General features: G+C 65.2%; 53 protein-coding genes, 1 other RNA gene and 1 pseudogene (2 of these 55 running past the window's edge). 23 read left to right on the top strand and 32 right to left on the bottom strand.

Annotated elements, in window-relative coordinates:
- Positions 1-811 carry the 5' portion of an ABC transporter ATP-binding protein gene (locus I6F37_RS18760; protein ID WP_036006639.1) on the bottom strand. 8 nt of this gene lie to the left of the window's left edge, so only the first 811 of its 819 coding nucleotides appear in the window; it begins with the start codon at positions 809-811; the stop codon falls past the left edge of the window.
- Positions 812-1,090: 279 nt separating this feature from the next.
- Here I6F37_RS18760 and I6F37_RS18755 point away from each other — a divergent pair, with 279 nt between their 5' ends.
- Positions 1,091-1,873 (top strand): ATP-binding cassette domain-containing protein, encoded by a 783-nt coding sequence (locus I6F37_RS18755; RefSeq protein ID WP_036006636.1) that lies wholly within the window; start codon positions 1,091-1,093, stop codon positions 1,871-1,873.
- The gene (locus I6F37_RS18750) at positions 1,870-3,426 is read left to right on the top strand and encodes an ABC transporter permease/substrate-binding protein (protein ID WP_036006633.1); all 1,557 of its coding nucleotides are present in this window, start codon (positions 1,870-1,872) and stop codon (positions 3,424-3,426) included. Before I6F37_RS18755 ends, I6F37_RS18750 begins: the two co-directional genes overlap by 4 nt.
- Before the next feature lie 70 nt (positions 3,427-3,496).
- Here I6F37_RS18750 and I6F37_RS18745 read toward each other — a convergent pair whose 3' ends face one another.
- Both I6F37_RS18745 and I6F37_RS18740 read right to left on the bottom strand, forming a co-directional pair.
- Positions 3,497-5,209 carry a sulfatase-like hydrolase/transferase gene (locus tag I6F37_RS18745; protein WP_036006630.1) on the bottom strand — a complete coding sequence of 571 codons (1,713 nt, stop codon included), beginning with the start codon at positions 5,207-5,209 and terminating at the stop codon, positions 3,497-3,499.
- Positions 5,210-5,419: 210 nt separating this feature from the next.
- Positions 5,420-6,073: a TetR/AcrR family transcriptional regulator gene (locus I6F37_RS18740; RefSeq protein ID WP_036006627.1), complete on the bottom strand. Its 654-nt coding sequence runs from the start codon at positions 6,071-6,073 to the stop codon at positions 5,420-5,422.
- A 105-nt stretch (positions 6,074-6,178) separates the two neighbouring features.
- Between I6F37_RS18740 and I6F37_RS18735 the strand changes: the two genes are divergently transcribed.
- A complete protein-coding gene (locus I6F37_RS18735; protein WP_225152272.1) occupies positions 6,179-6,799 on the top strand; it encodes a hypothetical protein in 621 nt (206 codons plus the stop codon).
- Positions 6,800-7,025: 226 nt separating this feature from the next.
- Here I6F37_RS18735 and ilvC read toward each other — a convergent pair whose 3' ends face one another.
- From ilvC to miaA, 8 genes are all read right to left on the bottom strand, one after another.
- On the bottom strand, positions 7,026-8,045 hold the full coding sequence (gene ilvC, locus I6F37_RS18730; RefSeq protein ID WP_036006621.1) for a ketol-acid reductoisomerase: 1,020 nt from the start codon (positions 8,043-8,045) through the stop codon (positions 7,026-7,028).
- Between the two features lie 133 nt (positions 8,046-8,178).
- The gene (locus tag I6F37_RS18725; RefSeq protein ID WP_036006650.1) at positions 8,179-8,781 is read right to left on the bottom strand and encodes a LysE family translocator; all 603 of its coding nucleotides are present in this window, start codon (positions 8,779-8,781) and stop codon (positions 8,179-8,181) included.
- Positions 8,782-8,789: 8 nt separating this feature from the next.
- The gene (locus tag I6F37_RS18720; RefSeq protein ID WP_036025003.1) at positions 8,790-9,665 is read right to left on the bottom strand and encodes an EamA family transporter; all 876 of its coding nucleotides are present in this window, start codon (positions 9,663-9,665) and stop codon (positions 8,790-8,792) included.
- Between the two features lie 49 nt (positions 9,666-9,714).
- Positions 9,715-10,410 carry a class I SAM-dependent methyltransferase gene (locus I6F37_RS18715; RefSeq protein WP_036006616.1) on the bottom strand — a complete coding sequence of 232 codons (696 nt, stop codon included), beginning with the start codon at positions 10,408-10,410 and terminating at the stop codon, positions 9,715-9,717.
- Positions 10,411-10,413: 3 nt separating this feature from the next.
- On the bottom strand, positions 10,414-10,956 hold the full coding sequence (gene ilvN, locus I6F37_RS18710) for an acetolactate synthase small subunit (protein WP_018640841.1): 543 nt from the start codon (positions 10,954-10,956) through the stop codon (positions 10,414-10,416).
- 22 nt (positions 10,957-10,978) lie between these two features.
- Entirely contained in the window at positions 10,979-11,950 is a 972-nt protein-coding gene (locus I6F37_RS18705) for a threonine dehydratase (RefSeq protein ID WP_036006612.1), read from the bottom strand.
- A gap of 4 nt (positions 11,951-11,954) precedes the next feature.
- On the bottom strand, positions 11,955-13,730 hold the full coding sequence (locus tag I6F37_RS18700; RefSeq protein ID WP_036025002.1) for an acetolactate synthase 3 large subunit: 1,776 nt from the start codon (positions 13,728-13,730) through the stop codon (positions 11,955-11,957).
- A 327-nt stretch (positions 13,731-14,057) separates the two neighbouring features.
- Positions 14,058-14,999, bottom strand: coding sequence for a tRNA (adenosine(37)-N6)-dimethylallyltransferase MiaA (gene miaA / locus I6F37_RS18695; protein WP_036025000.1), 942 nt, complete (start codon positions 14,997-14,999; stop codon positions 14,058-14,060).
- Positions 15,000-15,010: 11 nt separating this feature from the next.
- Here miaA and serB point away from each other — a divergent pair, with 11 nt between their 5' ends.
- Positions 15,011-15,916, top strand: a complete 906-nt coding sequence (serB, locus tag I6F37_RS18690; protein WP_074448134.1) for a phosphoserine phosphatase SerB — start codon at positions 15,011-15,013, stop codon at positions 15,914-15,916.
- 144 nt (positions 15,917-16,060) lie between these two features.
- On the opposite strand, the gene I6F37_RS18685 is transcribed toward serB, so the two are convergent.
- The 10 genes from I6F37_RS18685 to I6F37_RS18640 all read right to left on the bottom strand — a co-directional run bounded on the left by I6F37_RS18685 (position 16,061) and on the right by I6F37_RS18640 (position 25,556).
- Positions 16,061-17,578 (bottom strand): Do family serine endopeptidase, encoded by a 1,518-nt coding sequence (locus I6F37_RS18685; protein ID WP_036024992.1) that lies wholly within the window; start codon positions 17,576-17,578, stop codon positions 16,061-16,063.
- A gap of 144 nt (positions 17,579-17,722) precedes the next feature.
- Positions 17,723-17,929, bottom strand: a complete 207-nt coding sequence (locus I6F37_RS18680) for a DUF2065 domain-containing protein (RefSeq protein ID WP_025038031.1) — start codon at positions 17,927-17,929, stop codon at positions 17,723-17,725.
- A gap of 72 nt (positions 17,930-18,001) precedes the next feature.
- Complete coding sequence (gene hflC / locus I6F37_RS18675; protein WP_036024983.1) at positions 18,002-18,898, bottom strand: protease modulator HflC; 897 nt, start codon at positions 18,896-18,898, stop codon at positions 18,002-18,004.
- On the bottom strand, positions 18,895-20,031 hold the full coding sequence (gene hflK / locus I6F37_RS18670) for an FtsH protease activity modulator HflK (protein WP_036024980.1): 1,137 nt from the start codon (positions 20,029-20,031) through the stop codon (positions 18,895-18,897). The genes hflC and hflK overlap by 4 nt, the downstream gene beginning before the upstream one ends.
- Before the next feature lie 153 nt (positions 20,032-20,184).
- A complete protein-coding gene (locus I6F37_RS18665) occupies positions 20,185-20,694 on the bottom strand; it encodes a dihydrofolate reductase (RefSeq protein ID WP_036024979.1) in 510 nt (169 codons plus the stop codon).
- Entirely contained in the window at positions 20,694-21,179 is a 486-nt protein-coding gene (locus tag I6F37_RS18660) for a GNAT family N-acetyltransferase (RefSeq protein ID WP_036006580.1), read from the bottom strand. Before I6F37_RS18660 ends, I6F37_RS18665 begins: the two co-directional genes overlap by 1 nt.
- 6 nt (positions 21,180-21,185) lie before the next feature.
- Entirely contained in the window at positions 21,186-21,980 is a 795-nt protein-coding gene (locus tag I6F37_RS18655; RefSeq protein WP_036024977.1) for a thymidylate synthase, read from the bottom strand.
- Positions 21,981-22,153: 173 nt separating this feature from the next.
- Positions 22,154-23,134 (bottom strand): tripartite tricarboxylate transporter substrate binding protein BugD, encoded by a 981-nt coding sequence (locus I6F37_RS18650; protein WP_036006574.1) that lies wholly within the window; start codon positions 23,132-23,134, stop codon positions 22,154-22,156.
- A gap of 138 nt (positions 23,135-23,272) precedes the next feature.
- Positions 23,273-24,787, bottom strand: a complete 1,515-nt coding sequence (locus tag I6F37_RS18645; RefSeq protein WP_036006571.1) for a tripartite tricarboxylate transporter permease — start codon at positions 24,785-24,787, stop codon at positions 23,273-23,275.
- Positions 24,788-24,794: 7 nt separating this feature from the next.
- Entirely contained in the window at positions 24,795-25,556 is a 762-nt protein-coding gene (locus I6F37_RS18640; protein WP_036024976.1) for a tripartite tricarboxylate transporter TctB family protein, read from the bottom strand.
- Positions 25,557-26,194: 638 nt separating this feature from the next.
- On the opposite strand from I6F37_RS18640, the gene ssrA reads away from it, so the two are divergent.
- The 10 genes from ssrA to I6F37_RS18590 all read left to right on the top strand — a co-directional run bounded on the left by ssrA (position 26,195) and on the right by I6F37_RS18590 (position 35,877).
- Positions 26,195-26,561: a transfer-messenger RNA gene (gene ssrA, locus I6F37_RS18635) on the top strand.
- 115 nt (positions 26,562-26,676) lie between these two features.
- On the top strand, positions 26,677-27,195 hold the full coding sequence (locus I6F37_RS18630) for an SspB family protein (RefSeq protein WP_036024975.1): 519 nt from the start codon (positions 26,677-26,679) through the stop codon (positions 27,193-27,195).
- An 88-nt stretch (positions 27,196-27,283) separates the two neighbouring features.
- Complete coding sequence (fumC, locus tag I6F37_RS18625) at positions 27,284-28,717, top strand: class II fumarate hydratase (RefSeq protein ID WP_036024989.1); 1,434 nt, start codon at positions 27,284-27,286, stop codon at positions 28,715-28,717.
- Positions 28,718-28,992: 275 nt separating this feature from the next.
- Positions 28,993-29,181 carry a DUF4169 family protein gene (locus I6F37_RS18620; RefSeq protein ID WP_036006566.1) on the top strand — a complete coding sequence of 63 codons (189 nt, stop codon included), beginning with the start codon at positions 28,993-28,995 and terminating at the stop codon, positions 29,179-29,181.
- Positions 29,178-29,429, top strand: coding sequence for a ribbon-helix-helix domain-containing protein (locus I6F37_RS18615; RefSeq protein WP_025038043.1), 252 nt, complete (start codon positions 29,178-29,180; stop codon positions 29,427-29,429). The genes I6F37_RS18620 and I6F37_RS18615 overlap by 4 nt, the downstream gene beginning before the upstream one ends.
- A gap of 115 nt (positions 29,430-29,544) precedes the next feature.
- Positions 29,545-29,820 carry a FeoA family protein gene (locus tag I6F37_RS18610; protein WP_036006563.1) on the top strand — a complete coding sequence of 92 codons (276 nt, stop codon included), beginning with the start codon at positions 29,545-29,547 and terminating at the stop codon, positions 29,818-29,820.
- A gap of 37 nt (positions 29,821-29,857) precedes the next feature.
- Positions 29,858-31,729 (top strand): ferrous iron transporter B, encoded by a 1,872-nt coding sequence (locus I6F37_RS18605; RefSeq protein WP_036024973.1) that lies wholly within the window; start codon positions 29,858-29,860, stop codon positions 31,727-31,729.
- A gap of 197 nt (positions 31,730-31,926) precedes the next feature.
- The gene (locus I6F37_RS18600; protein WP_036024971.1) at positions 31,927-32,424 is read left to right on the top strand and encodes a GNAT family N-acetyltransferase; all 498 of its coding nucleotides are present in this window, start codon (positions 31,927-31,929) and stop codon (positions 32,422-32,424) included.
- A 235-nt stretch (positions 32,425-32,659) separates the two neighbouring features.
- Positions 32,660-34,174 carry an ATPase domain-containing protein gene (locus I6F37_RS18595; RefSeq protein WP_036024970.1) on the top strand — a complete coding sequence of 505 codons (1,515 nt, stop codon included), beginning with the start codon at positions 32,660-32,662 and terminating at the stop codon, positions 34,172-34,174.
- The gene (locus I6F37_RS18590; RefSeq protein WP_036024968.1) at positions 34,171-35,877 is read left to right on the top strand and encodes an ATP-binding protein; all 1,707 of its coding nucleotides are present in this window, start codon (positions 34,171-34,173) and stop codon (positions 35,875-35,877) included. Before I6F37_RS18595 ends, I6F37_RS18590 begins: the two co-directional genes overlap by 4 nt.
- Before the next feature lie 51 nt (positions 35,878-35,928).
- On the opposite strand, the gene I6F37_RS18585 is transcribed toward I6F37_RS18590, so the two are convergent.
- The 4 genes from I6F37_RS18585 to I6F37_RS18570 all read right to left on the bottom strand — a co-directional run bounded on the left by I6F37_RS18585 (position 35,929) and on the right by I6F37_RS18570 (position 42,707).
- Complete coding sequence (locus I6F37_RS18585; RefSeq protein ID WP_036024966.1) at positions 35,929-36,171, bottom strand: hypothetical protein; 243 nt, start codon at positions 36,169-36,171, stop codon at positions 35,929-35,931.
- A 31-nt stretch (positions 36,172-36,202) separates the two neighbouring features.
- Entirely contained in the window at positions 36,203-37,321 is a 1,119-nt protein-coding gene (locus tag I6F37_RS18580; RefSeq protein ID WP_036006551.1) for a DUF2336 domain-containing protein, read from the bottom strand.
- A gap of 333 nt (positions 37,322-37,654) precedes the next feature.
- Positions 37,655-41,344 (bottom strand): AsmA-like C-terminal region-containing protein, encoded by a 3,690-nt coding sequence (locus tag I6F37_RS18575; RefSeq protein WP_036024963.1) that lies wholly within the window; start codon positions 41,342-41,344, stop codon positions 37,655-37,657.
- Positions 41,345-41,477: 133 nt separating this feature from the next.
- Positions 41,478-42,707, bottom strand: coding sequence for a cytochrome P450 (locus I6F37_RS18570; RefSeq protein WP_036006526.1), 1,230 nt, complete (start codon positions 42,705-42,707; stop codon positions 41,478-41,480).
- Positions 42,708-42,836: 129 nt separating this feature from the next.
- Here I6F37_RS18570 and I6F37_RS18565 point away from each other — a divergent pair, with 129 nt between their 5' ends.
- A complete protein-coding gene (locus I6F37_RS18565) occupies positions 42,837-43,448 on the top strand; it encodes a TetR/AcrR family transcriptional regulator (protein WP_036006522.1) in 612 nt (203 codons plus the stop codon).
- Between the two features lie 9 nt (positions 43,449-43,457).
- Here the strand turns inward: I6F37_RS18565 and I6F37_RS18560 are convergent, their stop codons facing one another.
- Entirely contained in the window at positions 43,458-43,784 is a 327-nt protein-coding gene (locus tag I6F37_RS18560; protein ID WP_063822466.1) for a hypothetical protein, read from the bottom strand.
- A 369-nt stretch (positions 43,785-44,153) separates the two neighbouring features.
- On the opposite strand from I6F37_RS18560, the gene I6F37_RS18555 reads away from it, so the two are divergent.
- The 3 genes from I6F37_RS18555 (at position 44,154) to I6F37_RS18545 (ending at position 45,062) form a co-directional block, all read left to right on the top strand.
- Positions 44,154-44,420 (top strand): hypothetical protein, encoded by a 267-nt coding sequence (locus tag I6F37_RS18555; protein WP_036006519.1) that lies wholly within the window; start codon positions 44,154-44,156, stop codon positions 44,418-44,420.
- Entirely contained in the window at positions 44,413-44,709 is a 297-nt protein-coding gene (locus I6F37_RS18550) for a hypothetical protein (protein WP_036006516.1), read from the top strand. Before I6F37_RS18555 ends, I6F37_RS18550 begins: the two co-directional genes overlap by 8 nt.
- Positions 44,710-44,783: 74 nt before the next feature.
- Entirely contained in the window at positions 44,784-45,062 is a 279-nt protein-coding gene (locus tag I6F37_RS18545) for a DUF1488 domain-containing protein (RefSeq protein ID WP_036024960.1), read from the top strand.
- Between the two features lie 47 nt (positions 45,063-45,109).
- Here the strand turns inward: I6F37_RS18545 and rpsU are convergent, their stop codons facing one another.
- Positions 45,110-45,385, bottom strand: coding sequence for a 30S ribosomal protein S21 (gene rpsU, locus I6F37_RS18540; protein ID WP_025038058.1), 276 nt, complete (start codon positions 45,383-45,385; stop codon positions 45,110-45,112).
- Positions 45,386-45,825: 440 nt separating this feature from the next.
- On the opposite strand from rpsU, the gene I6F37_RS18535 reads away from it, so the two are divergent.
- From I6F37_RS18535 to I6F37_RS18525, 3 genes are all read left to right on the top strand, one after another.
- Positions 45,826-46,035 carry a cold-shock protein gene (locus I6F37_RS18535; protein WP_036006545.1) on the top strand — a complete coding sequence of 70 codons (210 nt, stop codon included), beginning with the start codon at positions 45,826-45,828 and terminating at the stop codon, positions 46,033-46,035.
- Between the two features lie 95 nt (positions 46,036-46,130).
- On the top strand, positions 46,131-46,373 hold the full coding sequence (locus I6F37_RS18530) for a hypothetical protein (protein ID WP_036024959.1): 243 nt from the start codon (positions 46,131-46,133) through the stop codon (positions 46,371-46,373).
- A gap of 51 nt (positions 46,374-46,424) precedes the next feature.
- On the top strand, positions 46,425-46,646 hold the full coding sequence (locus tag I6F37_RS18525) for a hypothetical protein (protein ID WP_036024957.1): 222 nt from the start codon (positions 46,425-46,427) through the stop codon (positions 46,644-46,646).
- Positions 46,647-46,705: 59 nt separating this feature from the next.
- Here I6F37_RS18525 and I6F37_RS18520 read toward each other — a convergent pair whose 3' ends face one another.
- The 4 genes and pseudogenes from I6F37_RS18520 to I6F37_RS18500 all read right to left on the bottom strand — a co-directional run bounded on the left by I6F37_RS18520 (position 46,706) and on the right by I6F37_RS18500 (position 53,915).
- A complete protein-coding gene (locus tag I6F37_RS18520; RefSeq protein ID WP_074448133.1) occupies positions 46,706-46,942 on the bottom strand; it encodes a hypothetical protein in 237 nt (78 codons plus the stop codon).
- A gap of 422 nt (positions 46,943-47,364) precedes the next feature.
- Positions 47,365-49,947 (bottom strand): EAL domain-containing protein, encoded by a 2,583-nt coding sequence (locus I6F37_RS18510; protein ID WP_225152270.1) that lies wholly within the window; start codon positions 49,945-49,947, stop codon positions 47,365-47,367.
- A gap of 156 nt (positions 49,948-50,103) precedes the next feature.
- On the bottom strand, positions 50,104-51,399 hold the full coding sequence (locus I6F37_RS18505; RefSeq protein WP_036024985.1) for an MFS transporter: 1,296 nt from the start codon (positions 51,397-51,399) through the stop codon (positions 50,104-50,106).
- Positions 51,400-51,487: 88 nt separating this feature from the next.
- Positions 51,488-53,915, bottom strand: a pseudogene (locus tag I6F37_RS18500) (EAL domain-containing protein).
- 288 nt (positions 53,916-54,203) lie between these two features.
- Between I6F37_RS18500 and I6F37_RS18495 the strand changes: the two are divergent.
- On the top strand, positions 54,204-55,370 hold the full coding sequence (locus tag I6F37_RS18495; protein ID WP_036024984.1) for an ABC transporter substrate-binding protein: 1,167 nt from the start codon (positions 54,204-54,206) through the stop codon (positions 55,368-55,370).
- 6 nt (positions 55,371-55,376) lie between these two features.
- Here I6F37_RS18495 and I6F37_RS18490 read toward each other — a convergent pair whose 3' ends face one another.
- Positions 55,377-56,354 (bottom strand): hydroxyacid dehydrogenase, encoded by a 978-nt coding sequence (locus tag I6F37_RS18490; RefSeq protein WP_036024949.1) that lies wholly within the window; start codon positions 56,352-56,354, stop codon positions 55,377-55,379.
- A gap of 187 nt (positions 56,355-56,541) precedes the next feature.
- Here I6F37_RS18490 and I6F37_RS18485 point away from each other — a divergent pair, with 187 nt between their 5' ends.
- Positions 56,542-56,577, top strand: partial view of a caspase family protein gene (locus tag I6F37_RS18485; protein ID WP_036024947.1) — the start only. 1,434 nt of this gene lie beyond the right edge of the window; the window shows 36 of its 1,470 coding nt (coding positions 1-36); it begins with the start codon at positions 56,542-56,544; its stop codon lies beyond the right edge, outside the window.

Raw genomic sequence — 56,577 nt, 5'->3', positions numbered from 1 at the left:
CCTCCGCCGCCTGAGTGGACTGTGCGTACCCCTTCATCACCTCGTCCTTCAGCACGCTCCAGATCTCGCGATGGAGCGCATGGAATTCCTTGTCGAGGCGCACCTCGAAGATGTCGCGCGGGCGGGCCAGGCCGACGCGCCAGTCACCGATGATGCGCGAGGACGGCCCCGCCGACATGATCACGACGCGGTCGGCGAGCGCGATGGCTTCTTCGAGATCGTGGGTGACGAACAGCACGGCCTTGCGGTCGGCACTCCACAGATCGAGCAGCAGATTGCCCATGACCTGGCGCGTCTGCGCATCGAGCGGCCCGAACGGCTCATCCATCAACAGGATCTTCGGATCGCGGATCAGCACCTGCGCCAGCGCCACGCGCTTGCGCTGGCCGCCCGAAAGCATGTGCGGATAGCGGTTCGCGAAGGCGCCGAGGCCGACGGCGGTCAGCCATTTCTGCGCCTGCGACAAGGCCTCCGTGCGCGGCGTGCCCTTGACCTCGAGTCCGATCGCGACATTGTCGAGCGCAGTCTTCCAGGGGAACAGCGCATCAGCCTGGAACAAATAGCCGGCATCCCGATTCAGCCCCGCCAATGGCTGGTCGAAAATCCTGACGCTGCCCGCGGCGGGCTTGAGCAGGCCCGCCGCGACGTTGAGCAGCGTCGATTTTCCGCACCCTGTGGGCCCGACAATGGCGACAAACTCGCCCTGTGCCACTGCGAGATGGGCCTTCTCCACCGCCGTATAGACCCGGCCGTCCCCCAGCCGGAACGCAACCTTGGCATCTTCCAGCGCCACTGCCGTGGGCGTCGTCATGTGCTTCCTCCAACTCAGGCCGATGCCTTAGCCGCTCGTGCGGCCAAGTTCAATCAAGCCGCCAAGCGTGCTACGCATGGGGACTTGCCGTGCTCTCACCCTCCCCTGGAGGGGGAGGGTCGGTGCGCATGAAGCGAAGCGGAATGCGAACCGGGGTGGGGTGGACGGTTTCTCCGCGTCGAATACTGCCCGCGTCGACAGATCACCCCACCCCGCTCGCGCTGCGCGCGATCGACCCTCCCCCTCGGGGAGGGTAAGAGAAAAGAGAGCTCTCCCACGATGTCTTCCAAGCTGGCGATCAGCTACCAGCACGTCACCAAGCGCTTCGGCTCCCTTGCAGCCGTCGATAACGTGTCGCTCGACATCGCCGAGGGTGAGTTTGTGGCCGTCGTCGGCGGCTCGGGCTCGGGCAAGACCACGCTGCTGCGGCTCGCCAACCGGCTGATCGAGGCCGATAGCGGCACCATCACCGTCGAAGGCGAGGACGTGCGGAATGTCGATCCGGTCGCGCTTCGGCGCCGGGTCGGCTACGTCTTCCAGAGCGCCGGGCTGTTTCCGCATCTGAGCGTCGCCGACAATATCGGCATCACGCCGAAGCTGCTCGGCGAGCCGGCTGCGGCCGTTGCAGGCCGCGTCGACGAGCTGCTGGAGCTCGTGCAGCTCGACCGCGCAACGCATCGCGACCGGCTGCCCGAGGCGCTCTCCGGCGGCGAGCGCCAGCGCGTCGGCGTGGCGCGGGCGCTCGCGGCAAGGCCCCGCATCGTGCTGATGGACGAGCCGTTCGGCGCGCTCGATCCCCTCACCCGCGATGCGCTCGGTGACGATTATCGCGCGCTGCACCGCAAGCTCGGCCTGACCACCGTGATGATCACCCATGACATGACCGAGGCGATCCTGCTCGCCGACCGCATCGCAGTGATGCGCGGGGGACGATTGCTCGCACAGGGTACGGCTGCGGAGCTCTCGAGCAGCAGCGACGATTACGTGCTCGAGCTGTTGCGTACCCCGCGGCGCCAGGTCGAGCGGCTGAATGCGTTGCTGCCGATGGGCGGTGCGGCATGAGCCTCTTCACCGATCCGCGCTGGGGCGAGGCGCTGTCGCATCTGCCGGACTACCTCGGCAACCATGTGCGGGTGAGCCTCGCCGCCCTCGCGCTTGGCCTCGCCGTGAGCCTGCCGCTGGCGATCCTGACGCGCAACCGTCCGGCGCCACGCGGCATCCTGCTCGCGTTGGCCAGCATCGTGCAGACCGTACCCGGGCTGGCGCTGCTCGCGCTGTTCTATCCGCTGCTGCTGCTGGCTGCTTCCGTCACGCTGGCCTGGTTCGGCGTATCTTTCTCCGCCTTCGGCTTCCTGCCGGCGATGCTGGCACTGGCGCTCTATTCGATGCTGCCGGTGCTGCGCAACGGCATCACCGGCCTCAACGGCATCGATCCCGCGCTGATCGAGGCTGCCGAGGGCGTCGGCATGACCGCGCGGCAATCGCTGCTGATCGTCGAGCTGCCGCTCGCGCTACCGGTGATGATGGCCGGCATCCGCACCGCGGCGGTGTGGGTGATCGGCACCGCGACGCTGTCGACGCCGATCGGGCAGACCAGTCTCGGCAATTACATCTTTGCCGGCCTCCAGACCCAGAACTGGGTCTTCGTGCTGTTCGGCTGCGTGGCTTCCGCTCTCCTCGCGCTCGCAGTCGACCAGTTGCTTGGGCTGATCGAGAGCGGCCTGCGCCGCCGCAGCCGTGTGCGCAGCGGTCTCGGGGCGCTCGGAATCGCGGCGCTGGTTGCAGCAACGCTGGTGCCGACCATGGGGCGCTCGTCGTCAGGCTATATGGTTGGCGCCAAGACCTTCGCCGAGCAATATGTCCTGTCGGCATTGATGAGGGACCGCCTCGAGGCGGCGGGCCTCTCGGCGGCCGCACGCTCCGGCCTCGGCTCCAGTGTGATCTTCGGGGCGCTGAAGGCCGGCGACATCGATCTCTATGTCGACTATTCCGGCACGCTCTGGGCCAACCAGCTGCATCGCACCGACATCAAGCCGCGCGCAGAACTGGTGGCGGAATTGAAGACGGCGCTCGCCAAGGACGACATCACCCTGCTCGGCGAGCTCGGCTTCGAGAACGCCTATGCGCTGGTGATGCCAAGACGACGTGCCGATGCGCTCGGCATCCGAACCGTCGCCGATCTCGCCGCACATTCGGCCACGCTGTCGATTGCCGGCGACTACGAGTTCTTCTCGCGGCCCGAATGGGCTGCCCTGCAAAAGGCCTATGGGCTGCAGTTCCGCGCCCAGCGCCAGATGCAGCCGGACTTCATGTATGCGGCCGTCGCCAGCGGCGAGGTCGACGTCATCGCTGGCTACACCAGCGACGGCTTGATCGCCAAATACGAGCTCACAGCGCTCGACGATCCCAAACGCGCGATCCCGCCCTACGACGCCATCCTGCTGCTTGCGCCGAACCGCGCCGGTGACGCGCGACTGCAGGCGGCGCTCAAGCCATTGCTCGGCAAGATCGACATCGCCACCATGCGCGAGGCGAACCTGCGCGCCAGCGGCAATGATGCGAATTCATCACCGGATGCGGTGGCGAGGTGGCTGTGGGAGAAGATCAAACAGTAGGTCCGCCGCCGCTTGATGAGCACCTCAGGGGTGACGGTCGAAGAGTTGCGTCCGCGATCCAAGCGAGAGGCTACAGCCCCCGGATCATCCCCGCGTCGATCAGCAGCCGGTTCAGCCGCCGCGCCTCGGCGCCATCCTTGCAGCCGTAAAAGATGCCTTTGCAGCGGAGCATGATCTCCTTCTGCTCGGCAAAGGACGGGTCGAGCGGGATGCCGGCGGCTTCCTGAACCACCAGCGGCAGATAGGGACCGTCAATCGTGTCCATCACGGCCTGGCTTCCGACCGGTTCGAAATTGATGGCGTCGATGGTATAATAGGTCGCGTAGAGGCGCGCATCGTAGGCGTCGAGCTTCTTGCCGATGGCGCCCTCGTCGAGCCCGGGCTCGAGGATGGCAGCCGCAAACTCCGGCTGATGATCGCCGTAGCGCACGATCAGGAATGGCTCGCCGGGAAAGGTCTTCTTCAAGCCGGCAACGAACGCCTTGTACTGTTCGGCGCTCATAGTCTGGCGGCGCAGATATTCATCGATGGACGGCACATTGCCCGGCGCGCGCCAATTCGGCAGCAGATCGGGACGGAAGCGGGTCTCCCAGGGGAAGTGGTTGGCACCGAGATAGATGAAGGCGAACAGCGGCTTGTTCGGCGGCTGCTGGCCGATCAGCTGAAGCGCCTTGTCGTAGAAGAAGCTGTCGGGCTCGACACCCTTGGCGCCCAGATCCTTGGAATCGAGGAAGCGCTCGATTCCCGTCGTCATCTGGAAGCTGCGCGCGCCCATGAAGCCGCCATGGGCGGGATAGAGCGACAGCGTGTCATAGCCGCAGCGGCGCAGCGCCAGCGGCAGGCCGCGCTCGACCCGGTTCGAGGCGATGCGCGTGACGAAATAGGCGAAGCGGCCGAATGAACGCGAGGAAAGCCCTGCGAGCACGTTATACTCGGTGAACCAGCTCGGCCCGCCATTGCTCTCGGCGAGGAACGTGCGCTGCTTGCCGTCCCACGATTTGAAATAGTCGCCATAGCGCGGCGGCACCTTGATGCCCTGGGCGGCGCGGATGTCGAAGCTCGATTCATCATGGATCATGATGATGTTGGGCCGGCGGCCAGCCGGGTGGCAGGCATCGACCAGCGGCATGTTGAGCCGCTCGCCGGTCGAAGCAGACGCCTCCATGAAGCCGTATTGCGCAAAATCGGAGACGGCCGTGACGCCCGAGCGGAAGAATTTCGAGAGATAGCCGTCGTCGTAATAGCCGCGCCAGGCCTCGTCCGGGTGATAGAGCGAATAGCAGACCAGGGCGGCAAGGCAGGCGAGCTTGCAGGCGAGCGCTGGCAGGCGGCGGATGCGGAACGGATCGAGCCACCACAGCGCATACATCAGCGGCAGCGTGACCAGACCGGCCAGGATCACCGACCAGCGTAAGTTCGGGAAGATCGTGAACAGGAACGCGACGGAGTCGCGGTCGATCATCATCAGGTCGATGAAGTTGACCGTCATCTGCACGACGTCGTGCTTGAGCCGCGACAGCAGCACCAGCACGACCACCATGGTCAGCGACAGCGCACCCGACAGCGCGGGGCGACGCAGCAGCGTGATCCAGAAGAAGTTGAGGATGCCCCAGGCCAGCGCGAAGGACAGGCGCGAGCCGAAATCGGTCTCGGTCTCGTACATCAGGGCGAGTGCCGCCAGATGCGGCGCTGCAACCGCGAGCAGCCGCCAGATGCCGAGCGCGGCGACGCTCGCCAGCACGGCCGTCGTGGCAGAAGGACCTGGATTGGGCGCGGACGCCATCGACGACACGCAACTTCTGGTCCGGCGCGGTGATGCCAAGCCTGGCTGGCCGACCCAAAAACAGCCAGGGCGTCCGGAGCAGCCGGAAGCCTGCACCGTGTCATAAAACTGTAACGGAATGATCAAGGAGAGGCAACGCGCGGCGCGGTCCGACCTTCGCTTAATGTTAGCGGGCTGCGCCGTACGGCATCGACCAGAGCCGCTGGCCCGCTAGGGCTTTGCGATACCTGCGATGAACAGGTCGATCACCCCCTCCGCCATCCGCTCGATCTCGCCCTCCCCGACGCCCCAGCGCGGGAAATGGCCGTCGAGATTCATCCGAGCGAAACCGTAGACGAGGGCGCGCCCGGCGACCTGGATACGCTTGAGGTCGGCCGACCGCAGCAGGCCTTGCTCTGCCGCGTCGACCAGCATCTGCTCCGTTAGCGCGATCAGCTCGGCGTTGTCTCGTGTCAGGTCCGGCGAGCTGCCATGGGCAAAATAGCGCCCGGTCGAGATGATCTCGAAATGCGCGGGATTGCGCATGGCCCAACGCAAATAGGCGAGACCGAAGGCGCGGAAGCGGGCGAGCGGGTCGGCGGCCGGAGCCTCGCGCAGCGCCGCATCGATCTCGGCGCGAAAGCGCCGCTGTGCCTCCTCGGCCGCGGCTGCCATGAGCGCATCGCGGTTGGGAAAGTGTCGGAACGGCGCCCCCGGCGACACCGCGGCTCGGCGCGCAGCCTCCCGCACCGAGACTTCGGCGCCGTCCGCTGCGAGTTGCAGCGCAGCATCGATCAACACGCGGCGGAGGTCGCCGTGATGGTACGGCCGGGCTTCCGTGGCAGGGCGGCGGACGCGCGGCTTGGACGGCTGACGAACAGGCATGGATCCTTCTAGCCTCACCCGAACGTGAATGTAAGCAATGATTACACCGTTGACGGCGCATTCACGCCAAATGTAATCGATGATTACATAGAGAGGGAGGTCGCCATGTCCGAACGTCGAAGCTGGCTCGAAGGCTGGCGCCTGCTGGCCGTTCTCTGCGTGAGCCTCGTCGCACTCAGCCTATGGATCGCCTCGATGCGGCAGTTCGAGGTCGAGGGCGTTCGCACGGTGATCCGCTTCACGGCGCGAAGCTCGCTCCTGTTGTTCTGCCTCGCCTTCAGCGCCGCGGCGCTGGCGCGGCTGTGGCCCAATGCCTGGACGCGCTGGCAGAAGCGCAACCGCCGCTATCTGGGCCTTAGCTTCGCGGCCTCCCACGCCATCCACGCGGCGGCGATCATGACGTTTGCCGGGATGGATCCGGCCGCATTTGCCGAGGCCACCTCGGCAGCCTCCTACGTCTTCGGCGGCATCGGCTACGGCTTCATCATCGCAATGGGCGCGACATCGTTCGACCGCACCGCCGCACTGATCGGCCCGCGCGCCTGGCGGGCCCTGCACCTTGTGGGCGGCTATTACCTCTGGCTCCAGTTCATGGTCTCGTTCGGCAAGCGCGTGCCGACGATGCCGCTCTATGCCGCCTTCCTGCTTCCGCTGCTCATCGTGCTGGCGCTGCGCATGATTGCGATGGCCCGCGATCCGCGTGGGCAGACCGTCCCGGCGAGCTGATGCGACGCCGTATTTGGCAGCAGCCGAGCCGCTCAACTGCGCTTCAGGCCGCGGAAAGAATGAGCGAGCGATGTCTCGCCGAGACGAAAAGAGCGAGACCGCTGTTTGCGATCTCGCTCGACCATAGCCGCCAAGGTCCAAGATTTGGCTTGGCGAGCGAAGCTTGAATTTCGCTCGTCATTCCGGGGCGCGCGCTGAGCGCGAACCCGGAATGACGGCGCAGACGTCAGTTCTTGCTCTTGTCGACCAGCGCGCCCTTCTTGATCCAGGGCATCATGTCGCGCAGCTTCGCGCCGACTTCCTCGATCGGGTGCTCGGCGAGCTTGGCACGGGTCGCCTTGAACGAGGTCTGGTTGACCTTGTTCTCGAGCATCCAGTCGCGGGCGAACTTACCGCCCTGGATGTCGGCCAGAACCTTGCGCATCTCCTTCTTGGTCTCGTCGGTGATGATGCGCGGGCCGGTGACGTACTCGCCGTACTCGGCGGTGTTGGAGATCGAGTAGTTCATGTTGGCGATGCCGCCTTCATAGATCAGGTCGACGATCAGCTTCACTTCGTGCAGGCACTCGAAGTAGGCCATCTCCGGCGCGTAGCCGGCTTCGACCAGGGTCTCGTAGCCGCCCTTGATCAGCTCGACCAGGCCGCCGCACAGCACGACCTGCTCGCCGAACAGGTCGGTCTCGCACTCTTCCTTGAACGTGGTCTCGATGATGCCGGCGCGGCCGCCGCCGATCGCGGAGGCGTAGGACAGGCCAAGGTCATGGGCATTGCCCGAGACGTCCTTCGCAATTGCGATCAGGCAGGGCACGCCGCCGCCGCGCTGATATTCCGAGCGCACAGTGTGGCCGGGGCCCTTCGGCGCGATCATCAGCACGTCGAGGTCGGCACGCGGATCGAGCAGGTTGAAGTGAACGTTGAGGCCGTGCGCGAACACCAGGGCAGCGCCCTTCTTCATGTTGTCGTGCAAGTGCTCGCGGTAGATGTCGCCCTGGAGCTCGTCCGGGGTCAGCATCATGACGAGGTCGGCCCATTTGGCAGCTTCCGCAACTTCCAGCACCTTGAAGCCGGCGGCTTCCGCCTTCTTCGCCGAAGCCGAACCCTTGCGCAGCGCAATGGCGACTTCCTTTACGCCGGAATCCTTCAGGTTGAGCGCATGGGCGTGACCCTGGCTGCCGTAGCCGACGATGGCGACCTTCTTGCCCTTGATCAGGTTCAGGTCGGCGTCGCGATCGTAATAAACACGCATAGGTCGTTTCCTCGTTCAGGGCCGAAATCGGCCAATGGTCAGTGTCCGAAGGGTGAAATTTGCGGATTTCGGGGGCTGTCTAGAGCATTTTCAGCCCTGAGGGAAACCCGTTTCTGCATGGAAATCCGCGACATCATGCATCCATGAAAACGGGGTAGAGGGAGGCCAGCAGCAGGATCGCCATCAGGATGTTGAAGGCGCGGACCAGCCGCTCGGAAGTCAGAACCGGCCGCAATGCGGTACCGAATAGCGCCCAGACTACCGTCGAGACCGTGCCGACGACGAGGCTGATCACGGTCTGAATGGCGATGTTGAGCGGGAATTGGGCGATCGCCGCATAGGCAGTGATGGTGCCGATCACGATCACCCAACCCTTGGCATTGATCCACTGGAACATGGCCGCGCCCCAGAAGGTCATGGGGCCGCGGCCATTCTCCTCGCCCGGCTTGGCCGGACCGGCCATGGCGATCACAGCGGCGAGATAGATCAGATAGGCGGCACCGGCATATTTCAGGATGGTCTGGAGGATCGGATAGGCCAGGAACACGGAGCCGAGCCCGAGGCCGACCGCGGCGACCATGAAGGCGAAACCGAGCACGATGCCGACGATGTGCGGGATGGTGCGCCGGAAGCCGTAGGTCAGGCCGGAGGACAGCAGCATGATGTTGTTCGGCCCGGGCGTGAAATACATCACGACCATGAAGACGAGGAAGGCGTAGAGCAGCGAGTAGGTCATCATCACCCTCACGCAGTCTTCGGTAGAACTTGCGGGCGCTTCGCCAGCACCATCACGGCGATCCCAAAGATCACGGTCAGCATGCCGGCGAGGCGCAGCGGCCCGAACCGTTCGCCGAACACGATGCTGGAGGCCGCCGAGCCCACGAACGGCACCAGCAGTGCGAACGGCACCACTTGTGCAGCCGGATAGTCGCGCAAGAGGCGGCCCCATAGCCAATAGGCGATGCTGGTGGAAATGCCGCCGAGCATCAGCATGCAGAGCGCCGATGTGAGCGACATGTGCGTCAGCGACGTCCAGGTCGGCGCCGGACCGTTGGCGATCAGCGCCAGCACGAACAGCGGCACGGCCGAGGCGAGGCAGAGCCAGGCGAAGAGATCGAACATCGGCACGCCGCGGGCACCGCGCAGCAACAGATTGCCGATGGCGAAGCTGAGCGGCGAGACCATCAGAACCGCGAAGGCGCCGACGCTGAAATCATAGCCGACGGTGCCGCAGATCATCAAAAGGCCCGCCGCGGCAACGACGATCCCCAGGGTCTGCACCGGCGTCGGCCGCTCACCGAACGCGAGCACGGCAAAGCCGATCGTGAACAGCGCCTGGCTCTGCACCACGACGGAGGTCAAACCCACCGGCACGCCGTGGGCGATACCGTAAGCCTGAGACAGGAACTGGCCGAGGAACAGCGTGAAGCTGATCGCGATCAGCAGTGACCAGGCGACCTTCGGCTTGGAAATGAACAGGCACGGCACCGCGGCGATGGTGAAGCGCAACGCCGTCATCAGCTCCGGCGACAGCTCGTCGAGCGCGATCCGGCTCGCCACGAAGGCAAGCCCCCAGATGATCGCCACCATGACGGCGATGAGGATGTCGGCCGGCTTCATTGTTGTTTCCGGTTCTGCTTTGTCTCGCAGCCCTGTTTGTTGTTCTGGTCTAGCCTTGCTCGCCGGCTTTCGGTTTCCGCAGCAGATACGTGCCGTGCATCGGCGCGTGGTAGTCGGCCGCGACCAGGGTGAAGCCGACGTCGGTCAGCATCCGCTCCATCACCCAGCCGAAGGTGGAATATTCATCGCGCATGTGAGTCACCACGCCCTCGCGGGAGAAATCGTGGTTCTTGATCTGGAAGTCGGCCCATTGCTCGACGTCACGCTCGATCGCGTCGGGCATCGATGAGTAAACGATGTCGCGGAGATAAAATGTCGCCCCGGGCTTGAGGGCGCGAAAAATCCGCGACATCGCCACCGCCTTCCAGAAATCCGGCAGGTGGTGCAGCGTGAACTCGCTGACGATGAGATCGTAGGATTCCGGCCGGTAGGCGAAGCTGAGCAGGCCGGCGGATTGGGTGCGCACGGGCGCCTTGCGGTCGCGGGCGTAGATCTCGGCGAGCGCCAGCATGGCCGGGGAAATGTCGATGGCGTCGACGTCGGCCCCCATCAACGCCGCTTCGGTGGCGAGCACGCCGTTGCCGCAGCCGATATCGGCGATGCGCCAGCCGCGCTGGACCCCGAGCATCTTCAGCGCGGCGCGCGCGCGCAGATCGGCATCGTCATGGTTGTCGTAGATCGAGGCCACAGCGGGCTCGATCCCCATCCGGTTCCGCTCGTTGTAGTACCAGTCGCGCGCCAACATGGCTCACATCCCTTCAGGCCCGCGACCTATCGCGGCAACACCCGTGCGCGACACCTCGACGAGGCCGAGCGGGCGCATCAGATCGATATATTGATTGATCTTGTCCGTATTGCCTGTGATCTCGAACACAAAGCTCTCGGTGGTGGCGTCGATCACACGGGCGCGGAACGCGTCCGCCAGCCTGAGCGCCTCGACCCGATGCTCGCCCTGCCCGCGCACCTTGACCATCGCCAACTCGCGCTCGATCGAGCGCTTGGTCTGGGTCATGTCGACGACCTGGTACACCGGGATCATGCGGTCGAGCTGGTTCTTGATCTGCGCGATCACCATCGGCGTGCCCGTGGTGACGATGGTGATGCGCGACAGGTGCTTCTGGGCCTCGGTCTCCGAGACCGTGAGGCTCTCGATGTTGTAGCCGCGCCCCGAGAACAGGCCGATGACGCGCGCGAGCACGCCTGGCTCGTTCTGCACGAGCACCGCAAGCGTATGCGTCTCGTTGGGATCGTGACGGTCCTCGATGAAATAGGCGGATGCGGGCTGGTTCATTGTCGTCCCCTCTGTCTCTCCGTCACGCCGTCGCCGGCGCATCCGTCCCGACCCAACGGCGGAACAGATCGAAATCGATATTGCCGCCGGACAGCACGAGACCGACGCGCTTGCCCTTCAGCTTGCTCTTTTCCTGCAGCGCCGCCGCCAGCGCGGCAGCACCGGCGCCTTCGGCGAGATTGTGCGTGTCAGTCCAATAGGCGCGGATCGCGAGCGCGATCTCATCGTCCGTAACCTGGACGATGCGCGAGGCGCCCTTGCAAACAAGCGCAACAGCTTCCGCGTCCGGAAAGCGTGTCGCCACGCCATCGGCCAGCGTATCACTGGTCTCGGTCGTTACGACCTTGCCGGCCGCGAACGAAAGTGCATATGACGGCGCCTCGGTCGATTGCACACCGATGATCTCCGTCTTCAGGCCCAGCAAGTCGCGCACCAGGATGCAGGCGCTGATACCGGAGCCCTGCCCGATCGGAACGTAGAGCACGTCGAGATCGGGCACCGCGCGGAACAGTTCCAGTGCGTAGGTCGCCACCCCCAGCACGAGGTCAGGGTGGAACGACGGCACCATGTGCAGGCCTTCGAACTGCGCGCGGCGCCCGGCTTCTTCGCGCGCCAGCTGGAAATCGTCGCCGTGCTCGACCAGATCGGCGCCGAACGCGCGCATGGCATGGTTCTTCTCAACCGAATTGCCTTTTGGCACATAGATCACGGCGGGCACGCCGTGACGCCGCGCCGCGAAAGCAAGACTCTGGCCATGATTGCCGCGGGTGGCCGAGATGATGCCCGGCACGTTCGGCCGCTCTCGCTTCAGCCGATCGAGATAGACCAGGCCGCCACGCACCTTGAAGGCGCCGGTCGGCGTGTGGTTCTCGTGCTTGACCACGACCGCGGTGCCGAGCCGGCGGCTGAGCAACGGCCAAGCATGCGCCGGCGTCGCCGGCACCGCCTGCCCCACGATCGCATGTGCGCGCTCGAGTTCGTTCAGGTCGAACATGGCGTCACACCAACGCCTTGCCGCCGGCGAATGCCTTCGCAGTCGCCTCGTCGTTGGCCTGCTCCGGCAGCAGCATCTCGTTGTGGGCCTTGCCGGAGGGGATCATCGGGAAGCAGTTTTCGAGCGCCGCGACGCGGCAGTCGAACAGCACCGGGCGCTTGACCGAGATCATCTCCTTGATGGCGCCATCGAGATCGGCCGGCTTGTGCACCTGAAGCCCGACGGCGCCGTAGGCCTCCGCGAGCTTGACGAAATCCGGCAGCGCTTCGGAATAGGAATGCGACAACCGGTTGCCGTGCAACAGCTGCTGCCACTGGCGCACCATGCCCATGTACTGGTTGTTCAGGATGAAGATCTTGATCGGCAGCTCGTACTGAACCGCCGTCGACATCTCCTGCATCGTCATCTGCACCGAGGCATCGCCGGCAATGTCGATGACGAGGCTGTCGGGATGGGCCACCTGAACGCCGACCGCGGCCGGCAGGCCGTAGCCCATGGTGCCGAGACCGCCCGAGGTCATCCAGCGATGCGGCTCCTCGAAGCCGTAGAACTGCGCCGCCCACATCTGATGCTGGCCGACCTCGGTCGTGATGTAGGTATCCTTGCCGCGCGTCTGCTCGAACAAGGCCTGGATCGCGTGTTGCGGCAGGATGACGTCGCTGCTCTTCTTGTAATAGAGCGAGTTGCGGGCGCGCCATTGCGCAATCTGCTGCCACCACGACTTGATGTCGGGCTTCTTCGCCTCCGCCTTGAACACCTGGAGGATGTCGCCGAGGACGTTGCCGCAATCGCCGATGATCGGCACGTCGACGCGGATGTTCTTGTTGATCGAGGACGGATCGATGTCGATGTGGATCTTCTTCGAGCCGGGTGAAAACGCATCGACGCGGCCGGTGATGCGGTCGTCGAAGCGCGCGCCGACGCACAGCATGACGTCGCAATCATGCATGGTCATGTTGGCCTCATAGGTTCCGTGCATGCCGAGCATGCCGAGCCAGTTCTTGCCCGACGCCGGATAGGCGCCGAGGCCCATCAGCGTCGAGGTGATCGGGAAGCCGGTGACCTCAACCAGCTCGCGCAACAGGTGGGTCGCCTCGGAGCCGGAATTGATGACGCCGCCGCCGCTGTAGATCACGGGACGCTTGGCGTTCGCGAGCAGCGATACCGCCTTGCGGATCTGCGTCGCATCGCCCTTCACGCGCGGCGCGTAAGAGCGGTGCACGTCGGACTTGCGCGGGGGATGGTAGGTGCCGGTGGCGAACTGCACGTCCTTGGGAACGTCGACCAGCACCGGGCCCGGACGGCCCGAGGTGGCGACGTAGAAGGCCTCATGCAGCACCTTGGCGAGATCGTTGACGTCGCGCACCAGCCAATTGTGCTTGGTGCAGGGACGCGTGATACCGACGGTGTCGCATTCCTGGAACGCGTCGTTGCCGATCAGATGCGTCGGCACCTGGCCGGAGATGCAGACCAGCGGGATCGAGTCCATCAGGGCATCCGTCAGCGGCGTCACCATGTTGGTGGCGCCGGGGCCGGAGGTCACCAGCGCAACGCCCGGCTTGCCGGTGGAACGCGCATAGCCCTCGGCGGCATGGCCGGCGCCCTGTTCGTGGCGGACCAGGATGTGCTGGACCTCGCTCTGCTGGAAGATCTCGTCATAGATCGGAAGCACCGCGCCGCCGGGATAGCCGAAAATGTCGGTCACGCCGTGATCGATGAGTGCGCGGACGATCATCGCGGCGCCGGTCATCTGGTTCGGATCGTGGCTCTTGTCGCTCATTGGCTTGCTCCGGATGCGCTGTTGTCAGCGGCTTCATTCGTGTCGGGTTCGGGAAATAAAAAAGGCCCCGAAGAGGGCCCATGCACACCGCCTGTCATGTGGATGGCAGCTAGCCACCCCCGGCGGTGTGCCTGGGTACGACGGCGATAAGGAGTTTGGTAATAATGTTACGCATGGCGGCGCTCGGCTTCCCAAAGGTTGCGCGAAACATAGCGGCCAAACCTTGGATGTCAAGGCAATGCGGCCGTTCCCGCGCGATTTCGGCAGTGTAGCGGTGTTCCCCGGGTTCGGCGAGAGGTAAATTCGGGAACCCGGCACAAAAGCGCGTCAGTCGGGGCGCCGTTCCGCCGGCACGGCCGCGGCGAGCCATCCGCTCGCTTGCTCCGGCCTCACCCATTCGAAGTCCGGCAGCTGGTGCCGGAACCAGGTGAATTGCCGCTTGGCGTAATGGCGCGTATCGGCGCGGCCAATGCTGGCGGCCTCCTCCAGGCTGAGTTCGCCGCGCAGGTGCCGGATCAAGGATGGCACGCCATGGGCCTTCATGGCCGGCAGCAGCGGATCAAGATGCCTGGCGGCGAGCCGCTCGACCTCCTCGAGCGCGCCGGCGCCCAGCATGGCATCGAAACGGGCATCGATGCGGGCATAGAGCTCGTCACGCTCGGGCGCGAGGAAGACCGCGCGAAATCTGTCCTTGGGCAGCAGCGGTGGCTGTCCCTCCCGCTGCCAATCGAGCAGCGAACGGCCGGTTGCCTCGATCACCTCGAGCGCGCGGGCGATGCGGGTGCGGTCGCGCAGGTTCAATCGCTCGGCCGCGCGCGGATCGCGGACTGCGAGTTCCGCGTGCAACGCTTCGACGCCGTTCCGTTCCAGCCGCGCGCGCACATCCTCGCGCAGCTCGGCGGGGATCGGCGGCACCGCGGAGAGACCTGTGGTCAGCGCCTTGAAATAGAGCCCGGTGCCGCCGATGAAGATCGGCAGCTGTCGCTGCGCCCTCGCCTCGTCGAGCGCCTTCGCCGCATCGCTTACCCAGGCACCGGCCGAGAAATTCACGGCGGCATCGACGTGGCCATAGAGACGATGCGGCACGAGCGCCTCGTCCGCCGCGGTCGGCCGCGCCGTGATGATGCGGAGGTCACGATAGACCTGCATGGAATCGGCATTGATGACGACGCCGCCGGCGGCACGCGCAAGCTCCAGCGCCAGCGCCGACTTGCCGCTGGCGGTCGGGCCTGCGATAAGCACGGCCTTGCTGGAATACCCCTCGCTCACGAAAACCTCAAATGTCCCTCGTCGCCACGCTGATCTGCAACCCTGACAATCCCGCGCTCGACTCGACCATCGTCGATGGCGCCCGCGCCGTGCTGCCGCAGGCGGCGCCCGCGCACTGGCTGTTCGACGGGGTTGCGGTCGACATCCCCTTCGGCGCGGACAGTAACCTCGAAGGCGACCGCAACGCCATCGAGCAGCGGCTCCGCGAGCTCCGCGGCGATTTGCCGATCGACATCGTCGTGCAGCCTGTTGGCTTCAGGCGCAAGAAGCTTTTTCTCGCCGACATGGATTCCACCATGATCGGCCAGGAATGCATCGACGAGCTCGCCGATTTCGTCGGGGTCAAGGCGCATGTCGCTGCCATCACCGAGCGTGCGATGCGCGGCGAGATCGAGTTCGAGCCGGCGCTGCGCGAGCGCGTCGCGCTGCTCAAGGACCTGCCCGCCAGCGCAGTCGACGAAGTCCTGGCCAAGCGCATCACGCTGACGCCGGGCGGCCGCGAGCTGGTCGCCACCATGCGCGCGAACGGCGCCTATACCTGCCTCGTCTCTGGCGGCTTTACGCTATTCACGAGCGCGGTCGCCGCCAAGATAGGTTTCCAGGAGAACCGCGCCAACGAGCTCGTCGTGCGCGACGGCAAGTTCACCGGGGAAGTGAAGGAGCCGATCCTGGGCCGCGCGGCGAAGCTCGCGACCTTGGTGGACCTGATGGAATCGTTCGATCTCGACGACATCGACTCGGTCGTGGTCGGCGACGGCGCCAACGATCTCGCGATGATCCAGGCCGCGGGTCTGGGCGTGGCCTATCACGCCAAGCCGGCGGTGGCTGCCGCCGCGGCCGCGCGGATCGATCACGGCGATCTCACCGCGCTGCTGTATGCGCAGGGGTATCGGCGGGACGAGTTCGTGGAGGGGTAAAGCCTCCCCTCTCTCTGTCATCGCCCGCGAAGGCGGGCGATCCAGTATTCCAGAGACAGCGAAGCTAGAACCGAGAAGCCGCGGCGTACTGGATGCCCCGCCTTCGCGGGGCATGACAGTTGAATGTGGCGCGAACAGCGCCCACTACTGCACGCTCAGCGCGACGAACCGCAGCTCGCCCTCGCCGTTCGAGACCAGCAGCAGCACCGATTTCTTGCCGTCCTTCTTGAGCTGATCGACTCGCTTCTGGATGTCGCCGCCACTCGACACCGCCTCCTGCGCCACCTCGACGATGACGTCGCCGGCGGACAGGCGCTTCTCGGCGGCATCCGAATTGGCGTCGACATTGGTGACGACCACGCCCTTGACGCTGTCCTTGATCTTGTAGCGCGTGCGCAGATCCTTGCTCAGCGTTGCGAGATCGAGGCCGAGCGCCTTCTGCGTCACCGGCTTCTCCGGCGCCGGTTCGTCGGTCTTCACGGCGGCCTGCACCTTGTCGGGATCCTGCAGGCGGCCGAGCGTGACCTTCTTGATCTCTTCCTTGCCCTTGCGGATGATGACGACGTCGACCTCCTTGCCGACCGCGGTGTCGGCGACGACGCGGGACAGGTCCTTCGGGTCCTTGACGTCCTTGCCGTCGAACTTGACGACGACGTCGCCGGGCTCGATGCCGGCGGGCTTGGCCGGGCCCTTGTCGTCGACACCGGCGACCAGCGCGCCCCGCGCGGGCTTGATGTTGAGGCTTTCGGCGATCTCGTCGGTGACGCTCTGGATGCGCACGCCCAGCCAGCCGCGGCGCAGCTCGCCGAACTGGCGGAGCTGGTCGACGACGCCCACCACCGTCTTCGACGGCACGGCAAAGCCGATGCCGATGGAGCCGCCGGACGGCGAGATGATCAGCGTGTTGACGCCGATGACGTCGCCGTCGAGATTGAACAGCGGGCCGCCGGAATTGCCGCGGTTGATGGATGCGTCGGTCTGGATGTAGCTGTCGTACGGCCCGGAGGAGATGTCACGGTTCTTGGCCGAGACGATGCCGGCAGTCACCGTGCCTCCCAGGCTGAAGGGATTGCCGATTGCGACCACCCAGTCGCCGAGGCGCAGCTTGTCGCTATCGCCGAACTTGACCGCGACCAACGGCTTCGTCGGCTTGATCCTGAGCACAGCGAGATCGGTCTTCTTGTCGACGCCGACCAGCTCGGCCTTGATCTTGGTGCCGTCGTTGAGGATGACGTGGATCTCGTCGGCGTCCGCAATGACGTGGTTGTTGGTGACGACGACGCCCGCGGTGTCGATGATGAAACCGCTTCCGAGCGAATTGGTCTTGCGCGGCGCGCTGTTCTCGCCGCCCTTGCTGCCGCCGCCGGGCCCTCGGCGGTTCTTGAAGAAATCGTCGAAGAACTCTTCGAAGGGTGAACCGGGCGGCAGCTGCGGCATCGAGTTGCTGCCCCCGCCCTTGGCTTCGACGTTCTGCGAGGTCGAGATGTTGACGACCGCGTCGATCACCTTCTCGGCGACGTCGGCGATGCCATCCGGTCCACGCGCATGAGCCGGCGCGCCAAACGCGCCGCAAGCACCGATGGCGAGCGCAACCAGCCCAAGTCGAACACCAAATCGCGCGCGGCGGCGCGAGCGGGACGGGGCAATGGTGGCAGCAGTCATTGTGATCTCCAGGCAAAAGGGATTCGGCGCCAGACTGCGCTCGAACGGGGGCACGGCGCAAGCGCGGAGCTTAACGGGCCTCAAGAGCCCGATAATACGGCGAAAACCAGTCTGGCGCCTTCACTTTGGCGTTGGGCCGAAGGCCTAAATCGGGCGCCGCATAACCCAGATCAGGACTAGGCCGGCCACGGCCGAGCCGATCCCGACCGCCCGCAGGATGTTGTCCGGCGTGGCGATGGCGCTTTTCATGGCTTTGCGCATCCAGTTTGGACTGGCCGCGAACATCAAGCCTTCGAGGACGAACAGGATGCCTAGGCCGATGAGGAAGTCGGCGAACGCAATGGACCTCATCGGAATGGAACCTCCCGCTATGCTGTTCTTGTCTGGACGAAGGGCGGCGAAATCCGCCGCCCTTTGTCTGGCTTACGGCTTCGCCTGCGTCTCGGTAGGCGTCCTGCCGGAGGGGCTACCGAAGTACCGGAAGAAATCCGACTCCGGCCGGAGCAGGAAGCGGGTATCGTTCGAACGCAGCCCGTTCTCATAGGCCGTCATCGACCGGTAGAACGCGAAGAAGTCGGCGTCCTTGCCGTAGGCTTCTGCAAACAGGCGGTTGCGTTCGGCATCGCCCGCACCACGGGTCTGCTCAGCCTGCGAATTGGCCTCAGCGATGATGACGGTCGCCTCGCGGTCGGCCCTGGACCTGATCTCCTGGGCCTTCTGCCCACCCTGTGCCCGGAACTCGGCGGCCTCGCGCTCACGCTCGGTCTTCATGCGCAGGTAGACCGCCTGGCTGTTCTGCTCCGGCAGGTCGGCGCGGCGGATCCGGACGTCGACGACCTGAATGCCGTAGCCATCGGCCTCGCGGTCGAGCTGGTCGCGAATGCGCAGCATCAGCTTCTCGCGGTCGTCGCGCACCACGTTGATGAAGGTGACCTCGCCGAGCACGCGGCGCAGCGCCGCGTTCAGGAGCGTGGTGAGCTGGATGTTGGCGGCCTGGATCGAGCCGACGCTCTGATAGAAGCGCAGTGCGTCCTTGATGCGGTAGCGCGCGAAGGCGTCGACCACGAGCCGCTTCTGGTCGGAGGCGATCGCCTCCTGCGACGGGTTCTCCAGATCGAGAATCCGCTTGTCGATGTTGATCACCGAGTTCCAGGGCGCCTTGAAGTGCAGGCCGGGCGCGGTGACGACGTCGACCGGCCTGCCGAACTGGAGCACGATCGTCTGCTCGGTCTGCTGCACGGTAAACAACGACATATAGCCGACGATCACGACGAACAGGAGGGCGAGCAGCGTGACAAAACCTGTGACCGGAGACTTCATCGGGTGCCTCCGCTCGACTGCGGACCAGTCGTAGGTGTCCGCTTTGGCGCCAGTTCGGGAAGCGGCAGATAGGGCACGACGCCCTGGCCCGAGGGGCCACCGTCATAGACGAGCTTGTCAGCCCCGCCGAGCACGCGCTCCATCGTCTCCAGGTAGATCCGTTCACGCGTCACGTCGGGCGCCTTCTTGTATTCCTCGTAAACCTTCAGGAAGCGTGCACTCTGGCCCTTGGCCTCGGCGACAGCCTGTTCCCTGTAACCTTCGGCATCCTGCTGGATCTTGGCCGCGCGTCCACGCGCCTGCGGGACAACCTGGTTGGCATAGGTCTGCGCTTCGTTCTGCAGCTGCTCCTGATTGGCGCGGGCCGCCTGGACGTCGCGGAAGGCGTCGATCACCTGCGCGGGCGGATCGACCTTCTGCATCTGCACCTGGGTGATCTGAATGCCGGCACCATAGCTGTCCAAAGTCCTCTGGATCAGCTCGTGCACGTTCTGCTCTGTGACGTTGCGCGCTCCGGTCAGGATCGGCTGGATCTGAGACCGGCCGATCACCTCGCGCATCGCACTCTCGGCGACCGCCTTCACGGTACCCTCGGGGTTCTGGATGTTGAAGAGGAAATCACCGACACCGTCCGGCTTGATGCGCCAGAGCACGGTGAAATCAACGTCGACGATGTTCTCGTCGCCGGTCAGCATCAGGCTCTCTTCCGGCACGTCCCGAATGGAGCGGCCGCGCCGCGCCGGATCCTCGATCACCGTCATGCCGATCGAGGTGGTGTTGACGCGCAGCGCCTTCGGCAGCAGCACGGTCTCGATCGGATAAGGCAGATGATAGTTCAGACCCGGCTGCACGGTGCGGACGTGCTTGCCGAAACGCATCACCACGCCGAGCTCTTCGGACTGCACGCGGAAGAAGCCCGACAGCAGCCAGAATGCGACGATCAGCAGGATGATCAGCGTGATGCCGATGCCGGAGAAATAACCGCCCGGCATGATCTGCTGGAGGCGGTCCTGGCCGCGCCGCAGAAGGTCTTCCAGATCCGGCGGCCTCGGCCCGACCGGTTGCGGGCCTGAGCCCCACGGTCCCTTTGGACCCGAGCCCCACGGGCCACCGCCCTGATTCTTCCACGGCATTCGACGTTCTCCTCGGCAGGGTGGAATTGCCACCGCCCGCTTTGTCCGGTCCGGCTTTATAGGGGACAGGCAAGTCCCTTACAACGCAGCCCTGACCGTCTTCCGAGCTATGCTCGGGCACGAAAAAGTCAATGTAAACATTGGCAAAAGCGGTTAATGGCCGCGCCGCCGACGATATGTCACATAGGACAGGTCGGCGCTGTCGGCGGGGCCGGCCGGATGGCGGATGCGTTCGCCCTCGTCCCATTCCGCCTTGTCGATTTCAAAATGCGTGTCCCCTTCTGGGCGCGCGTGCACTTCGGTGATCTCGAGACGATCGGCACGACCGAGCCATTGCCGGTAGATCTCGGCGCCGCCGATCACCGCGATCTCAGTGACCGAACGCCGCAGAGCGTCGCCGCGCGCGACTGCCTCCGCATCCGCTGGCGATGTCGTGACGATGGCCCCATTGGCGCGATAGGCCGGATCGCGCGTGACCACGATGTTGGTGCGGCCCGGCAGCGGCCGGCGCAGGGTCTCGAAGGTCTTGCGGCCCATGATCACAGGCTTGCCGATCGTCAGCGCCTTGAAGCGCGCCATATCGGACTTCAATCGCCACGGCATCGCATTGCCCGCGCCGATGACGCCATTCTCTGCGATGGCGACGACGAAGACGATCTCCATCAGGCAGAGCTCCCGGCAAGCTGGGTCAGCGCAGGCCCGGTGACCCGGCACAGCGTCCAGTCGTCCATCATGACCGCGCCGATCGACTTGTAGAACGCGATCGAGGGTGCGTTCCAGTCGAGGACCGCCCATTGCAGGCGCGACCAGCCGCTGTCGACGCATTCCCTGGCGAGATAGGCCAGCAGCGCCTTGCCGAGGCCCTTGCCCCGATGCGACGGCCGCACATAGAGATCTTCGAGATAGATGCCGTGACGGCCGCTGAAGGTGGAGAAATTGAGAAACCACACCGCGAAGCCGACCGGCTCACGGTTCCACTCCGCGATCGCGCAATAGAGCTGCGGCCTCTCGCCGAACAGCGCGTCGGCGATGTCAGCCTCGGTCGCTTCGACCTCGTGCGACAGCTTCTCGTACTCGGCGAGCTCGCGGATGAAGGAGAGAACGAGCCCGGCTTCCTCGGGCCGTGCACGGCGGATGGTGAGCGACATAGGGCGCTAGACCGCCACGTCCGCCTTGATGTGCGGATGCGGATCGTAGCCGACGAGCTCGAAGTCTTCGTAGCGGAAAGAGAAGATGTCCTTTACCTCAGGATTGATCCGCATCACCGGCAGCGCGCGCGGCGCGCGGCTGAGCTGCAGCCTCGCCTGCTCCAGATGGTTGGAATAGAGATGAGTGTCGCCGAGCGAGTGCACGAAGTCGCCGGGCTTCAGGCCTGTGACCTGCGCGACCATCATGGTGAGCAGCGCGTAAGAGGCGATGTTGAAGGGCACGCCGAGAAACACGTCGGCCGACCGCTGATAGAGCTGGCAGGACAGCTTGCCGTTCGCGACATAGAACTGGAACAGCAGGTGGCAGGGCGGCAGCGCCATCTTCTCGACGTCGGCCGGATTCCAGGCGGTGACGATCAGGCGGCGGGAATCAGGCGTGCGCTTGATCATGTCGATGACATTGGCGATCTGGTCGATGCTGCGCCCGTCGGCCGCGGGCCAGGAGCGCCATTGATGGCCGTAGACCGGGCCGAGATCGCCATTGGCGTCCGCCCACTCGTCCCAAATGGTGACGCCGTTGTCGCGCAGATATTTGATGTTGGTGTCGCCCTTCAGGAACCAGAGCAGTTCATGCACGATCGCCTTCAGCGGCAGCCGCTTGGTCGTCAGCATCGGGAAGCCGGCCGACAAATTGAAGCGCATCTGGTGGCCGAACACCGAGAGCGTGCCGGTGCCGGTCCGGTCGGTCTTCTCGGCGCCGTCGGAAAGAATCCGCTCGAGCAGGTCCTGATACTGGTGCATGTTGCGACTGAGCCTTTGGGGAGGCGGCGAACTTAACGACACCCCCCGCGCTACGACAGCGGCGATTCGCTGTCGCCGTCGATTATACCCGGAAAAGTGAGTGTTCCCGGCACAAACGGCAAGGGGCGGAACTCAGCGTTCCGCCCCTCGCCTAGCGCCTTGATCGCCTTCGCTTAATTCGCCGGCTTGAGCACCGGGCTCCACTTCGCGATCTCGCTCTTGACGAGGGTCGCCAGCGCCTCCTGGGTTCGGTCCTTCGGCGCGGGGATGACGCTGCCGAGCTCGAGCAGGCGCTTCTTCACCGTCTCGTCGTCGAGCGCCTTGACGGCGGCGGCGTTCACGCTTGCCACGATCGCGGGCGAGGTTCCCTTGGGCGCGAACATCGCGTTCCAGGCCTGAGCCTGGAATGCCGGCAGGCCGGCTTCCGCCGTGGTCGGCACGTTCGGCAGCGACGGGTTTCGTTCGGCCGTGGCGATCGCATAGGCCTTGATGGTGCCGGCATTGATCTGCGGGACGGCGTTGACGATCTGGTCGCACATGTAGTCGACCTGACCCGCCACCAGCGCGTTCATCGCAGGTCCCGTGCCGTTGAACGGCACGCCGACGGGCTTGATGTCGAGGATGGAGTGGAGGAGTTCGCACGAGACGTGCGAAACCGAACCGACGCCTGCATGCGCGGCATTCACCTTTTCGGCATTCGCCTTCACATAGGTGACGAACTCCTTGAGATCCTTCGGCGGAAAGTCCTTGCGCGCCAGGATCAGGATCGGCGTGCCGGCCAGCAATGCGATCGGCTCGAAGTCCTTCTCGGGGTGATAGGCCAGCTTCGGATAGAGCGGCACGGAGGCGGCATGCGTGCCCATATGCCCGGTGATCAGCGTATAGCCATCGTTGGCCGCACGCGCGGCACGCGTCGTGGCGGTGGTGCCGCCGGCACCGACCACGTTCTCGATGATGATGCTCTGCCCCAGCGTTTGCGCCATGTGCCCGGTGACGATGCGTGAGATCACGTCAGTCGGCCCGCCGGCTGCGAACGGGACGATCACGGTAATGTTGCGCGTCGGATAGGTCTGCGCCTCAGCCGTTGCGATGAAGGCGCCCAGCGATGCTATCGCTGCTGCACATGCGCCTGTAAGCGCGCGAATGAACGTCATGGCGATCCTCCCTTTGGACACAATAAAATGCCGGCCCAAAGGCCGGCATTTCCATTTCACAAAGCCGTAACACAAGTCGATTCGACTTCCGAATGCGGCGCGCCGACGCAGGACCGAGCCGACTCGGCGCGCACGACCTCAGTTCTCGGACTCGGTGAACACCTCGTCGCGCTTGGCGCGCAAGACAGGTAGCACCGTAAGGACGAGCAGGCTTGCCGCGACCGCAAGCAGCACCGCCGACAACGGGCGCGTCAGGAACACGCTCCAGTCGCCACGCGAGATCAGCAGCGCCCGGCGCAGGTTCTCCTCCATCAGCGGTCCTAGCACCATGCCGAGCAGCAACGGCGCCGGCTCGAAATCGTGCTTGATCAGCCAATAGCCGACGAGACCGAAGACGCCCGCGAGGATGACGTCGACCGGCGCGTTGTTCACCGAATAGATGCCGATCGCGCAGAAGATCACGATCGAGGGGAACATCAGCCGATAGGGCACGCGCAACAGCCGCACCCAGATTCCGACCAGCGGCAGGTTGATGATGATCAGCATTAGATTGCCGATCCACATCGAAGCGATCATGCCCCAGACCAGATCCGGCTGCTTCTGCATCACCTGCGGACCGGGCACGATGCCGTGGATGGTCATCGCGCCCACCATCAGCGCCATCACAGCGTTCGGCGGGATCCCGAGGGTGAGCAGCGGAATGAACGAGGTCTGTGCCGCGGCATTGTTGGCACTCTCCGGCCCCGCCACGCCCTCGATCGCGCCGCGGCCGAACCGGGACGGGGTCTTTGAGAGCTTCTTCTCGAGCGTGTAGGCCGCGAAGGACGCGATCACCGCGCCGCCGCCGGGCAGGATGCCGAGGATCGAGCCGAGCACGGTGCCGCGCAGGATCGGCGGCGTCGCATCGCCGAGGTCCTTCCTGGTGGGCATCAGTCCGGTGATCTTCTGCTGCACCAGATCGCGGTTCATCTCGGCGCCGTGGTCGAGGTTGCGGATGATCTCGGCAAAGCCGAATACGCCCATCGCCACGGTCGCAAAGCCGAGACCGTCGGCGAGCTCGGGAATGTTAAAGGCCATGCGCGAGGCGCCGGTCTCGATGTCCGAACCGACCATTGAGAGCAGCAGTCCAAACACGATCATCGCAATCGCCTTCAACACCGAGCCCTTGGCCAGCACCACCGCGAAGATCAGGCCGAGCACCATCAGCGAGAAATATTCGGCCGGACCGAACGCCAGCGCGAGTTTCGTCAGCGGTGCGCCGAGCAGTGCGATCAGGATGGTCGCAACGCAGCCGGCGAAGAACGAGCCGATCGCGGCGATCGCGAGCGCCGGACCGGCGCGGCCCTGCTTGGCCATCTGGTGACCGTCGATGGCGGTCACGACCGATGTCGCCTCACCGGGTATGTTGACCAGGATCGACGTGGTCGAGCCGCCATATTGCGCGCCGTAATAGATGCCGGCGAGCATGATCAGCGCGCCGACCGGCGGCAGCCCGAAAGTGATCGGCAGCAGCATCGCGACGGTGGCGATGGTGCCGATGCCAGGGAGAACGCCGACCAGCGTTCCGACCAGGGCGCCGATCAGGCACATCAACAGGTTGATCGGGGTGAACGCGACGGCGAAGCCGTGAGCAAGATTGGCAAAGATATCCATCACGCCCTCACTGGATCAGGAAACGCGGATACATCGGCATCGGCAGCCCGAGCACATAAGGAAACAGGATTGCGCAGCCGACCGTCAGGCAGGCGCCGACGATCACCGCTTCCAGCCAGCGCGTCTCGTGCGAGCCCGTCGCCGCGATCATGAAGCTCGAGAAGGCCGTGACAACGAGACCGAGGGACCGGATCGACAGGGCAAAGAACAGGATCGCCGCCACCACGAACAGCGGCCCGCGCCAGGAATAATGCGCAAGCGCCGGTCCCGCCGTGATCAGGCCGGTCAAGGCGATGCCGGCAGACAGGGCAACCAGCAGCCCGCCGAACATACGTGGCGCAGTGCCCGCACCGAAGGAGAAGCCACGCATGCCCTGCAAATCGCTCGATGCCCACAGCGCAAACAGGGCAACGGCCATCAGCACGACGCCGCCGACATAATCTTGCGCCGAGCGGATGGTCATAAACAGCGTGAGGATCGCCACCGCAAACAGCGGATAGGAATAGATCAGCGCCAGCAGCACCTCGGACGACATCTTCTTGGCGCCGCCGCCGAATGATCCGAAGAGGGCGCTCGGCGCGCCGGCCAGCAGCGCCGTCGCATGACCGGTGACGACCGCCGCCGGACCGCGGCCGGTCCCCCAGCCGAAAATCGTCCCGATCGACCAGATCAATTCGAAAATCTGCGGCGCAATCGCCAGCAGACAAAAGCCGAGCGCCACCCGGGTGTTTCGGGTGGCCGTCGCTGAGTGGCCCATCGTGTCGGCCATGCCTGTCTCCTCCGCGACCTGTAAGTCACGAGCACTGTTGTTCTAAATCGGCTGGAACTGGATACCCGCCCGGATCACTGCCTAGCGATTTTCATCAGACAATGCCAGCAAAACCCAACACGCCGCGGCAAGCAAAAGCCAGAGGGGATTGATGCGCGAGATGGACGCGACCACTGCAACCATCGCGGTCAGACGCAGTGCAGCAATTGCTGGATCGGCCCGATTAACGTCACGATAAGCGTTCGGACCTGGCAAGTCCTGCGAGGTCGGACCGGTGTCCTGGTCGGCCTCTGGTGCTTCGCCTCAACCGCGGTGCAGTGGGTCTCGCGCACTGCCGGCGCAGCGGCGACGGCGAAGAGCGAGATCGGGCCGAAGTGGAGATCAGCGCCTAGTCGGCTTGCGGCTCGTCACGCTGCTACTTTCCGCCGCAGGAAATTGAACGTCGCTGAGACTGACATTGTCCGTTCGCTGGAGCAGCAGCGTCATCATGCGCATGGCCGCAACGATCGGGACTGCCGGGCAGGAGATGCGCAAGGATTCGGCACATCGGGCTGGCGACCTCTGGCAAAGGCCAGAGCCGCGATAGGCCCGGCACTCCGAAGCCTATCCAAAGGGAACCGCGGGATCGCGCCTCCAACCCTCTGTTTTTCGAAAGCTTTGCCCCCTATATTGGGGGTGCCGGTTCGCCGGCTATGGAAATAAACGGTCGTCGCAATAAACCATTCGGACCCGGGGGCGGTACCCGGCGCCTCCACCAAAGCCCACCATCGGGCGTGCCCGAAGCTGGGCTTTGGCGGGGGCGAAATAGGATCGACGAGGGCGTAAAGGGCGTACTTTTTCCCGGTATTGTTCCGCCGTTATCGGGCTACTGCAATAGTTGCCAACGACAACTTTGCTCCGGTTGCTCAGGCTGCGTAACGCAGTTTGAAAGACCACTCTAAAGTCCTAGCGGGTTAAGCTCCGCTAGGCGGGGTTCGGAGGCACCTGGCAACAGAAGCCTCCACTTTACTCTTTGATTCTTCCCCGGCGGGGACTCCTGCTCGCCCGTCAGGCGCGGTACTATTGCGGCTTGGCGAGTCGGATCGGCAGGGTCCGGCTGCTTGGATGCAACAGGACCACCATGGCGACCGATCATATCCGATACGATGTGCTGGCCCGCGATGCGCTGCGCGGCGTGCTGCGGAAGGTGCTGACCGATGCCGCAGCGCATGGCCTGCCGGGCGAGCATCATTTCTTCATCACCTTCGTGTCCAAGGCCGAAGGCGTGAAGCTGTCGCCGCGGCTGCTCGCACAATATCCGGAGGAGATGACGATCATCCTCCAGCACCAGTTCTGGGACCTGACCGTGCTCGAGGATCGTTTCGAGGTCGGCCTGTCCTTTGGCGGCATTCCGGAGCGGCTGGTGGTGCCGTTCAGTGCCATCAAGAGCTTCCTCGATCCGTCCGTGAAGTTCGGCCTCCAGTTCGACACCTCCGACGTCGCCGAGGTCGCGCCGGACAATCTGCCGGCAGCACCCGCGCCATCGGCCGTATCGGTCCCGGCACCTGCCGCGGAGAAGCCGGAAGCTGCCGACGAGTCGCCGCCGCCGAGCCACGGCGGCGCCGAGGTCGTGCGGCTCGATCGTTTCCGCAAGAAATGATCTAGGTTGGGCGCAGAGCCATCGCGCCCGGCCAACTGTCTATATAGAAGAGCACATGAACAGGCCGCGCGGCGTTTCGCGCGGCAGAATGGATGTGCTCATGGCCAAAGCGTCCCGCTCGAAGACTGCCCGCCCCGCAACCCGCACCGAGACCGACAGCTTCGGTCCCATCGAGGTCGCCGCCGACCGCTATTGGGGGGCGCAGACCGAGCGCTCGCGCCAGAATTTCCGCATCGGCACCGACCGCATGCCGATCTCACTCGTGCATGCACTCGGCATGGTCAAGCTCGCCGCTGCGCAGTCCAATCTCGAGCTCGGCCTGCTCGATCGGCGCCGTGCTAACGCCATCATCCGCGCTGCGCGCGAGGTGATCGAAGGCAGACTTGACGACCATTTTCCGCTTGTCGTGTGGCAGACCGGCTCGGGCACCCAGAGCAACATGAACCTCAACGAGGTGATTGCCAACCGCGCCAACGAGCTGCTCGGCGGCGAGCTCGGCGCCAAGAAGCCGGTGCATCCCAACGATCACGTCAACATGAGCCAGTCGTCGAACGACTCCTTCCCGACCGCAATGCACATCGCGGCGGCAAGCCGCATCAATGCCGATCTCGTCCCTGCCCTCGGCGAGTTGCTGCGCGCTCTGCGCAAGAAGGAGAGGGAGTTTTCGAAGATCGTGAAGATCGGCCGCACCCATACCCAGGATGCGACGCCGCTGACGCTCGGTCAGGAATTCTCCGGCTATGCCGCGCAGGTCGAAAGCGGCATCGCCCGGCTCAAGATCGCGGTGAAGGACCTCTATCCGCTGGCGCAGGGCGGCACAGCCGTCGGCACCGGCCTCAACTCGAAGCCGCGCTTTGCCAAGCTGTTCGCAAAGCACGTTGCCGGGATTACGAAGCTCCCCTTCACCAGCGCCGCCAACAAATTCGAGGCGCTGGCCTCGAACGATGCCTATGTGCTGGCGCACGGCGCCATCAATTCGGTCGCGACCGGCCTGTTCAAGATCGCCAATGACATCCGCCTGCTCGGCTCCGGCCCGCGCTCGGGCCTCGGCGAATTGATCCTGCCGGAGAACGAGCCCGGCTCCTCGATCATGCCGGGCAAGGTCAACCCGACCCAGTGCGAGGCGATGACCATGGTGTGCTGCCAGGTGTTCGGCAATCACACCGCGATCACGATCGCGGGCAGCCAGGGTCATTTCGAGCTCAACGTCTACAAGCCGGTGCTGGCCTACAACATGCTGCATTCGATCCGCCTGATGGCGGATGCCGCGCGCTCCTTCACCGAGCATTGCGTCAGCGGCATCCGCGCCGACGAGAAGCGCATCAAGGAGCTGATGCAGCGCTCGCTGATGCTGGTGACGGCGCTGGCTCCGAAGATCGGCTACGACAACGCCGCCAAGGTGGCCAAGACGGCGCACGCCAACGGCACCACGCTGAAGGAGGAGGCGCTGCGGCTCGGCTTCGTCTCGGCCGACGAGTTCGACCGCCTGGTGCGCGCTGAGAAGATGATCAGCCCGGGATGATTCCGAATTCCGATAGCCATCCGTAATGATACGGACGCTCGGCGCCCAAAAATATGCGGTTTTGGGGGCGGGATTTGATTACCGTCAATGTTGCGGCGGGGCGGCGTGTTACGCAGCTCCACTGCCCTCGACGGGGCGAAATTCATCGTTTGATGGCCCAAGGGCCGATTGACGAGGACGAGCGAATGGCGATCAAGTCTTCTGCGGCGCAATGTGGCGCCCTGTTTCTGAATGTTTCATCCTGCCTGAAGAGGAGCGGATGATGGAGACGCGGCATGGGGAACGTCATCAACCTGAATCGTTTCAGGAAGCGCGTCGAGCGGGAAGCCTCGGCGAAGCAGGCGGACGCCAACCGGGCGAAGTTCGGGCGCACGAAGGCGGAACGGTCGTCCGAGGCGAAGCGGGCGGACCAGGCCAAGGAGAATCTGGACCAGCACCGGATCGATCGCGAGGAGCAGCCATGAAGTCGCCGGTCGTGAAACGATCGATCGTCGTCGCCGGCCACAAGACCAGCGTCAGCCTGGAAGAGGCGTTCTGGAACGGCATGAAAGAGATTTCCGGCCTGCGCAACATGACGTTGTCCGAGCTGGTCGGCGAGATCGACAACAACCGCCAGCAGGGCAATCTGTCGTCGGCGATCCGTCTGTTCGTCCTGGACTACTTCAAGAGCCGCGCCATGGCCGCCCAGCCGGACAAGGTCCCGGCCCAGTAGCCGTCGGGGGCGCCCGCGACGGCGCCCCGGCCTCTGCACTTTAAAATCGCTCTAAGGTGCATCTTCGGCGCGCGGGCACGCTTGACCTCAATGCCCGGCGTTGAAAATACAGGGCATGACCGATACCACTGATACGCGTTCGCACATGCCGCTGGGTCTGGCCCAGCGCGGCTATACCGGCGTCATCCAACACCTTGCCGCCAAAGAGGCTGGCTCGGCGCTTTCGGACGTCGAGCTCGAGAGCCGCCTGATCGAACTCGGCTTCGTCGAGGGCGCCCGGGTCGAGATCCTGCATGAGGGGTTGGTCGGGCGCGATCCGATCGCGGTGCGGGTCGATAGCACCACGATCGCGGTCCGCCGTCGCGAAGCCATGGCCATCATCGTCGCCTGACGCGCGACCGCAATCTGCCCCGCAGGCCCTTGATCCCATGGAAGCACCGCTGCTGCATCTCGCCCTGGTCGGCACGCCCAACAGCGGCAAGACCTCGCTGTTCAACGCGCTGACCGGCAGCCGGCAGAAGGTCGCGAACTATCCCGGCGTCACGGTCGAGCGCAAGGAAGGCTTCTTCGTCACCCCGCTCGGCCGCCAGGTCTCCGTGGTCGACCTGCCCGGCACCTATTCGCTGCGCGGCCGCAGCCCGGACGAAGAGATCACCCGCGACTTCGTGCTCGGCAAGGCCTCCGGCGAGACCCTGCCCGATCTCGTGCTGTGCGTCGCCGATTCCACCAATCTGCGCCTGACCATCCGCCTGCTGCTGGAGCTGAAGCGCACCGGGCGGCCGATGATCCTCGTGCTCAACATGTTCGACATCGCAAGCCGCCGCGGCATCACGGTCGACGTCAAGCGGCTCGCCAAGGAGCTCGGAGTGCCCGTGGTCACCTCGATCGCGGTGCGCAAGGGCGGCACGGCCGACCTGCTCAAGCTGACCGACGAGATTTCCGCAGCGCTCGCCGCCGAGCCGGTGGAGAACAGCTGGCGCGCGCTCGGCGTCTCCGAGCTGCGCGCCACCCAACGCGAGGCCGATCGCATCATCGCCGACTGCGTCAGCCTGCCTGCTCGCCCCGACACCTGGACCGCACGGATCGACGCGATCGTGCTGCATCCGGTCGGCGGGCTGATCGTGCTCGCGCTGATCCTGTTCGTGATGTTCCAGGCGGTGTTCGCCTGGGCGCAGCCGGCGATGGAGCTGCTAAAGTCCGGGTTCGACTCGCTCGGCGAGCTGGTGCAGGCCACCCTGCCCGACGGCTTGCTGCAAAGCTTCCTGCAGAACGGCGTGATCTCCGGCGTCGGCAGCGTCATCGTGTTCCTGCCGCAGATCATCCTCATCTTCCTGTTCATCCTGCTCCTGGAAGATTTCGGCTACATGGCGCGCGCGGCGTTCCTGATGGACCGCATCATGGGCGGCGCCGGCCTGCACGGCCGCGCCTTCATTCCGCTGTTGTCGAGCTTTGCCTGCGCCATTCCCGGCATCATGGCGACGCGCGTCATCGACAACAAGCGCGACCGGCTGACCACGATCCTGATCGCGCCGCTGATGACCTGCTCGGCGCGCATTCCGGTCTATACGCTGATCATCTCCGCCTTCATCCCGGCCAGAGACGTCTGGGGCTTCATCAACCTGCAGGGCCTCGTGATGTTCGGCCTCTATGCCGCCGGCATCATCAGCGCGCTGTTGGTCTCGTTCGTGATCAAGTTCTTCATGCTGCGCGACTTTGTGCCGGCGCCGTTCATGTTGGAGCTGCCGGACTACAAGATGCCGCGGCTGAAATCCATCGTGATCGGCATCTACACCCGCGCCAAGATGTTCTTGCAGCGCGCCGGCACCACGATCTTCTCGATGATGGTGCTGATCTGGTTCCTGGCCTCCTTCCCGCAGCCGCCCGCGGGCGCGACCGGGCCGGCCATCGAGTTCAGCCTGGCGGCGATGATCGGCAAGGCGCTCGAACCCCTGCTCGCCCCCGTCGGCTTCAACTGGCAGATCGCGGTGGCTCTGATCCCGGGCATGGCGGCGCGCGAGGTCGCGGTCGCGGCGCTCGGCACCGTCTATGCGATCGAGGGCGGCAGTGAAGCGGTCGAGCAGATCGGCCAGGTGCTGGCGACAAAATGGTCGCTCGCCACCGCGCTGTCGATGCTGGCCTGGTACATCTTCGCCCCGCAATGCGCCTCCACGCTCGCCGTGATCCGGCGCGAGACCGGCAGCTGGGCCTGGATGGGCGCCACCTTCGCCTACATGCTGGTGCTGGCCTATGCGGCGAGCCTCGTGACGTACAACGTCGCCGTCGCGCTGGGGGCGGGGTAGCCCTTCCAAAACGAAACTGCGAAAACAACCCCATGCACAGTAGACCGGGGGTCGTGAAATCAATGAGTTACGCGCAAGGCAACGATCCGGCCGTCGCCCGTTGACCCGTCGGGCAAAACAGGGGCATGATGTCACGATCAGCCCGCAGCGATAGCAGCATGAACGACGACACGCCTCGGAAGCGGCGATCTGTTGCCGTGGACCATTTCACCACCGACCGCCTGACTGCCGAGCGATTGCGCGAGGATCACCTCGCCGACCTCGTCGCGCTGCATCGCGACGCCGAGGTCTCCCGCTATCTCGGCGGGGTGCGGACGCCCGAGGTCACGAGGGCCTATCTCGCAACCAACATGGCCCATTGGGACCAGCACGGCTTCGGACTCTGGACGCTGCGAACGAAGGACGGGGCCTTCGCCGGACGGGCGGGCATTCGGCACATTCTCGTGGACGATGTCGACGAGGTCGAGATCGCCTACGCGTTCAAGCGCGAATTCTGGGGCCAAGGATTTGCCAGCGAGATCGCGACCGCGCTGACGGACCTCGGGCTGTCACAGCTCGCACTGCCGTCTCTCATCGGCATTGTGTATGTCGGGAACGGTGCATCGCGGCGCGTGCTGGAGAAGTCGAACTACCAGCTCGAGCGAAGCACGAACCGTCACGGCGAGGACGTCGTGATCTACCGCATCCGGCAGTGAGGGCAGCAACGGGATGGACCGCGAGCGGACCGTTTGTGTTCATTTTTGAACCGACACCATCCACGGGTCGGCACAGTCTGAGCGGCAACGAACCGGTCGCCGGACCGCCAGTCGGGCGGGAACTCATGCCCGGCCTAGGAGTTCCTTAGACGGACCTTTTCAGTCAAATCCGGCTCCCGGCATGCGCTTGGAGCGCATGGAGAGCTTTGGGAAGATACGCGTAAGGGGGGGGGTCATGACCGGTCAATCCGCGCCTGCTCCAGGCAGCGACCTCAAGGATTTGCCGAGAATTTCGACCGGCAGCGACGGTCTGGACGACATCCTCGGCGGTGGCTTGGACCCCAACCGAATGTATCTCTACGAGGGACGCCCCGGCACAGGCAAGACCACGATTGCGCTCCAATTCCTTCTTCGGGGCGTGCGCGACGGCGAACGCGTTCTCTACGTTTCGCTCTCCGAGACCAAGAGCGAGCTCACAGTGGTGGCACAGCGGCATGGCTGGTCGCTGGACGGCGTCGATATCTTCGAGCTCGTTCCGCCGGAAACGACGCTTGATCCCGAGCGGGAGCTGACGGTTTTTCATCCCGCCGAGATGGAGCTGAGCGAGACCACAGGTCTGATCTTCAAGGAGGTCGAACGGATCAACCCTACCCGCGTGGTGCTCGACAGCCTGTCCGAATTGCGCCTGCTGGCGCAGAACCCGCTCCGCTACAGGCGACAGGTTCTGGCCCTCAAGCACTTCTTCACCAATCGCAACTGCACCGTGGTTCTGCTCGACGATCTGTCGTCCTCCCAGGATGATCTGCAACTGCATTCGATCGCGCACGGCGTGGTGATGCTCGAGCAGCTGGCCATCGACTACGGTGCCGAGCGGCGGCGGCTTCGCGTGATCAAGATGCGCGGCATCCGTTTTCGCGGCGGCTTCCACGATTTTACGATCGCGCAAGGCGGCCTGCGCATCTTTCCGCGGCTCGTCGCGGCCGAGCATCACAGATCATTCGATGGCGACATGGTGTCCAGCGGCAACCCCGAGCTCGACCAGCTCCTCGGAGGCGGGCTCGAGCGCGGCACCAACGCGCTTTTCCTCGGCTCGGCCGGCGTCGGCAAATCGTCACTTGCGCTGACCTACGCCATCGCGGCGGCGCAACGCGGCGAGCACGCCGTGTTCTTCGCATTCGATGAAGGACGCGGAACGGTTGAGGCACGCGCCAGGACGCTTGGGCTGCCGCTGGACGAGCACCTCGCCTCCGGAAAGATCCGGTTTCAGCAGATCGATCCCGCCGAATTGTCGCCGGGTGAGTTCGCGGCAACGCTTCGCCGTAGCGTCGAGGTCGACAATGCCCGCATCATCGTCATCGACAGCTTGAACGGCTATCTGAACGCGATGCCGGACGAGCGCTTTCTCGTTCTGCAGATGCATGAACTGCTCAGCTATCTGGCCCAGCAGGGCGTGCTCACCATCCTCATCCTCGCCCAGCACGGGCTTGTCGGTCCCATGGATACGCCGCTCGACCTCAGCTATCTGAGCGATGCGGTCGTGATGCTGCGCTATTTCGAGTTCGCCGGAACGGTTCGCCGCGCCTTGTCGGTCGTCAAGAAGCGCAGCGGCGGCCACGAGCACGGCATCCGCGAATTCCGGCTCGGCGGCACCGGGATCAAGCTCGGCCCGCCACTCGTTGAATTCAGCGGCATCTTTTCCGGCAATCCGCGCTATACCGGCACGGCCCTCCCGGAAGGGCCGCTCGAATGAGCGCGCAGCGCGATCACCGCGTTCTCGTCTTCGCCCCGGTGGGCCGCGACGGGCCGGCATCGGCCGAACTTTTGCGCAACGCGAACCTCGAGGCGATCAGTTGCCGGGACTTGGCCGAACTCGTCACCGAAATGGCGGCAGGCGTTGGCACCGTATTTCTTGCCGAGGAAGGATTGTTCGGCAAGGACACCGCGGCGCTGGCACAATGGATCGCCGGTCAGCCGCCGTGGTCCGATCTGCCTTTCGTCGTTCTCACCAGCCACCGGGAGCAGCCCTCGGTCATCGCCTGGCGACGCAGTATCGTCGAGCTTCTGCGCAACGTTTCGCTGCTCGAACGGCCGGTTCAACCGATCACGCTGACCAGCACCATCCAATCCGCACTGCGGGCTCGGCGGCGTCAATACGAGATCCGGGCTCTGCTCGAGGCGCGCGAGCAGACGGCCCAGGAGCTCGAGAAGCTGGTGATCGAGCGGACGAAGGCGCTGGAGGAAGCCAACACGCAGCTTCGCCTCGAGATCGAAGAGCGAGCACGCGTGGAGGAAACGCTTCGGCAGGCTCAGAAGATCGAGGCCATCGGCCAGCTCACCGGCGGCGTCGCGCATGACTTCAACAATCTCTTGATGGTGATTTCCGGCGGCCTCGACATGCTCGAACGCCAGACCGATCCGACCCGGCGCCGCCGCCTGATGGACGGGATGATCCAGGCGGCGCAGCGCGGAGCGAGCCTGACCAAGCAGCTTCTGGCATTCTCACGGCGGCAGAAACTCCGGCCGGAGCCTGTCGACGTCGCCGCGCAGATCGGCGGCATGCGTGAACTGCTCGATCGCAGTCTCAGGGGCGACGTCCATGTCGAATTCGACTTTCCGGAGCAACTTTGGCCGGTGGAGGTCGATCCCGGCGAGCTCGAGCTGGTCATTCTCAACCTGGCCGTCAACGCCCGCGACGCCATGCCCAATGGCGGCACGATCATCGTGCGCGGCGAAAATCTACCCGACCTGAACGATGGGGAGATCGCCGGCGACTATGTCCGCTTGTCCGTCGTCGACACCGGTGTCGGCATGCCCCCGGAGATCATGTCGCGGGTGTTCGAGCCGTTCTTCACGACCAAAGACGTCGGCAAGGGGTCTGGACTGGGGCTCGCACAGGTCCATGGATTTGCGACGCAGTCGCGGGGCACGGTGCGAATTCAATCGAAGGTCGGCCGAGGCACGAGCATCGAGCTGTACCTGCCGCGATCCTTCGAGACTCCCTCCGACGAGCGACACCTCATCGACCTCACCAGGGTGCGCCCGAAAAAGAGCAATCAGGGGCAGATCCTGCTGGTGGAGGACGATAACGAGGTTGCCGCGCTGGTCAGCGAGATGCTCGGTCAGCTCGGCTACGAGGTCACACGCGCTTCCAGTGCCGCAGCAGCGCTCGGTGCCCTGGCGGACGGCCGTCCCATCGATCTGATCTTCTCCGACATCATGATGCCGGGCGGCATGAACGGGGTCGAGCTTGCGCGCGAGGTCAGGAAGAGACGAAGCGACATACCGATATTGCTGACCAGCGGATATGCCGAAGCCTCGGTCCATGAAGCGGAGAGCGCGGGTATCGAGATCCTGCCCAAGCCCTATCACATCGACGAGCTCGCCGCAGCCCTGGCCGCGGCGAAGTCAGGTCTTCGGCGCGATGCAGGCTCCAAACGCTCGAACTCCTGCTGAGAGCAATCGTGGATTACGCTGCGCGCCAGTCTGCGCGCGATCCCCGGAGCCTTACCGAAAATATCCCAGCACGAGATCGACATCCGCGCTGCGGGCCGCCGTGCCGTTCAGCTCGGCGTCGATGACGCGGCGGCAGGCGTCCACCGCGGCGTGGTCGCCGAGGTCGTTGGCGGCTTCCAGCACGAGCCAGGCGGCGTCCACCGAGGCCTTGTCCGGAGCTGCGCCGCCGAGATCGGTGGCGCCGGCATTGGCGAGATTCTTCTTGCGAACGGCGGTGCCGAATTGAGGTAACATTGCAGGTACTCCCCTCTCCTCAGTGGACCTGTCAGTGGACTTGAAGTTCGGGCTGACGGCCCGCATCGGCACCCGCGCCGGTCTTGCGCGACTGGTAGAACTTCAGAATGCTGCGCGACGTCTCGATCTTGAGCCGGCCGTACTCGCGCTCGTTGTCCTGGAGCTCGCGCGCCGTGATCAGATGATCCTTGGCGCCGAGGAACAACAGCGACATCGTCGTGTCCCAGGAGAAGTCGAGCGCCTTGCACAGCACCAGGATCATCTCGCGGTTGCGGTCCATCAGCGCGCGCTCGATCACGTCGACCGGCAGCGCCGACAGCAGCGACAGGCCGATCTGCACCTCGTCGAAGCGATGCTGGCGGGCATAGTTCGAGATCGAGTCCTGGTTGAGATTGCCCTGGCGATACTGCGTCGTGACCACGCGCTTGGCGACGAAATAGCTGCGCGAGGACGGGCCGAACTTGGACTGGAGATCGCCGGTGACCTCGGTGACCGAGCTCTGGATCTGCGACATCATCTCGGGCCGCTCGGTCTCGAGGCGGCGGCGGACGTCTTCGGAGGCTTTCGCGATCAGCTGCTGGAAGATGTGACGCGGCACGTCCTTGCGCAGGCCGAGCTGCTCGGCAAGGATCGAATCGCCCTCGGCGCGGCGGACCATGTGCAAGAGACCCGAGCCGGAGAAGCGCGCGCCCTCGTTCCTGGCGACCGAAGTCACGACCTCCTGGTTGCCGCGCTTGACCAGCACGTCGGTCACGGCTTCGCCGATCGACTGGCGCTGCGAGATCGCCAGCAGATGCGCCTGGCCCTTGGTCATGGCGCTCTGGACCAGCATCTTCTCGTCGATGCGGTTGGAATCGCGCAGCACGGGACCGGCCACCGCGATCTCGTCGTCGAGGGCGAGCCTTTCGATGACGTTGAGCGGGGCGTGATCGCAGGCCGACATCACTTCGGAGAGCTGCGCGCGCGCAGCCACCTCGATCTCGTCGGCGAGCCGGCCGATCACCTCGCCGAACATGCTGATCTCGTCGTCGCTGTAGCGGCCGGTGATCAGGATGTCGGTCGCATGCCATAATGCGCGTGACCGGCTTTCGTCGGTGCCGCGCGCGATCGCGTCGTCCAGATCCTGCAGAAGCGATTTCGCCCCGTTCATCTCGATCACCCCAGTTCTTGGCAGCCCGTTGGCGAGCCGTCCCGCCGCTCGCGGCGCGACGCCGAATTCCTCTGGGAACCCACGCTAGAGATGAAACGCGAGAATTCAGTAAAGTCGGCAAATCAGTTTTGCCGACGAAAATTCGTTCAAATGCGAGGGAATGGATTTACTGTTGTGCAAGAGCCGAGAAGCTTTGGGCACTGAAACCTCTCCGCGTCATGGCCGGGCTTGTCCCGGCCATCACGCCTTGCCGCATGGCACAAAGAACGTGGATGCCCGGGACAAGCCCGGGCATGACGAGCATCGGCAACGGAGCGCTTTAGATAGCGCCGTCTACGGATGCTGCGGCGTCAGCACCAGCGGCGGCTTCGGCCTGGGCTTGGCGGGCGGCGGGCCCGGGGCGGGCTTCACGTCGATGGCCGGAGGGAGCGGCGCGAGCTGCTGGCTCGCGAGCGGCGGGCTCGTCAGTGAAGGGCTTGTCAGTGAGGGGCTTGGCGCGGCGGGCGCGGCCTGCGGAGCTTTCGGGGTCGGCGCCACCCTGGGCTTTGCCGGCGCGCGGCGCGGGTCCTGGCCCGGCAGCGGCACGTTGGGTGGCGCCTGCTCGGTCGCTATCTCCGGGGACACCAGCGTCGGCAGCGCAGCGGTGGCCGGCGGCGGCTCGCCGCGCTCGATGGCGTCGAGCCGCCGCGTCTCGCGATCGATCGTGCGCACCGCAAGCCATGACGACAGCGGTGCGAGGTCGATGGTACGGCTCAGCCTGTCGGGCGGGCCTGCCGCAAACAGCTGGATCTCGGGCGGGGCGCCGGAAAGCCCCGTCATGATCGGCGTCAGGCTGGCGCGGATGTCGGCCTGGTCCGCCGGAATGTCGTAGCCGCCGGAGACGATAGCGCGGGCGTTCTTCGCTTCCAGCGGCGTTGCGCCGATGCGCAGGCGGCCGTCGCGGATCGTGAACGGAATCTGCGCCGAGGGCACCGCGATGCGCCCCGCCGACAGCGCGGGCTCGACGAGCTGCCGCAGCCGGTTGTCGTCATTGACCTGGCCGCCGTCGCTGGCGCGGATGGCGATCTCGAACGCACGCGGATTGAGGCCGGCGATCTCGGCGGATTCGAGCGTCACCGTGCCGTTGCCGGCGAGCGCACCGGTCAAGGCCGCGACGCTGCGGCCCTGGCTGGTCAGCGCCATCTGCACCGAGGCGCGCCCCTTGGGCAGGGCAAGGTCGCGATAGCGCAGCGCCGCCGCATCGACGTTGCTGAGCTCGATGCGCGCGTTCAGCGCAAGCCCACCCGCGCCATTGCGCGCGTCCAGGCTTGCGGACATGTCGCCGCCGCCGACGCCGCCCTTGAGCGCATCGAATGCGAGCGACTGGCCGTCGCTCCGGATCGTGCCGCCGAAGGGGCGCAGCTCGATGCCGCCGGGCAACGTTCCGCGCAAGGCCTGGAAGGCGATGCGGCCGCGCCAGCCGCTGACCAATCCTGCGCTGAGCGGCTCGCCGGACTCACGACCGGCTGCGCCGACGGCGATTGCGAGCGCCGGCGCCAGATCGAGCGAGTCGAGACCGACCTCGCCGTCGATGCTCTTGTCCTGATCGAGCGTCACCGAAACATGGCCGCGCAGATGCGAGCCCGCGGCATTGCCGTCGAGATCGCCGAAGGTCAGGCGATTGCCGGAGAGCGTGACGCGGGAGGACAGGCTGACGTTCTGCGCCGACGTGCCGGCCGGGCTGGTCCCGAGCAGCGGCGCCAGATTGGCGTTGCGCACGCGCAGGTTCACGCTCGCCTTCGGTTCGAACGATTTGGGCTCGAACGATTTGGGTTCGGACGGTTTGGACTCCGACCATTCGACGCTGCCTTGCGCGTCGGCATCGAGCCCGCCGCCGCTGAGCTTTGCGTTCAATTGCGAGGGACGGCGCCAGGCTCCGCTCAACCGTCCTTCGAATTGCGAGGCGCCCTCGCCCGCGGCCACGATGCGGTCGAGCCCCAGCAGTGCCAACAAGGCGCCGGCCTGCGGCGCCGCCACTTTCGCGTCCAGCGTGAAGTCGCTGTTGCGCAGGCGTTCGAGGTCGATACCGCCGATGGCGGCCGCCGGCGTCTGCGCGGCCAGGGTCGCCGTGGTCTTGAGCTGCGGTGCGTCGAGGTCGAGCACGAAGCGGGCATTGCTGCGATCGGCATGCTCGGCGTTCTTGTCGAGGCTGAGATCGAGCTTGAGACGGGTCGCGCCGGGCAAGGACGGGAGCGCATCGAGGCGCGCGCGCAGCGCGGGCGCGAACGGCTCGACCAGCGCGGTGAGCTCGCGCAGCGAATTGGCCGAGGATTTCAGCGCGAGCTTGCCGGTCGTCTTGGTGCGGTCGAAGCTGCCGCTCGCCTCCGAGGTCACGCCGCCGCCCTGGCCGAAGCGCAGCTGCTCCAGCGACAGCGACGCCGGGCTGTAGGCGAGCCTGGCTGCGAACGGCCGCAGCTCCTGGCCGGCGGAGATCGCGCGGCCAATATCGAGCGAGAGCTTTGCCTCTTCCGGCCATTCGCCTTGCGGCCCCGCCAGCGCGCGCACGAAGCTCGCGGCGGCATCGAGGTCGAGCCGGTCGGCCCTGAGGTCCGCATCGATCCGCGAGCCGTTGCTCGCGCCTGTCTGCACGAAGACGATGCGGCCTTCGATCGCGCCGCCATCGATGTCGGCCTTCAGCCTGTCGATGGCGAGATGATTGGCTGCGATGGTGACGTCGCCCGCGAGACGCAGCGGCCGCGTGCTGCGGCGGGTGATCTCGCTGCGGCCCTGCAGCCAGGCCACCAGCGTGTCGGGATCCGGGGATTCAACGCTGAGCCGGCCGCTGAAACTGTCGGCGCCGGGAGCCGCGCCATTGAGCGAGACCTGCGTCATGCCGGGCGCGCGCAGCTCCAGCCGCCGGAAGGTCCAGGACCGGCCGTCGGTCGCAAGCTCGGTCGCGATGTTCTGGAGCGGACGGCCGCCGAGCATGATCTGATCGGCATTGAACTCGATCTGGGCAGGGATCGGCACCTGCGGGATCGCCGCCAGCCCTGCGCGCAGCGCCGGCAGGACGCGCTGCGGATCGGCATCATGCTTGGCGGTCAGCCTGTCGGCATCGACCTGCCGCGCCGACAGCACCGCGCGCAGCAAGGGCGATGCGCCAAACCTGAGGTCGCCGACGCCGCCGAGCTTCAGCGCGGTGTCCTCCGGGCCGAAGCTCGCGTCGATCTGCTCGAATTTCGCGCCGGCCGGATCGGCCTTGAGCCTGGTCGCAAGCTTCCAGGGCGTCGGTCCCGCCTCGCCCGCCTTCCTGGCCGCGGGCACGGCGAGGGTCAGCGCGCCCTCGAATTTCGGCTGGCGATTATCGAAGGCGAGCACGCCCTCAAGATCGGCGAGGATGGCGCGCTCGCCGGGATCGATGTTGAGGTGGAGACGGGTGGCGCTGCCGTCGGCGCTGGGGCCGGAGGAGACGCGGAACGGGTAGCGCACGCCGCGCGCGGTGAAGCTGCCGTCGCCCCGCACCGAGCCTGCGAGCGAGCGCACATCGCCGGAGAAGGCGATATCGTTCAATTCCAGCGTCGAGCGGCTGGCGGCATCGTGCAAGGCGATGCGGCCGGTGAGGTTCAGCCGCTCGATGGCGAGGGAGGCCAGGTTGAAGGTGCCGCTCGCGGTGGAGGGCAAATCGACCCGTCCGCGCGCGTCCAGACCAAGATCGACCGCCATGCCGCCGACCGAAAGCTCGGTGGCGCGCCATTCGCCGCGCATCAGGGAGCCGAGGCTGAACTCGACATCGAGCTTGTCGGCGCGCAGGCGGCCGAGATCGTTGTTGCCGCCGAAGGTGACGCCGCGCAGCCGCAGCGTCGGCGCCGGCAACAGCCGCGCATCGAGCTCGCCCGCCACCCGCACCGGCACGCCGATGATCTTGCCGGCCTCCGCCTCGAACTGGGGCCTGAACTGGTTCCAGTCGATGTAGTAAGGCCCGATCAGCGCGGCCAGCAGCGCAATGATGAAGGCAATCGCCAATCCGAGCAGCGTCGTCTGCACGGGTCTCCCCTCGGCCAAACCGGCCTGGGCCGAAGCTGAGAGCCTCAGGCGCGCCGGAACAGCCCCTTATATAGGGGGAAGTATGGCGAAGTCACAGCGACTGTTGCGCGCGGAGGTTAACGCGCAAGCCCCCTCACCAGCTCGCCGGCAGCCGCCTCAGCCCGCGCAGCACGAAGGTCGGCCGCCATTCCGGGGTCTCGATGTCGTCGATGCGCAAATCCGGCAGCCGCCGCAGCAGCGTGGCGATGGCGATCTCGGCCTCGATCCGCGCCAATTGGGCCCCAAGGCAGAAATGGATGCCGCCGCCGAACGACAGCGGCTTGACGTTCGCCCGGGTGACGTCCAGCCGGTCGGGCCTGTCGGGGTAGACCGCGCCATCGCGGTTGGCCGAGCCGAGCAGGCACAGCACGGTCTCGCCCTTGGGGATCGTCACGCCGCCGAGGTCCTCGATCTCCTCCAGCGTGACGCGCCCGGTCATCTGCACCGAGGAATCATAGCGCAGGAACTCCTCGATCGCGTTCGTCATCAGCTCCGGTTTCGCTTTCAGGAGCGCAAGCTGATCCGGGTTGCGGTGGAGCGCGAGCAGGCCGTTGCCGATCAGGTTGACCGTGGTCTCGTGGCCTGCGCCGAACAGCAGGATGATGTTGGCGGTCAGCTCCTCGTTGGTGAGCTTGTTGCCGTCCTCCTCGGCCTGCACCAGCTGGGTGATGAGGTCGTCGCCGGGATTCTTGCGGCGCAGCTCGAACAGCTGCTGGAAATACATCTGCGCCATCAGGTTGGCGGCGTTGCCCTGGCGGATCTCCTCCGGCGAGAGCGGCACGGGGTCGAGCAGCCGTCCGCCGTCGCGCGAGCTCTTGTAGAACACTTCGCGATGCTCCTCGGGGATGCCGAGCATGTCGCAGATGATGGTGACGGGCAGGCGGAAGGCGAAATCCTCGATCAGGTCCATGTGGCCGCGCTCGATCACGGCATCGATCGCCTGGTCGACGATCTCCTGGATCCGCGGCCGCATGTCCTCGACCCGGCGGGCGGTGAAGGCCTTCACGACCAGGCCGCGCAGGCGGGTGTGGTCCGGCGGATCGGCTTGCAGCATCCAGTAGCTCATGCTGCGAAACACCGGCTCCTTCATGATCTCCGGGCCGTAGCGGCGCGTGGTGCGCTCGACGAAATCCTTGCCGAAGCGCTTGTCACGCAGCACGAGGCTGACGTCGGCGTGACGGCTGGCGACGTATTGGCCGAACGGCGTCACATGGATCGGATCGACCGTGCGCAGCCGTTCATAGTGCGGATAGGGATCGCGGATGAAATCCGGCGAGAGCGGGTTGAACAGCGGTCCGCCAGCGGGTTGCACTTGCTCGTTCATGGTGACCTCGGATCGATTGCCGCACGACACGCATACGCAAGGCTGCCCACCGCCCGGCGTAACCATCCCTGTAAATTATCAACTCGATACATTGTTGTATCGAGTTGCATTCTGCCCTAAGCTGCGCCGATGTCAAGGGTGAGAACCAGGCCGACCAGGGACGACACACGCGAGGCGCTGTTCGAGGCGGCCGCGCGCGTGTTCGAGGCGGACGGCATCGGCGGCGCCAGCATCGAGGCGATCGCGGCGGCGGCGGGCTTCACCCGGGGCGCGTTCTATTCGAACTTCAAGAGCAAGGACGAATTGATCATCGCCATGCTCGAGGACCATGTCGCACAGTCGATCCGGCGCAACATGGACATCCTGGCGCAGCACGACAATCTCGACGATTTCATCGCGGCGCTGAAGACGATGGATCGCAGCCGCCAGGATCCGCTCGGCCGCTCGCCCCTGCTGCACATGGAGATGATCCTGTTCGTGGCGCGGGCCGAAAAGCGCCGCCCGGAGCTCGCCAAACGCCTGCGCGCGCGGCGCAAGCTGGTCGCCGACATCATCGAGGCGACATCGAAGAGCAACGGGCGCAACGTCAATCTGAACCCGCCCTGGATCGCCTCCGTCGTGCTCGCGCTGGAAGACGGCTTTCGCCTGCACCGGCTGATCGACCCCGAGACGACACCCGCCGACAGCTTTCTGCGCGCGATCACGGATTTGCGGCGGAGGACGGGATTGGCGTCGAACTAGCGGGCTGCACTACTTCTTCTTTGCAGGTCCGAAATCCGGTTGCCAGGCGGCTTCCTTGCGGGACGGAGCCGCGGCGATCACCTTGGCCTTTTCCTTTTTCGGCTTCTTGGCTTCGCGGTTGCCGCGTTGCTGGCCCTTGGCCATGTCGCTCTCCCTTGCTGGTTTGAGTTCGTCGAATTCATTCGGCTGCAGGACACGGCCGCGCGGGGTGCAGACCCTGACGTCCATGTAGCCCTCGCGCAGCAGCTTTTCCGCGAGACGTAGCGCGACCGTCGCAGTTCCACGGCCGAGATTGGAACTGCCGTATTCGTTGGTGCCACTGACCAGATACGGCACGCGTGTTGTCCTAGCCATTGAGCACCGCAGCGGCGCACACGAGAAGCAGAAGAAACAGCGGAACGATCACCGGCGGCACGATCCATTCCGAGATGCGGACACGCGACATCGAACGCTCCTGCGAAGCCTCGGCGGGAGCACACGTGACCCTCAGTCACCGGTCGATGCCGTTGAGAAGCGCGGTGATGACAACGAGCCTACGCTCACGCCGAACCAATAGCGAGCAGTAAATGCATCGCCGGCTAGCCTTGCACCGTGGCAACTAGCGTTCGTTGGTGCGCAGACGATAGTGCTGGCTATTGCCGCGCCAAAGGCGCATGGTCGCAGCAGCCGGCACCGGTGGGGCTTCACTTGCGAAAGGCAGCGTGCATGACCATCCGCTCGCGGCGAGAGACCGTCATCTTCAGACATCCGTTCCAAATCCGCGGCATAGCGCGCACCTTGCCGGCGGGCGCTTACGAGGTCGTCACGGATGAGGAGACGATCGACGGCTTGTCTTTCGCCGCCTATCGCCGGATTGCCACGATGATCACCGTGCCCGCCGAAGGCGCGCGCGGTACCATGGAGGTATTGTCGATCGGCTCTGTCGATTTTGCTGACGCGCAAGCAGCGGACGCGAGCATCGCCAGTGAATGACCGGCCCGTCGATCTCGACAAGCACCGTGGCATGGCCGCGCAAAAGGCCACCGACCTGCGCCGCGCGTTGGGCGAGGTCGAGGCCCATGCCCGGGAGCTGCGCGAGCGCGAGGCCGATCTCGAGCACCGCATGATGACGGTGCCCGCGGCTTCCTGGCAGGAAGCCGCGGTGAAGGCGCGCCATCTGCTCAACCTCTATGCTGCAAGTCTTCCGGCAGAGGACACGCGCCACCGCGCGCTGGTGTCGGCGCTGTTCGATGATTTCGCACGGCTGTCCGGGGACGGCTGAGCCGAGCGACGGCCGCCTGTGTTCTATGCGCATGCCGGCGCGAGCCAGGAAGCCGACGTGCAATGGAGTAGGACATGACACTGACGAGCGGCCGCTTTATCGGCCATGAATACGAGCGGATGATCGTGCGGTTCTCGATGCATGACGGCGCCCGGGAGATTCCTTGCGCGATTTCGACCTCCGCGATGGACGGTCTCGAGCAGGGCCCGCAAGTCAGGCCCGAGCAGCGGGAAGCCCAATTCGCTCGTCTACGGGATCGCATCGAAGCATGCGCTGCGAACAAGTATCGCGCCACAGAATTCGAAGGTACCCCGCCGGGCATCGTGCTGCGAGGCATCGATTTCAGGCGATAGGATCTCAGCCCAAGGAAGACAGGCCGCGAACGGAAAGCGGATCGTTGCTATTCCGGCCTCGCCTTGATCTCCGGCAAGGGCGGCTTGCGCTCGAAAGGTTTCTTTTTCGGCGGTGCGGGCAGCAATCCTTCCCTGATCGCCTGCTTGCGCGCGAGCTTGCGGGCGCGGCGAATGGCCTCGGACTTCTCGCGGGTCTTTCTCTCCGACGGCTTTTCGTAGGACCTTCGCTGCTTCATTTCCCTGAAGACGCCCTCGCGCTGCATCTTCTTCTTGAGAACGCGCAGTGCCTGCTCAACATTGTTGTCTCTGACGAGTACGTGCAAATTGAATCCTCCTGGCTCGGGCTGCGAATGCGACACGTCCTGCAAGGCAGCCAATTGCGCAGGAGCTTCATTGCGATGTGTGAGGATGGATGGCCGCGACATTGGTCACGGCTTCGGACGAGCCGATCTGCTTGTCACAGCGAACAGCTTGGTGGCGCCACGTGACCATTGTGGTGCTGCGCTGTCAATCGATAACGCCTTTCTCGCAGATCGACGAACACGTGCAAAGCGCCGCGATCGGAACAGAAGAACCGCCTTGCAGCAAACAAACTGCGTTCGCTCCTTGCAAATGCGCGAAAGTTGTATATATTGAAGTTGTTCGATTAGCCGCTGTGCCTTGTTGAATGCGCCCGCGGGCTCCTTTTCCAAAGACATCGACGAAGTTGAAGGTAACCGCGCGATTGTCGCGCGGGATGCGCTTGCGCGCTTTGGAGAAGACAATGACGACAGGTACGGTCAAGTGGTTTAACGGCCAAAAGGGCTTCGGTTTCATCCAGCCAAACGACGGTGGCAACGATGTGTTCGTTCACATCAGCGCCGTTGAAAGGGCTGGACTTGCCGGTCTCGGCGAAGGCCAACAGGTTAACTTCGAGATCAAGACCGACAAGATGCGAGGCAAAGCCAGCGCCGAGAATCTCTCGCTGGCCTGAGATCGTTGCGCCGTTTCACGGATGTACTGAAACGGTTGCATTGCCCGCTCAATCCCTGGATTGAGCGGGTTTAGTCTTTGCGGATCCGGTGAACGATGAGCAGCAAGAAGCCGGCAGAGCCGTCACCCGAGAGCATTGCGCGTTCCGATCGCAAGCGCCTGGCCGCTGAAGAGGGAGCGCGGGCATTGGCGGACGTGGAAAGGCAAGCCGTCGAGGTTCGCAAGAACATGGCGCGGCTTCGAGAGGCGCGCCAGGCGCGGGAAGCGGCCAATGAAGCTCTTCGATCGACTTTGCCGGTGCCTAAGCTCAAGAAGCGGACAAGGAAGCTGGCGCGATAGCCGTCTTCAACGCCGCCGGCGAAATCTGAAGTGCCGATCCCATGCCGGAGAGTGCAGATCGTGCCTCGCATAAAGCCAGATCACGGAACCATCACCTTCTTTCTCGCGTCCGGCGCAAATCGGCAAATGTGCCGGCTTGCAACGACGTTCAACACGCAGAAGCAGGCGTTGAGCTATCTGCAGAAGCATCGCACGGAGCTCGAGCGCATGGCGCGGGCGCGCCTGGCTTCAGGAGAGCTCGAGGAAGGCATTGTCGTGCTTTCGATGCTCTAGCGTTACACGTGATGAGCGCGAGCACACATTGCGATTTCATCGGCGATCTCATGGCGATCTCAATTGACCAGCCTGACTTTCTCGTAGACGAATGTCGCTGTCAGAACAGGGCCATCCGCATTCCGAACATTGATGGCGAGGCCGTCGCTGCTGGCGAGCGGGTCGCGCTGCTTGACAATGTCGGCAAGAGACAGCGCCGCCTCGATCTCCGCGGCCCGCCGGCTGGCCAGATCGAGACCTTCCTCGTCGACAACGAGCGCTTCACCATCCCAAATATCAAAGTAGAACTGCGACACTAACCCGTCCTCTCGGACCGGTCTCGCCGTTCAGCCTCCCTTGCCAACCGTTCAGCCTTCAGTCGCTCTCGATTGTCGTGGAAGACCCGTTCTGCCTTCTCATAGTCGGTCGCGGGCTTCGTCGCGGTCTGCTTGAAGAGCTTGTTCGCCTCGGTCGTTGCACGCGATTGGGAATGCCTTCGCATTGCTCGTCCTCCTGTCGCTGGTGATTCGAAGTCCGCCGGTGCCGGCGGCTTTGTTGCTCGTCCTATTCCGGGATCGGCTTGCTGCGTCTGAGACACTACTGCGGTGGCGCTGCTTTCCGGTCTTTTCATTGGGCCCGTGCAGTTTGCAAACAGGACGTGGCGCCTGCCCGCCGGCGGAGCACCAAGCCGCAGGCCGCGAATGCGTTCCTACCGTCCGGCAATATTGCCCAAAGGCGGCTACGCCGACTGCTTCACAGCAGCCCTGTCCGCTACAAGGTCCAGCCGCCCCAGCATCGCCCTCGCCTGCTCGGCGCAATGCTCGATCAGCCAGCGCTCGAAGGCGACCGGCGGCAGCGGCGGTGCGTAGAGGAAGCCCTGGACGATGTCGCAGCCGAGCTCGGCCAGCGTGTTGCGCTGCCCCTCGGTCTCGACCCCCTCGGCGACCACGCTCATGCCGAGGCCCTGGCCGACGCGGACCACGGCGGTGGCAATCGCGAGCGCGCCGGCGTCCTGCTCGATGTCGCGCATGAAGCTGCGGTCGATCTTGAACTCGCGGATCGGCAGATGCGCGAGCCGGCTGAGGCTGGAATAGCCGGTGCCGAAATCGTCCACCGAGAGGCCGACGCCGAGCTCGCGGATCGCTTTCATCGTCTCCAGCGCCGCGGCGCCGTCCTGCATGAACGCGCCTTCGGTAATCTCCAGCATCAGCGCGTCCGGCGGCAGATCGTGCTCGGCCAGGATCTCCTTGAGCCGCGCGGCCAGCGTGACGTTGCGGAAATTGATCGGCGACAGGTTGACCGAGACGCAGGGGATGTTGAGCCCGGCGCGGCGCCAGCTCGCCATCTGGCGGCAGGCTTCGCGCACGGACCACAGGCCGATCTGCTCGATCAACCCGCATTCCTCGGCGAGCGGGATGAACCTTGCCGGCGAGACGTCGCCGAGCTCAGCATCGCGCCAGCGCGCGAGCGCCTCGACGCCGTGGATCGCGCCGTCGCAGCTGCGGATCTGCGGCTGATAGTTGAGGCTCAGCGCACCTTCTGCGACAGCGCGGCGCAACGCCGCGATCAGCGCCAGCCGCTGCTCGGCGAGCACGTTCATTTCGGCACTGAAGAGGCGATGCGTCGAGCGTCCGGCCTGCTTGGCCATGTACATGGCGGCGTCGGCCTGCTGCATCAACGTGTCGATGTCGGTAGCGTGATCGGGATAGAGGCTGATCCCGATGCTGGCGGACATTGGCATCAGCTTCGACCAGAGCCGCAGCGGTGCGGACAAGGCCTCGGTGATCCCTGCCGCGACGCGCTCAGCGGCCTCGGCATTGCGCCCCGGCAGCAGGATGACGAATTCGTCGCCGCCGAGCCGCCCCAACATATCGTCGGGACCAATCTGCTCGCGCAGGCGCTGCGCGAGCAGGATCAAGAGCTCGTCGCCGGCGGCGTGGCCGAGCGTGTCGTTGACGTCCTTGAAACGATCGACGTCGAGGAAGGCGAGCGCGACATGGCCTCCGGTCGGACAGGCATCGATCGCGGTCGTGATCAGGTGGCGCAGCTGCGCGCGGTTCGGCAGGCCGGTGAGCATGTCGTGATAGGCGAGCCGCGCGATCTCGGCGCGCGCCTCCTTGCGCTCGATCGCGAACGCGCCGAGGTTGACGCAGGCATCGACGATCTGACGGTGCCATCTGCTCGGCGCCCGGGGCTCGCGATAATAGAAGCCGAAGGTGCCGATGACCCGGCCGTCCTTGGCCTTGATCGGCGTCGACCAGCAAGCGCGCAAACCCACTTCGAGCGGCCGCGCCTTGTAGGGCTGCCAGCGCGGATCGGCATCGATATCGGCGACCAGAACCGGAATGCCGTAGAAGGCTCCGGTTCCGCACGTGCCGACCTCGGGACCGATCGCGATGCCGTCGAGCGAACGGGAATAGTCCTCGGGCAAGCTCGGGCCGCCCAGCGGATGGAGCAGGCCGGCGGCATCGACGTGCAGCAGCGAGCAGACGACGCCGGGGGCGATCTGCTCGACGCGGCGGCACAGCCGATCGGCAATCTCGGTGATCGGCGCCTCGTCGGCGAGCGCTGCCATGATCAGCTGCTGCAGCGAGCGCAGCTGCCGGGATTCGGTGATGTCCTCGAGCAGCGCGAAGATGTGCTTGACCCGGCCTTTCTTGTCGCGGAAGGCGTCGATCCGGGCAGAGACCCAGATCTCCTCACCATCCCTGTCGTAGACGAGCACCTCGGTCTCGGCGCCGAGACCGCCACGCATCAGCCGCCTGACGAGCTTCGCAATGGCCCTGCGATCGGTGTGGCGGCCGGCAATGAGCTCGCCGGCGCGGCGGCCTTCGGCCTCCTCGCTGGTATAGCCGAACAGCGCCGTGAACGCGGAATTGACGTAGACAATGTTCTGCTCGACGTCGGTGATGATCACCACGCGGTTGGTCTGGTCGGAGACCGCGTGGAGAAGTCCGATCCTGGCGCGGCGTTCGGCATCGAGGGTGACGTCGCGCGCGAACACGATGTGATGGGTCGCGCCGTCGACCGTCGCCGATGACATCGCGATCTGCGCCTTGATACGGCTGCCGTCGTGCCGCACGAGGCTGATCTCCTCGCGGAAATCCGCGGTCGCGCCGGCGCTTAGGCATTTGAGGGTGAGGACGGCGGCATCGCGGCCGAGCACCTCGGCGGCGGCGAGCTTCCAGATCCATTCCGCGGCGGGGTTGAAGTGGGTGATGCGATGCGCCTCATCAACGATGACGATGCCATCGTCGGCGCGCTCGAGCGCGGCGCGCAGCACGTCAGGAGTTTCTGTCGCAAGGTGATCGGAGGCGGACATCGTCGGGACCAGCGGCATCGGGAAATGCGGCAATCGGCGAGAGGTTAATGCTCCGATGGTGTCCAAGACGTTTTTGCAGTTCCGTCGCGCCGCGCCAAGAGACGGCATGATTAACGCTTCGCGAAAACGCCGAAGGTATCTTGAAGCGCTCTGGACCTATTCGGATGCCGTTTTGAGCTTGTGCAGCCGGCCGGCCACGGCCCGCACCTTGCCCGGCGCCGCGCGCCAGATCGCGAGCGCCGACACCCCGCTCACGGCCATGGCGAGGGCGAAAGCCAGCGTGTAGTCGCCGGCGCGATCATAGAGAACGCCGGTCAGCCACGGTCCGGCCGCACCGCCCGCCAGCGCCGCGAGCATGATCGTGCCGAAGATGCTGCCCTGGTGCCTGCCTTGGAAGATCTCGAACACCACCGCGCCCATGATCGAGGTGAGGCCGTAGCCGAGCGCGCCTTGCGTGAACACCATCAGATAAACCAGCCAGAGCGAAGCCTGATATTTCAGCGTGATCAGCGCGGCGAAGCAGACGACGAAACCCGCACAGCTGATCGCCCACACCCACTCCCTGCCGATGCGGTCGGAGACGTGCCCCAGCACGATCTGGCCGGGAATGCCGAGCAGGCTGACCATTCCGAGCGCCCACACCGCAACGCCGGGGCTGAAGCCGACATCGAGCAGGAATTTGGTCTGGTGCACCTGCACCGCATACCAGATGTACAGGCCGCAGAAATAGCCGAGCCCGATCCACCAGAACCGCGCGGTCGCGACGGCGCGCCGCAGCGTCCAGTCGGTGTTGACCCAGACGTGATCGACGACGTTGGAGACCGGGCTTGCCGCGCCTGCGGCGGGGGCGGCATCGCCGTCCGGCTGGAGCCCGATGTCCTCCGGGCGCTTGTGCAGCAGCAGGTTGATCGGCGCCAGCGCGATCAGGACGAGCAGGCCCATCGCGGTGCAGGCGGTGCGCCAGCCGGTCTGCTCGATCATGTGCTGCACCCATGGCAGCAGCGTCACCGAGCCGATACCGACGCCGGCGAAAGCGATGCCGATGGCGAAGCCGCGCTTGCGGATGAACCAGTTCGGCAGGAACAGCGACTGGCCGGAATAGCCGAGACAGACGCTGCCGGCACCGACCATGACACCGATGGTGACATAGAGGTGCCACGGCGCGCTGGTCAGCGGCGCCAGCAAAAGGCCGCCGCCCATCAGCACGACCCCGAGCTCCATCACCGCCCGCGGACCCGCGCGGTCCATCAGGCGGCCGATCAGCGGGCTGACCACGCCCGACACAACGAAGCCGAAGGAGAAGGCGCCCGCCGTGACGCCGCGCTCCCAGCCGAACTCGGAGATGATGGGTGGAAAGAACAGCGAAAAGGCGGTGCGCGCGTTGACGCCGATCGCCATGGTGACGAAGGTCACGGCGACCACGATCCAGCCGTAGAAGAACGGAAGCCGCATGTTGTATGCTTGTTTCATCCCTAGACGGTTCTTCGGACCATCCGGGGATGTCCAGGTCAAGCGCTTTTCGCGCATGCCTCGGGCGCGCTCAGGCGGCGTCGAGCCGTGAGGATTTGACCGGCGCGTCGAACAGGATCCGCTCGATCGGATGCGGCCGGCCGAACAGATAGCCTTGCGCGAAATTGACGCCGAGCGCCTTCAGCCGGTCGAACTCCTCGCGCGTCTCGACGCCTTCGGCCGTGACCGACATGTCCAGTCCGCGCGCCAGCGTCACGATCGAGGAGATGATGGCGGAAGAGCGCGGCTGCTGCGTCAGATTGCGAATGAACGACTTGTCGATCTTGATCTTGTCGAACGGGAACGCGGTCAGGTAGCTGAGCGAGGAATAGCCGGTGCCGAAATCATCGAGCGCGAGCTCGACCCCGAGCTGCTTCAGCCGCTCCATGAAGGCATGATTCTCGCTGCCGCGCTCCAGCAGCACGGATTCCGTGATCTCGATCTCGAGCCGCTGCGGCGGCAGGCCGGAATCGGCGAGCGCCGCGCAGATCATGTCGAACAGCTCGGCTTCCTTGAACTGGATCGGCGAAAGATTGACGGCGATCATGAGATCGGCAGGCCAGCCGGCTGCGTCCGCGCAGGCGCGCCGCAGCACGAATTCGCCGAGCGGCACGATCAGCCCGGTCTCCTCCGCAAGCGCAATGAACTGGTCCGGAGGGATCAGGCCGCGCGTCGGATGCCGCCAGCGCACCAGCGCCTCGAAGCCGCGTCGTTCGCCGCTGAGGGCGTCGACGAACGGCTGATAGTGCACCTCCAGCTGGCAGCGCGCGATGGCGTCGCGCAGATCTCCTTCCAGCGTATTGCGGGCCTCCAGCTCGGCCGACATCGCCTCATCATAAACAGTGAAGCAGTTGCGGCCGGCCGATTTCGAGCGATAGAGCGCGAGATCCGCTTTCTTCAGGAGCTGCTCCTGATCGCTGCCATGATCCGGCGCAATTGCGATGCCGATGCTGGTGCCGATCTCGACGCGGTGTCCGGGCAGCAGGAACGGCTCGCTCACGAACTTGGCGATCCGCGCCGCCAGATCGGTCGAGCAGGCGCGCTGGTCCTCGCCGGCTTGCTGGATGATGGCAAATTCGTCGCCGCCGAGCCGCGCCAGCACGTCGTTGGCGCGCAGCGCGGATTTCAGCCGCTGCGCCACCTGGCGCAGCAGCGCATCGCCGGCCGCGTGGCCGAGGGAATCGTTGACGTTCTTGAAGCGGTCGAGGTCGAGCATCAGGATCGCGAAGGGCTCGCCCCGCACGCTCAACTTGCCGTTCATCTCGTCGAGCCGGTTGAGGAAGAAGGCGCGGTTCGGCAATCCGGTGAGGATGTCGGTCTGGGCAAGCTCTAGCACCCGCCGGTTCGCCAGCGACAGCCGCCGCGAATTGCGGCTGGCGAGCATCAGATAGGTCGACAGCGACAGCGTCAGCAGCATGCCGACGACGAGGACCGCAACCGCGCGGTCGTAAGTCGTCGCCAGCGGACCGCCGGCGGTCGGAACCGCCCGCACCTGCCAATCGGTGTCGCCGATCTTGAGACTGCCCGACCAGTGCAGGGTCCGCGCGATGTCCCGCATCGACCGCAGCGCCGAGGCGGCCGACGCATAATCCGGCAGCATCTGCTCGAGGCTGACGATCTGCGCCGTGTACGGCGGGAAGACCGTCATGCTGACCGCGGGGCTGGCTCCGGTGGTCACGCGGATAGACTGGATCAGCAGCGGCAGGTCGAAGACGCCGACCACGACGCCGGCGATATTGCGGCGCCGGTCCGCGATCTCCTCGCGCGAGGTTCCCTTGGCGTAGACGGGAACGACGACGAGGACATAGGACGGCCGATCGCTGTCCTTCGGCCCGAACAGGCGCGTGCGCATGGCTGCGACGCGATCGTTGTCGCGCGCGCTCCAGCACCGCCCGTCGCTCCGGAACGGTCGTGTAGTCCATGCCGTAAACCGACGAGGTCTTCGGCTGCGTCGAGTAGAACACCGGAAAATATTCGTCGCTCTGCGGCGCGATGACGAAGCTCTCGCCCTGCAGCGCCTTGATGTGATAGCTCGACACACCGTCCCGGATCGCCGCGGCCTCGTAATCCGCGCGCTCCTTGCGGTTGATCCGCGGCAACCAGGAGATGCGCAGCATGCCGGGGTGACGCTCGAACAGGCGGGCGCTGAAGGTCTCGAATTCGCTGCGGGTGACTTCTTCGTTGGTCGATTCGAACAACGTGCGCAGCGCGAGAAGTCTCGATATGTACTCGTTCATGCCGTTCTGCAGGACGATCGCCTGGGTCTCGGCTGCGTTCTCGAACTCGATCCTGTTGACGCGATCTTCCCACCGCGCGACGGCGGCAGCGCCCACGATCGAGAACAGCAGGCCAACGCCAACCGCGACGAGCGCAGGACGATAGAGCCCGAGCAGCGGCGCGGCACGCCACCATCCGCCTCTACGTCTCCGATCCTGATCGTTCTGATCGCGACCGCCCATCTTGAAGCCGCCGTCCCCTGTCCGCGACGAACCGAACCTCTGGTTGAGGTGCCGGTGCCGCTATCGGAACAAGACGGCGGTTAAGAAGTGCACAATTTCGGAAACCAGTCGTACCGCAATGCGGAAATTAGTTAACGAAGTGCACGAGCGATCCCGGCTTTCTCGACATAAGTTGCCGGTTTTCCCCGGTGTAATACGGCCTCTCTGCGCCGTGGCACTTAGCGAGCTATTCAGCGTCGCAAGGCTATGTTGCGCAAGGTTTCTTTCAAGGATCCGGCAAGCCTCCCGATGCATCGAATTCGATCAGCGAGATCCGTCGTTCTGACCATCGCGCTTCTGGCCGCGACCACGCTGGTTGCGAGGGGCAACGAGGCCGGCATCAGCGAGGATGCAATCCTGTTCGGCCAGGCCGCGGCGCTGGAAGGCCCGTCCTCCGCGCTGGGACAGCGCATGCGGCAAGGCATCGTCGCCGCATTCACCGAGGCCAATGCCAAGGGCGGCGTTCATGGCCGCAAGCTCCAGCTCATCAGCCGCGACGACGGCTACGATCCCGACCGTTCGGTGGCGCAGACGCTGCATTTGATCAACGACGACAAGGTGTTCGCGCTGATCGGTGCGGTCGGCACGCCGACCGCGATGGCGACGATACCGATCACCAGCTCCAGGAACGTGCCCTTCATCGGCCCGTTCACCGGCGCCGAGTTCCTGCGCGATCTCGAGCTTCCGAACGTCGTCAACATCCGCGCCAGCTACGGCGCGGAGGCGGAAGCCTGGATCAAGCATCTCACCGAAGATCGCAAGTTCACCCGCATCGGCATCTTCTACCAGGGCGATTCCTTCGGCCGCGACGGGCTTGTCGGCGTGAAGCGGGCGCTCGCCAAGCGCGGGCTCGAGCTCGCCGCCGAGGGCACTTACGAGCGCAACACCCGCGCGGTCGGCCAGGCCTGGCGCATGATCAAGCGCGCCGACCCAGAAGCCATCGTCATGGTCGGGACCTATGGTCCGTGCGCGGAGTTCATCAAGCTCGCCCGCCGCAGCGGCGCTCGTCCAACCTTCGTCAACATCTCCTTCGTCGGCGCCGTCGCGCTCGCCGCGGAACTCGGCCCGGAGGGCGAAGGCGTCATCGTCTCGCAGGTGGTGCCGTTTCCCTGGGACCGCTCGCTCAAGCTCGTCGCCGACTATCAGGCGGCGCAAAAGGCGTACGACCCGGCGCTGACGCCGGACTTCGTGTCGCTGGAAGGCTATCTGTCCGGCCGCCTCGCGGCCGCGGCGCTGAAAAAGGCCGGCCCCAATCCGACCCGCGCCAGCCTGCTGCGCGCCATCAACGATACCGGCCGTTTCGACATCAGCGGCAGCATCGTCACCGTCGGCACACGCATGCTCGACATGCCGCCGAAGGTGTTCCTGACCGTGATTCAGAAGGACGGGACGTTCAAGGCGGTGGACCGGCTTTGAGACCTTTCACGGCCGCCGCGTCCAGCGATCGGCGTTAACGGCGCCTTGCGGGATTTCTCCCCTCGCGATGGCCTCGACCTGTCGCACGGTCTCCAGCGACTGGTATTCGATGGCCTGCGGCGTCAGGCCGCCGACATGGGGCGTCGCGATGACATTCGGCAGCTTGGCAATATCGGGCGTCGGCATCTGGTCCGGTGCGCGGCCGACATCCATGGCGGCGCCGGCGATGCGGCCTTCACGCAGCGCGCGTGCCAGCGCCGACTCGTCGACGAGATTGCCGCGCGAGAGATTGATGAAGACGGCATGCTTCTGCATGCGCGCCAGAGCTGCGGCCCCGATCAGAGTCTCGGTCTGCGCATTGGCGACGGCGAGGCAGACGACATAGTCCGATGCGGCGAGGAGCTCGTCGAGACCGACTTGCCGGATCTCGGCATCGCTGACGGTTACGAAGGGATCGGAGATCAATACCTCCATGCGCAGCACTTTTGCGATCTCGGCGAGGTAGCGCCCGATGCTGCCGTAGCCGATGATGCCGATCCGGCTGCCGGCGAGCTGGCGGCCCATCCGTGCTTCCGGCTTGCGGCCTGCCTGGTAATCTGCGGTGGTCCGCGACACGCCGCGGGAGAGATCGACCATGAAGCCGAGCGCGAGCTCGGCCACGGCCTGCACGAAGCCGGGCCCGGCGCGGGTCACGAGCACGCCGGCTTGCGAGGCCGCATCCACGGCGACATTGCGGATGTCGACGGCGCAGCGGACGAAGGCCCGCAGACGCGGCAATTGCGCAAAGATCTCGCCGCGCCCTTCGGTCATGCGGTCGGCGACGATGATGTCGGCGTCTTTGGCTGCGCGCACCAGGCCGGCTGCGTCCAGCGGCTCATCCTTCTCGTGCAGGATCACCTCGGCGGCCGTCCGCAGGCCGTTCAGGCTGCGATCGCCGTAGTAATTGCGCCGCATCTCCGGGGTGTGCGCGAGCAGAACCTTCACGACAAGCCTCCCTCACTGGCAGAATGCCCGCGGCAGCGCGGTCGAAAGGTCTAGCACAGGGACGGCTGCGGCAGATACCCTGCCCCATTTTGCCGCGGCCCCTGAGTGATCCAGCGCACAGACGCCCTCATGGCGCGGACTTAGAAATAGTGACATCATCGTGCGCATTGCCGTTGGAGGTGACATCATGCGCCGTCCAGTCTTTTCGAATTTGCTTCTTGCG

It is taken from the genome of Bradyrhizobium sp. NBAIM08 (assembly GCF_020193935.1).
Lineage (GTDB): Bacteria > Pseudomonadota > Alphaproteobacteria > Rhizobiales > Xanthobacteraceae > Bradyrhizobium > Bradyrhizobium yuanmingense.
The sequence above is the reverse complement of the archived record's forward strand: the minus strand, read 5'-3'. Positions and strand labels throughout refer to the sequence as shown.

Bases quoted from the DNA above. Each gene is read 5' to 3' on its own strand.
- I6F37_RS18755 (WP_036006636.1), top strand. From the start codon at position 1,091: ATGTCTTCCAAGCTGGCGATCAGCTACCAGCACGTCACCAAGCGCTTC.
- I6F37_RS18750 (WP_036006633.1), top strand. From the start codon at position 1,870: ATGAGCCTCTTCACCGATCCGCGCTGGGGCGAGGCGCTGTCGCATCTG.
- I6F37_RS18745 (WP_036006630.1), bottom strand. From the start codon at position 5,209: ATGGCGTCCGCGCCCAATCCAGGTCCTTCTGCCACGACGGCCGTGCTG.
- I6F37_RS18740 (WP_036006627.1), bottom strand. From the start codon at position 6,073: ATGCCTGTTCGTCAGCCGTCCAAGCCGCGCGTCCGCCGCCCTGCCACG.
- I6F37_RS18735 (WP_225152272.1), top strand. From the start codon at position 6,179: ATGTCCGAACGTCGAAGCTGGCTCGAAGGCTGGCGCCTGCTGGCCGTT.
- ilvC (WP_036006621.1), bottom strand. From the start codon at position 8,045: ATGCGTGTTTATTACGATCGCGACGCCGACCTGAACCTGATCAAGGGC.
- I6F37_RS18725 (WP_036006650.1), bottom strand. From the start codon at position 8,781: ATGACCTACTCGCTGCTCTACGCCTTCCTCGTCTTCATGGTCGTGATG.
- I6F37_RS18720 (WP_036025003.1), bottom strand. From the start codon at position 9,665: ATGAAGCCGGCCGACATCCTCATCGCCGTCATGGTGGCGATCATCTGG.
- I6F37_RS18715 (WP_036006616.1), bottom strand. From the start codon at position 10,410: ATGTTGGCGCGCGACTGGTACTACAACGAGCGGAACCGGATGGGGATC.
- ilvN (WP_018640841.1), bottom strand. From the start codon at position 10,956: ATGAACCAGCCCGCATCCGCCTATTTCATCGAGGACCGTCACGATCCC.
- I6F37_RS18705 (WP_036006612.1), bottom strand. From the start codon at position 11,950: ATGTTCGACCTGAACGAACTCGAGCGCGCACATGCGATCGTGGGGCAG.
- I6F37_RS18700 (WP_036025002.1), bottom strand. From the start codon at position 13,730: ATGAGCGACAAGAGCCACGATCCGAACCAGATGACCGGCGCCGCGATG.
- serB (WP_074448134.1), top strand. From the start codon at position 15,011: ATGTCCCTCGTCGCCACGCTGATCTGCAACCCTGACAATCCCGCGCTC.
- I6F37_RS18685 (WP_036024992.1), bottom strand. From the start codon at position 17,578: ATGACTGCTGCCACCATTGCCCCGTCCCGCTCGCGCCGCCGCGCGCGA.
- I6F37_RS18680 (WP_025038031.1), bottom strand. From the start codon at position 17,929: ATGAGGTCCATTGCGTTCGCCGACTTCCTCATCGGCCTAGGCATCCTG.
- hflC (WP_036024983.1), bottom strand. From the start codon at position 18,898: ATGAAGTCTCCGGTCACAGGTTTTGTCACGCTGCTCGCCCTCCTGTTC.
- hflK (WP_036024980.1), bottom strand. From the start codon at position 20,031: ATGCCGTGGAAGAATCAGGGCGGTGGCCCGTGGGGCTCGGGTCCAAAG.
- I6F37_RS18665 (WP_036024979.1), bottom strand. From the start codon at position 20,694: ATGGAGATCGTCTTCGTCGTCGCCATCGCAGAGAATGGCGTCATCGGC.
- I6F37_RS18660 (WP_036006580.1), bottom strand. From the start codon at position 21,179: ATGTCGCTCACCATCCGCCGTGCACGGCCCGAGGAAGCCGGGCTCGTT.
- I6F37_RS18655 (WP_036024977.1), bottom strand. From the start codon at position 21,980: ATGCACCAGTATCAGGACCTGCTCGAGCGGATTCTTTCCGACGGCGCC.
- I6F37_RS18650 (WP_036006574.1), bottom strand. From the start codon at position 23,134: ATGACGTTCATTCGCGCGCTTACAGGCGCATGTGCAGCAGCGATAGCA.
- I6F37_RS18645 (WP_036006571.1), bottom strand. From the start codon at position 24,787: ATGGATATCTTTGCCAATCTTGCTCACGGCTTCGCCGTCGCGTTCACC.
- I6F37_RS18640 (WP_036024976.1), bottom strand. From the start codon at position 25,556: ATGGCCGACACGATGGGCCACTCAGCGACGGCCACCCGAAACACCCGG.
- I6F37_RS18630 (WP_036024975.1), top strand. From the start codon at position 26,677: ATGGCGACCGATCATATCCGATACGATGTGCTGGCCCGCGATGCGCTG.
- fumC (WP_036024989.1), top strand. From the start codon at position 27,284: ATGGATGTGCTCATGGCCAAAGCGTCCCGCTCGAAGACTGCCCGCCCC.
- I6F37_RS18620 (WP_036006566.1), top strand. From the start codon at position 28,993: ATGGGGAACGTCATCAACCTGAATCGTTTCAGGAAGCGCGTCGAGCGG.
- I6F37_RS18615 (WP_025038043.1), top strand. From the start codon at position 29,178: ATGAAGTCGCCGGTCGTGAAACGATCGATCGTCGTCGCCGGCCACAAG.
- I6F37_RS18610 (WP_036006563.1), top strand. From the start codon at position 29,545: ATGACCGATACCACTGATACGCGTTCGCACATGCCGCTGGGTCTGGCC.
- I6F37_RS18605 (WP_036024973.1), top strand. From the start codon at position 29,858: ATGGAAGCACCGCTGCTGCATCTCGCCCTGGTCGGCACGCCCAACAGC.
- I6F37_RS18595 (WP_036024970.1), top strand. From the start codon at position 32,660: ATGACCGGTCAATCCGCGCCTGCTCCAGGCAGCGACCTCAAGGATTTG.
- I6F37_RS18590 (WP_036024968.1), top strand. From the start codon at position 34,171: ATGAGCGCGCAGCGCGATCACCGCGTTCTCGTCTTCGCCCCGGTGGGC.
- I6F37_RS18585 (WP_036024966.1), bottom strand. From the start codon at position 36,171: ATGTTACCTCAATTCGGCACCGCCGTTCGCAAGAAGAATCTCGCCAAT.
- I6F37_RS18580 (WP_036006551.1), bottom strand. From the start codon at position 37,321: ATGAACGGGGCGAAATCGCTTCTGCAGGATCTGGACGACGCGATCGCG.
- I6F37_RS18570 (WP_036006526.1), bottom strand. From the start codon at position 42,707: ATGAACGAGCAAGTGCAACCCGCTGGCGGACCGCTGTTCAACCCGCTC.
- I6F37_RS18565 (WP_036006522.1), top strand. From the start codon at position 42,837: ATGTCAAGGGTGAGAACCAGGCCGACCAGGGACGACACACGCGAGGCG.
- I6F37_RS18555 (WP_036006519.1), top strand. From the start codon at position 44,154: ATGACCATCCGCTCGCGGCGAGAGACCGTCATCTTCAGACATCCGTTC.
- I6F37_RS18545 (WP_036024960.1), top strand. From the start codon at position 44,784: ATGACACTGACGAGCGGCCGCTTTATCGGCCATGAATACGAGCGGATG.
- I6F37_RS18535 (WP_036006545.1), top strand. From the start codon at position 45,826: ATGACGACAGGTACGGTCAAGTGGTTTAACGGCCAAAAGGGCTTCGGT.
- I6F37_RS18530 (WP_036024959.1), top strand. From the start codon at position 46,131: ATGAGCAGCAAGAAGCCGGCAGAGCCGTCACCCGAGAGCATTGCGCGT.
- I6F37_RS18510 (WP_225152270.1), bottom strand. From the start codon at position 49,947: ATGTCCGCCTCCGATCACCTTGCGACAGAAACTCCTGACGTGCTGCGC.
- I6F37_RS18505 (WP_036024985.1), bottom strand. From the start codon at position 51,399: ATGCGGCTTCCGTTCTTCTACGGCTGGATCGTGGTCGCCGTGACCTTC.
- I6F37_RS18495 (WP_036024984.1), top strand. From the start codon at position 54,204: ATGCATCGAATTCGATCAGCGAGATCCGTCGTTCTGACCATCGCGCTT.